Source organism: Erythrobacter sanguineus, assembly GCF_900143235.1.
Lineage (GTDB): Bacteria > Pseudomonadota > Alphaproteobacteria > Sphingomonadales > Sphingomonadaceae > Erythrobacter > Erythrobacter sanguineus.
This window is the reverse complement of sequence record NZ_FRDF01000001.1, coordinates 56,467-114,137: the sequence shown is the minus strand read 5'-3', so window position 1 is coordinate 114,137 and position 57,671 is coordinate 56,467. Positions and strand designations below refer to the sequence as shown.

45 protein-coding genes and 2 tRNA genes (2 of these 47 only partly in view) are annotated in these 57,671 nt (G+C 65.4%); 26 read left to right on the top strand and 21 right to left on the bottom strand.

The annotated features are described in order from the left end of the window. Positions 1 to 996: the 5' portion of a phosphoenolpyruvate carboxykinase gene (locus BUA05_RS00510; RefSeq protein WP_072672710.1), read on the bottom strand. 618 nt of this gene lie to the left of the window's left edge; 996 of the gene's 1,614 nt are visible here — the first part of the coding sequence; its start codon is at positions 994 to 996; its stop codon lies beyond the left edge, outside the window. 369 nt (positions 997 to 1,365) lie between these two features. Here BUA05_RS00510 and BUA05_RS00505 point away from each other — a divergent pair, with 369 nt between their 5' ends. The 7 genes from BUA05_RS00505 to BUA05_RS00475 all read left to right on the top strand — a co-directional run bounded on the left by BUA05_RS00505 (position 1,366) and on the right by BUA05_RS00475 (position 6,719). Beyond that, complete coding sequence (locus tag BUA05_RS00505) at positions 1,366 to 2,073, top strand: response regulator transcription factor (RefSeq protein ID WP_211277601.1); 708 nt, start codon at positions 1,366 to 1,368, stop codon at positions 2,071 to 2,073. Next, positions 2,066 to 3,625, top strand: coding sequence for a sensor histidine kinase (locus BUA05_RS00500; protein WP_072672708.1), 1,560 nt, complete (start codon positions 2,066 to 2,068; stop codon positions 3,623 to 3,625). Before BUA05_RS00505 ends, BUA05_RS00500 begins: the two co-directional genes overlap by 8 nt. Beyond that, a complete protein-coding gene (locus tag BUA05_RS00495) occupies positions 3,622 to 4,146 on the top strand; it encodes an HPr kinase/phosphorylase (RefSeq protein WP_072672856.1) in 525 nt (174 codons plus the stop codon). The genes BUA05_RS00500 and BUA05_RS00495 overlap by 4 nt, the downstream gene beginning before the upstream one ends. Further along, positions 4,143 to 5,069 (top strand): RNase adapter RapZ, encoded by a 927-nt coding sequence (gene rapZ / locus BUA05_RS00490; protein WP_072672707.1) that lies wholly within the window; start codon positions 4,143 to 4,145, stop codon positions 5,067 to 5,069. Before BUA05_RS00495 ends, rapZ begins: the two co-directional genes overlap by 4 nt. 90 nt (positions 5,070 to 5,159) lie before the next feature. Continuing rightward, positions 5,160 to 5,585 (top strand): PTS sugar transporter subunit IIA, encoded by a 426-nt coding sequence (locus tag BUA05_RS00485; protein ID WP_072672706.1) that lies wholly within the window; start codon positions 5,160 to 5,162, stop codon positions 5,583 to 5,585. A gap of 11 nt (positions 5,586 to 5,596) precedes the next feature. After that, a complete protein-coding gene (locus BUA05_RS00480) occupies positions 5,597 to 5,875 on the top strand; it encodes an HPr family phosphocarrier protein (RefSeq protein ID WP_072672705.1) in 279 nt (92 codons plus the stop codon). A gap of 43 nt (positions 5,876 to 5,918) precedes the next feature. Then, positions 5,919 to 6,719 (top strand): TrmH family RNA methyltransferase, encoded by an 801-nt coding sequence (locus tag BUA05_RS00475; RefSeq protein WP_072672704.1) that lies wholly within the window; start codon positions 5,919 to 5,921, stop codon positions 6,717 to 6,719. A gap of 4 nt (positions 6,720 to 6,723) precedes the next feature. Here the strand turns inward: BUA05_RS00475 and BUA05_RS00470 are convergent, their stop codons facing one another. From BUA05_RS00470 to recR, 3 genes are all read right to left on the bottom strand, one after another. Continuing rightward, positions 6,724 to 8,196, bottom strand: coding sequence for a DNA recombination protein RmuC (locus tag BUA05_RS00470; RefSeq protein ID WP_072672703.1), 1,473 nt, complete (start codon positions 8,194 to 8,196; stop codon positions 6,724 to 6,726). Between the two features lie 204 nt (positions 8,197 to 8,400). Beyond that, on the bottom strand, positions 8,401 to 8,973 hold the full coding sequence (locus BUA05_RS00465) for a peptide deformylase (protein ID WP_072672702.1): 573 nt from the start codon (positions 8,971 to 8,973) through the stop codon (positions 8,401 to 8,403). A gap of 111 nt (positions 8,974 to 9,084) precedes the next feature. Next, positions 9,085 to 9,681, bottom strand: coding sequence for a recombination mediator RecR (gene recR / locus BUA05_RS00460; RefSeq protein ID WP_072672701.1), 597 nt, complete (start codon positions 9,679 to 9,681; stop codon positions 9,085 to 9,087). A gap of 53 nt (positions 9,682 to 9,734) precedes the next feature. On the opposite strand from recR, the gene fmt reads away from it, so the two are divergent. The 5 genes from fmt to BUA05_RS00435 all read left to right on the top strand — a co-directional run bounded on the left by fmt (position 9,735) and on the right by BUA05_RS00435 (position 15,836). Then, the gene (gene fmt, locus BUA05_RS00455; RefSeq protein WP_072672700.1) at positions 9,735 to 10,640 is read left to right on the top strand and encodes a methionyl-tRNA formyltransferase; all 906 of its coding nucleotides are present in this window, start codon (positions 9,735 to 9,737) and stop codon (positions 10,638 to 10,640) included. Further along, a complete protein-coding gene (truA, locus tag BUA05_RS00450; protein ID WP_072672699.1) occupies positions 10,637 to 11,377 on the top strand; it encodes a tRNA pseudouridine(38-40) synthase TruA in 741 nt (246 codons plus the stop codon). The genes fmt and truA overlap by 4 nt, the downstream gene beginning before the upstream one ends. Positions 11,378 to 11,532: 155 nt before the next feature. Then, positions 11,533 to 12,645, top strand: a complete 1,113-nt coding sequence (locus BUA05_RS00445; RefSeq protein ID WP_072672698.1) for a zinc-binding dehydrogenase — start codon at positions 11,533 to 11,535, stop codon at positions 12,643 to 12,645. A gap of 338 nt (positions 12,646 to 12,983) precedes the next feature. Then, positions 12,984 to 15,365, top strand: coding sequence for a xanthine dehydrogenase family protein molybdopterin-binding subunit (locus BUA05_RS00440; RefSeq protein ID WP_084662386.1), 2,382 nt, complete (start codon positions 12,984 to 12,986; stop codon positions 15,363 to 15,365). 15 nt (positions 15,366 to 15,380) lie between these two features. After that, on the top strand, positions 15,381 to 15,836 hold the full coding sequence (locus BUA05_RS00435) for a (2Fe-2S)-binding protein (RefSeq protein ID WP_072672696.1): 456 nt from the start codon (positions 15,381 to 15,383) through the stop codon (positions 15,834 to 15,836). A gap of 25 nt (positions 15,837 to 15,861) precedes the next feature. Here the strand turns inward: BUA05_RS00435 and BUA05_RS00430 are convergent, their stop codons facing one another. Continuing rightward, a complete protein-coding gene (locus BUA05_RS00430) occupies positions 15,862 to 16,860 on the bottom strand; it encodes an asparaginase (protein WP_072672695.1) in 999 nt (332 codons plus the stop codon). 94 nt (positions 16,861 to 16,954) lie between these two features. Between BUA05_RS00430 and BUA05_RS00425 the strand changes: the two genes are divergently transcribed. Next, positions 16,955 to 17,030 (top strand) — tRNA-Val (locus BUA05_RS00425). Positions 17,031 to 17,094: 64 nt separating this feature from the next. Here BUA05_RS00425 and BUA05_RS00420 read toward each other — a convergent pair. Continuing rightward, the gene (locus tag BUA05_RS00420) at positions 17,095 to 20,385 is read right to left on the bottom strand and encodes a S41 family peptidase (protein ID WP_072672694.1); all 3,291 of its coding nucleotides are present in this window, start codon (positions 20,383 to 20,385) and stop codon (positions 17,095 to 17,097) included. Between the two features lie 140 nt (positions 20,386 to 20,525). Next, on the bottom strand, positions 20,526 to 21,080 hold the full coding sequence (locus BUA05_RS00415) for a TlpA family protein disulfide reductase (RefSeq protein WP_072672693.1): 555 nt from the start codon (positions 21,078 to 21,080) through the stop codon (positions 20,526 to 20,528). 46 nt (positions 21,081 to 21,126) lie between these two features. Here BUA05_RS00415 and argH point away from each other — a divergent pair, with 46 nt between their 5' ends. Genes argH through BUA05_RS00395 form a run of 4 tightly spaced genes read left to right on the top strand, consistent with a single transcriptional unit; the run spans position 21,127 to position 24,865 of the window. Further along, positions 21,127 to 22,515 carry an argininosuccinate lyase gene (gene argH / locus BUA05_RS00410; RefSeq protein WP_072672855.1) on the top strand — a complete coding sequence of 463 codons (1,389 nt, stop codon included), beginning with the start codon at positions 21,127 to 21,129 and terminating at the stop codon, positions 22,513 to 22,515. After that, positions 22,515 to 22,751, top strand: coding sequence for a hypothetical protein (locus tag BUA05_RS00405; protein ID WP_072672854.1), 237 nt, complete (start codon positions 22,515 to 22,517; stop codon positions 22,749 to 22,751). Before argH ends, BUA05_RS00405 begins: the two co-directional genes overlap by 1 nt. 11 nt (positions 22,752 to 22,762) lie before the next feature. Continuing rightward, positions 22,763 to 24,022 carry a diaminopimelate decarboxylase gene (lysA, locus tag BUA05_RS00400; RefSeq protein WP_072672692.1) on the top strand — a complete coding sequence of 420 codons (1,260 nt, stop codon included), beginning with the start codon at positions 22,763 to 22,765 and terminating at the stop codon, positions 24,020 to 24,022. Between the two features lie 18 nt (positions 24,023 to 24,040). Continuing rightward, positions 24,041 to 24,865 (top strand): precorrin-2 dehydrogenase/sirohydrochlorin ferrochelatase family protein, encoded by an 825-nt coding sequence (locus BUA05_RS00395; protein WP_072672691.1) that lies wholly within the window; start codon positions 24,041 to 24,043, stop codon positions 24,863 to 24,865. On the opposite strand, the gene BUA05_RS00390 is transcribed toward BUA05_RS00395, so the two are convergent. From BUA05_RS00390 to BUA05_RS00380, 3 genes are all read right to left on the bottom strand, one after another. Continuing rightward, entirely contained in the window at positions 24,862 to 25,893 is a 1,032-nt protein-coding gene (locus BUA05_RS00390) for a helix-turn-helix domain-containing protein (RefSeq protein WP_072672690.1), read from the bottom strand. The genes BUA05_RS00395 and BUA05_RS00390 overlap by 4 nt on opposite strands. A gap of 145 nt (positions 25,894 to 26,038) precedes the next feature. Further along, positions 26,039 to 26,593 carry a L,D-transpeptidase family protein gene (locus BUA05_RS00385; RefSeq protein WP_072672689.1) on the bottom strand — a complete coding sequence of 185 codons (555 nt, stop codon included), beginning with the start codon at positions 26,591 to 26,593 and terminating at the stop codon, positions 26,039 to 26,041. Between the two features lie 268 nt (positions 26,594 to 26,861). After that, the gene (locus BUA05_RS00380) at positions 26,862 to 28,151 is read right to left on the bottom strand and encodes an adenylosuccinate synthase (protein WP_072672688.1); all 1,290 of its coding nucleotides are present in this window, start codon (positions 28,149 to 28,151) and stop codon (positions 26,862 to 26,864) included. A 357-nt stretch (positions 28,152 to 28,508) separates the two neighbouring features. On the opposite strand from BUA05_RS00380, the gene BUA05_RS00375 reads away from it, so the two are divergent. Further along, positions 28,509 to 29,576, top strand: a complete 1,068-nt coding sequence (locus tag BUA05_RS00375) for an alpha/beta hydrolase (RefSeq protein ID WP_072672687.1) — start codon at positions 28,509 to 28,511, stop codon at positions 29,574 to 29,576. 14 nt (positions 29,577 to 29,590) lie between these two features. Here the strand turns inward: BUA05_RS00375 and BUA05_RS00370 are convergent, their stop codons facing one another. The 4 genes from BUA05_RS00370 to BUA05_RS00355 all read right to left on the bottom strand — a co-directional run bounded on the left by BUA05_RS00370 (position 29,591) and on the right by BUA05_RS00355 (position 34,007). Then, on the bottom strand, positions 29,591 to 29,980 hold the full coding sequence (locus BUA05_RS00370) for a RidA family protein (RefSeq protein ID WP_072672686.1): 390 nt from the start codon (positions 29,978 to 29,980) through the stop codon (positions 29,591 to 29,593). After that, positions 29,977 to 31,116: an ATP phosphoribosyltransferase regulatory subunit gene (locus BUA05_RS00365; RefSeq protein ID WP_072672685.1), complete on the bottom strand. Its 1,140-nt coding sequence runs from the start codon at positions 31,114 to 31,116 to the stop codon at positions 29,977 to 29,979. The genes BUA05_RS00370 and BUA05_RS00365 overlap by 4 nt, the downstream gene beginning before the upstream one ends. A gap of 9 nt (positions 31,117 to 31,125) precedes the next feature. After that, positions 31,126 to 32,712 (bottom strand): phosphoglycerate dehydrogenase, encoded by a 1,587-nt coding sequence (gene serA, locus BUA05_RS00360; protein WP_072672684.1) that lies wholly within the window; start codon positions 32,710 to 32,712, stop codon positions 31,126 to 31,128. A 116-nt stretch (positions 32,713 to 32,828) separates the two neighbouring features. After that, entirely contained in the window at positions 32,829 to 34,007 is a 1,179-nt protein-coding gene (locus BUA05_RS00355) for a phosphoserine transaminase (protein ID WP_072672683.1), read from the bottom strand. 186 nt (positions 34,008 to 34,193) lie between these two features. Between BUA05_RS00355 and BUA05_RS00350 the strand changes: the two genes are divergently transcribed. Then, a complete protein-coding gene (locus tag BUA05_RS00350) occupies positions 34,194 to 35,393 on the top strand; it encodes a glycosyltransferase family 4 protein (RefSeq protein ID WP_072672682.1) in 1,200 nt (399 codons plus the stop codon). Positions 35,394 to 35,585: 192 nt separating this feature from the next. On the opposite strand, the gene BUA05_RS00345 is transcribed toward BUA05_RS00350, so the two are convergent. Continuing rightward, the gene (locus tag BUA05_RS00345; RefSeq protein WP_072672681.1) at positions 35,586 to 36,227 is read right to left on the bottom strand and encodes a PadR family transcriptional regulator; all 642 of its coding nucleotides are present in this window, start codon (positions 36,225 to 36,227) and stop codon (positions 35,586 to 35,588) included. A gap of 115 nt (positions 36,228 to 36,342) precedes the next feature. Here BUA05_RS00345 and BUA05_RS00340 point away from each other — a divergent pair, with 115 nt between their 5' ends. From BUA05_RS00340 to BUA05_RS00330, 3 genes are all read left to right on the top strand, one after another. Then, on the top strand, positions 36,343 to 37,662 hold the full coding sequence (locus BUA05_RS00340; RefSeq protein WP_072672680.1) for a replication-associated recombination protein A: 1,320 nt from the start codon (positions 36,343 to 36,345) through the stop codon (positions 37,660 to 37,662). Continuing rightward, complete coding sequence (locus tag BUA05_RS00335; RefSeq protein WP_072672679.1) at positions 37,659 to 38,543, top strand: hypothetical protein; 885 nt, start codon at positions 37,659 to 37,661, stop codon at positions 38,541 to 38,543. Before BUA05_RS00340 ends, BUA05_RS00335 begins: the two co-directional genes overlap by 4 nt. 22 nt (positions 38,544 to 38,565) lie before the next feature. Then, positions 38,566 to 38,641 (top strand) — tRNA-Thr (locus BUA05_RS00330). 80 nt (positions 38,642 to 38,721) lie between these two features. On the opposite strand, the gene BUA05_RS00325 is transcribed toward BUA05_RS00330, so the two are convergent. From BUA05_RS00325 to BUA05_RS00305, 5 genes are all read right to left on the bottom strand, one after another. After that, the gene (locus BUA05_RS00325) at positions 38,722 to 39,852 is read right to left on the bottom strand and encodes an acyl-CoA dehydrogenase family protein (RefSeq protein WP_072672678.1); all 1,131 of its coding nucleotides are present in this window, start codon (positions 39,850 to 39,852) and stop codon (positions 38,722 to 38,724) included. 27 nt (positions 39,853 to 39,879) lie between these two features. Beyond that, positions 39,880 to 41,088, bottom strand: coding sequence for an acyl-CoA dehydrogenase family protein (locus BUA05_RS00320; RefSeq protein WP_072672677.1), 1,209 nt, complete (start codon positions 41,086 to 41,088; stop codon positions 39,880 to 39,882). A gap of 106 nt (positions 41,089 to 41,194) precedes the next feature. After that, positions 41,195 to 42,121, bottom strand: coding sequence for an acetyl-CoA carboxylase carboxyltransferase subunit alpha (locus BUA05_RS00315; protein ID WP_072672676.1), 927 nt, complete (start codon positions 42,119 to 42,121; stop codon positions 41,195 to 41,197). A gap of 13 nt (positions 42,122 to 42,134) precedes the next feature. After that, positions 42,135 to 45,830 carry an SDR family NAD(P)-dependent oxidoreductase gene (locus BUA05_RS00310; protein WP_084662383.1) on the bottom strand — a complete coding sequence of 1,232 codons (3,696 nt, stop codon included), beginning with the start codon at positions 45,828 to 45,830 and terminating at the stop codon, positions 42,135 to 42,137. Between the two features lie 104 nt (positions 45,831 to 45,934). Continuing rightward, complete coding sequence (locus tag BUA05_RS00305; protein ID WP_072672674.1) at positions 45,935 to 51,454, bottom strand: AMP-binding protein; 5,520 nt, start codon at positions 51,452 to 51,454, stop codon at positions 45,935 to 45,937. A 320-nt stretch (positions 51,455 to 51,774) separates the two neighbouring features. Here BUA05_RS00305 and BUA05_RS00300 point away from each other — a divergent pair, with 320 nt between their 5' ends. Beyond that, positions 51,775 to 53,988, top strand: coding sequence for a putative bifunctional diguanylate cyclase/phosphodiesterase (locus BUA05_RS00300; RefSeq protein WP_084662382.1), 2,214 nt, complete (start codon positions 51,775 to 51,777; stop codon positions 53,986 to 53,988). 73 nt (positions 53,989 to 54,061) lie between these two features. Here the strand turns inward: BUA05_RS00300 and queF are convergent, their stop codons facing one another. Beyond that, positions 54,062 to 54,535: a preQ(1) synthase gene (gene queF / locus BUA05_RS00295; RefSeq protein WP_072672673.1), complete on the bottom strand. Its 474-nt coding sequence runs from the start codon at positions 54,533 to 54,535 to the stop codon at positions 54,062 to 54,064. Positions 54,536 to 54,658: 123 nt separating this feature from the next. Between queF and BUA05_RS00290 the strand changes: the two genes are divergently transcribed. The 3 genes in view from BUA05_RS00290 to metC are tightly spaced (at most 49 nt apart) and all read left to right on the top strand, a layout consistent with a single transcriptional unit that may run on beyond the window. Beyond that, positions 54,659 to 55,669: a hypothetical protein gene (locus BUA05_RS00290; RefSeq protein ID WP_143150221.1), complete on the top strand. Its 1,011-nt coding sequence runs from the start codon at positions 54,659 to 54,661 to the stop codon at positions 55,667 to 55,669. Between the two features lie 49 nt (positions 55,670 to 55,718). Further along, positions 55,719 to 56,576, top strand: coding sequence for a sulfurtransferase (locus BUA05_RS00285; protein ID WP_072672671.1), 858 nt, complete (start codon positions 55,719 to 55,721; stop codon positions 56,574 to 56,576). After that, positions 56,573 to 57,671, top strand: partial view of a cystathionine beta-lyase gene (gene metC, locus BUA05_RS00280; RefSeq protein ID WP_072672670.1) — the 5' portion only. Its footprint extends 98 nt past the window's final position; the window shows 1,099 of its 1,197 coding nt (coding positions 1-1,099); its start codon is at positions 56,573 to 56,575; the stop codon falls past the right edge of the window. Before BUA05_RS00285 ends, metC begins: the two co-directional genes overlap by 4 nt.

Sequence of the window (57,671 nt, the reverse complement as noted above, 5' to 3'; positions counted from 1 at the left end):
GCTGGTGTTGGGGATCGATTCGATCGGATAGGCACCGCGGGTATTCTCCGTCTTGCTGGAATCGGTGAAATCCAGTTCGCGGCTCGCTTCGTCCATCGCCACGTTTTCGAGGATCGTGCCGAACATCTTGGTCGTCGCGTAGATTTCCGGCTCACCTTCCTCTGAAAGGTTGATCATCTTGGCATAGCAGCCGCCTTCGAAATTGAACACGGCGGTGTCCGACCAGCCATGTTCGTCATCGCCGATCAGGGTGCGGCTGGCATCGGCCGAAAGCGTGGTCTTGCCCGTGCCCGACAGGCCGAAGAAAATCGCGCTTTTACCGTCGGCCCCGATATTGGCGCTGCAATGCATCGGCATCACGCCCTGCGCGGGGAGCAGGTAGTTGAGCAGGCCAAACACGCCCTTCTTCATCTCGCCCGAATATTCGGTGTTGCCGATCAGGATCAGCTTTTCAGTGAAGCTGACCGCGATCACCGTGTCGCTGCGGCAGCCATGGCGTTCCGGATCAGCCTTGAAGCTGGGCAGGTTGATGATGGTGTATTCGGGCGCGAAGCTGGCCACTTCGTCAGCCACGGGGCGCACCAGCAGGGTGCGCACGAACAGGTTGTGCCACGCCATCTGGGTGACGACCCGCACATTCACCCGGTATTCGGGCTGCGAGCCGCCAAACAGGTCGGCGACGTAAATTTCGTCCTGCCCTTCGAGGTGATCGAGAAAATCGGCTTTCAGCGCGGCGAAGTGTTCCGGGCTCATCGGCTGGTTGATAGCACCCCAGTTGATCGTGTCCTCGGTCGCGGCATCGCGCACGATGAACTTGTCCTTCACGCTGCGCCCGGTGAACTTGCCGGTTTCCACCAGCAGCGCGCCGTCCCGCGTCAGCTTGCCTTCGCCGCGTGCGAGGGCATGTTCCACCAGCGCCGGCGTGCCGAGATTGGCGTGGATGGTCGCCCGGGTTGCAAGGTTCTGGGCGGACAGCGGATGTGCAAGCGAGGTCAAGGTCGTGTCTCCTCAGCCAGTCGGGATGGCGGCGGTGCAATAGGCGGGGGCGAATCCGCTACGTTCCCCGTAGCATTCACGCATACGTATGCAACCACAAGCGGTCGCACCATGTGCAACATGATCGATCCCATTGCTCGCGCCATTAATGGGCGACTCCGCGCGCGTCAAACCGGCTGGGCCATGACATTTTTGCGAGGCCGGTGATCCGGCCTGCAACATTCCCTCGCAGCGATTGTCTCGCACGCGCAATGGCGCTACCGCTTGCCCCATGCGATGGCGGCGGCAAGAAGGATAGTCACCATGTCCGACACCACCCCCGATTATGCCGCTACCGGCCCGGAAACGGGCGAGGTCGGGCAGCGCGCGATGCAGATCGCGCTGGTCGATGATGATCGCAACATCCTCACCACCGTATCGATCGCGTTGCAGGCTGAAGGCTTTGCCACCCGCCTCTATTCGGACGGCGAAACCGCGTTGAAGGCGCTGCTCGACAATCCGCCTGATCTGGCCGTGTTCGACATCAAGATGCCGAAGATGGACGGGATGGAACTGCTGCGGCGACTGCGCGAACATTCACCGCTGCCGGTGATCTTCCTGACCAGCAAAAACGACGAAAGCGACGAGGAAGCGGGGCTTGAACTGGGGGCGGATGATTACATCGCCAAGCCTTTCAGCCTGCGTCTGCTGGTCGCCCGCATCCGCGCGATCCTGCGGCGCGCTGATCCGGTGGAGACCGGAAGCGGCAATGCCGACCCCGCCGAACCGGCACAGGCGAGCCTGATCCGCGGGCGGCTGTTCATGGATCCGGCCCGCCATCAGGTCACCTGGGACGGGCAGATCGTCAGCCTGACCGTGACAGAGTTCCTGATCCTGGAGGCGCTGGCGATCCGCCCCGGCGTTATCAAGAGCCGCAACCAGTTGATGGACGCCGCCTATCCCGACGATGTCTTCGTCGATGATCGCACGGTCGATAGCCATATCAAGCGGATGCGCCGCAAGTTCCGCATGGTCGATTCCCGGTTCGGCGCGATCGATACGCTTTATGGCGCGGGCTACAGCTTCACCGATGCCTGATGCAATCCGGGCCGCGGCAGGCGGCGAACAGCTGAGCGCGACCGGGCGGTTTGCGCTCACGGCGCGCATCCTTGTGGTCAATATTCTGCCGCTGGCCATCATGGGCGGCGGCCTGCTCTATCTCGACAGCTACCGCACGCAGCTGATCAATGAACGCTTCAAGCTTGCCCGGATCGAGGCGCAGATCACCGCCGAAGCGCTCGCCGGGGCCAGCCGTGAGCGGCAGGAGGCGCTGCTGGTGCAGATCGGCAAGGAACAGCGCATGCGGCTGCGGATGTTCGATGCCGATGGGCTGCTGACCGCTGACAGTTTTGCACTTGCCGACCCCGCCTTCCGCTTCAACGACATCACCGATGATGACTGGGAACAGCAATTAGCCCGCTGGCTGGATCGCACGGTCGACACCATCGTCGCTGCCGAGCCGGTGCAGGACTATATCGAGCCCGAGGCGCAGGAGGCCGATGCCTGGCCCGAACTCGCCCGCGCGCGCGAACTGGGATTGTCGCAGGTCAGGCTTTATGACTGGCGCGACGGCACGCCGGTGATCACCGCTGCCGCGCCAGTGGGGCTCAACGGTGCGACCTTGCTGACCGTGCGCAACGCGGTCGACATTACCGAAAGCGTGCGCGCCGCGCGCACCACGCTGGGCTTTGCGATGCTGCTGGTGCTGGCGGCTTCGGCGCTGTTGTCGCTGTTCCTGGCGCGCACCATCGTCACGCCCCTGCGCCAGCTCGCGCGCGCGGCGGTGCGGGTGCGCCAGGGGCGTCAACGCGAGGTCGAGGTGCCGCGCCTGCCGCAACGCAGTGACGAGATCGGCCTGCTGGCCCGCGCGGTGTCCGACATGACTGGCGCGCTGCGCCAGCGCATCGACGCGGTCGACAGCTTTGCGGCAGATGTGGCGCACGAGATCAAGAACCCGCTCGCCAGCTTGCGCAGTGCGATCGAATCGCTGCCGCGGGTCGATGATCCGGCGCTGCGGCAGGAACTGTTCGAGATCGCGACCCATGATGTGCGGCGGATCGACCGGCTGGTGAGCGAGATTTCCGATGCCAGCCGGATCGATGCCGAAATGAGCCGGGCGACCCTCGAACGGATCCAGCTGGCCGATCTGGTCCGCGCGATCATCGGTGGGCGCGAACACCGCGCCGAGAATGAAGGCCGCCGGATCGAGCTTTCCATCCGCGGTTCTGCCGCCAATGTCCGCGGGGTGGGTGCGCGGCTCGAACGCGTGGTCGAAAACCTGCTCGACAATGCCGTGTCCTTCTCGCCCCCCGACGCGCCGATCGAAGTGGAGATCGACAATGACGGCGAATGGGTCACGCTGACCATCTGCGACCACGGACCCGGCATCCCGGAGGAATCGCGCCAGAAGGTGTTCCGGCGCTTCCATTCGGTGCGCCCGGCCGAGGAGGATTTTGGCAATCACTCCGGCCTTGGCCTCGCCATTGCGCGCGCGATCGCCGAAGCGCTTGATGGCACGCTCACCGCCGATGCGCGGCGCGATGGCGCACCCGGCGCGTGTTTGCGGCTGCGGCTGCCGGCGGCGGCATGAACACGGACAGCCCCTTCGTCCATCAGGCCAGCGCCGTTGCGATTGGCGGGCGGGCCCTGCTGATCGAAGGGCCGCCGGGCAGCGGCAAATCGAGCCTTGCGCTGGCGCTGATCGATCGCGGCGCCGGACTGATCGGCGATGACGCGGTGACACTGATGCGCACGGGTATCCGCACGGCACCGCAAGTGGGAACGCACATCAGCGATGTGCTGATGGCCAGCCCGCCGCCCAATATTGCCGGACTGATCGAACTGCGCGGCATCGGCATTGTGCAGGTGCCGGTTGCCGCGCCCGCTCCGGTCGCGCTGGTGCTGGAACTGGGCGCGGCGCGGGACACGACGCTGGGCGAACGCCTGCCCGAAACACCGCTCCCCCGGCGCGTAATCGGCGGCGTGGCGGTGCCGGTGCTGCGCTTTGATCCCGGCACCATTGCCCCCGCGCAGCGCGCCGAATGGGCGCTGGCGCTGCATGGCACCAATGCAAATCCGCCTTCCCTTTCCGCCGCCCCCGCGCAAGAATGAGCATGATGAACGAGACCGCAGATCCGCCCCCCGCACCACAACAGCTGCTGTTTGTCACCGGCCTGTCCGGCGCGGGCAAATCGACCGCGCTCGCGGTGCTGGAAGATCTTGGCTGGGAGACGATCGACAATTTCCCGGTGCGGTTGCTGAAGCGGCTGGTGGCCATGCCCGACGAAGCGCGCGGGCCGCTGGCGATCGGGTTCGATTCGCGCACCCGCGGCTTTGTCCCGGCGGACATCATCGCGCTGGTCAAGGATCTGGCCGCGCGGGACGATGTCACGCTTACCTTCGTCTTCCTCGATTGCTCGGGCACAGAACTTGAACGCCGCTTCAACGAAACCCGGCGCCGCCACCCGCTGGCTGCCGGACGGCCGGTGATGGAAGGCATCGCGGCCGAGCGCGAGTTGCTCGAACCGCTCCGGCGCTGGGCCGAGATCATGGTCGATACGACCGCCATGACCAGCAATGATCTGCAATCCCACATCCGCGAGCTGTTCGCTCCCGCCAGCAGCGAGAGCGCGATGACGCTGACGCTTTCCAGTTTCGGCTTTGCGCGCGGGATGCCGCCGCTCGCCGATCTGGTGTTCGACATGCGCTTTATCGACAATCCCCACTGGGTGCCGGCCTTGCGCGAACTGACCGGACAGGATGCGCCTGTCGGTGAGCATATCGAGCGCGACCCGGCCTTTGCAGAGGCCTTTGCCCGCATTCGTGACCTGCTGCTGATGCTGCTCCCGCGTTACCAGGTCCAGGGCAAGCCCTATGTCCATATCGCCTTTGGTTGTACCGGCGGGAGACACCGTTCGGTCTATACCGCCGAACGCATGGCCCAAGGCTTGCGTGCCGCCGGATTTTCGCCCACTGTCCGGCACCGCAATCTTGGCTCGCGCGCGGCGTATGAGATCGAACGTGATCGGCGCTAGGCACGGCACGGACACAGCTGGCATTGCCCAGATCGGTTGAAACGCCTAAGGCCTGCTTCCGGCGGGCAGTTAACGGACCCAATTTCACGCATGATCGGTTTGATCCTCGTTACCCATGGTCGCCTTGCCGACCAGTTCGTCGAGGCGATGGAGCACGTCGTCGGCCCGCAGGATGGCATCGTGACCGTCTGCATCGGCCCGAATGACGACATGGAACAGCGCCGCGCCGACATTGCGAAAGCAATCGAAGCGGTCGATACCGGCGGCGGTGTCATCATTCTGACAGACCTGTTCGGCGGCACCCCTTCGAACCTCGCGATATCGCTGCTCGATGCAGGCCATGTCGAGGTGATTGCCGGGATCAACCTGCCGATGCTGATCCGGCTGGCGGGCGCGCGCAAGGCGATGGATGTGACCGCTGCCGTTGCCGCTGCGCAGACCGCAGGGCGCAACTACATCACCGTCGCCAGCGAGCTGCTCGGACAGGCTAGCGGTCCGGCGCGGGCCAAGGCCTGAGGCGCGGCGTCATGGGGGAAGCACGCCGCACCATCACCATCGTCAACCGCCGAGGTCTGCACGCCCGGGCAAGCGCGAAATTCGTCGGCGCGGTCGCGGCCCTGCCCGACGGGGTGACGGTGACCGTCAGCAAGGCGCCCAACAGCGCGGCGGGCGGATCGATCCTCGGTCTGATGATGCTTGGCGCGGCCAAGGGCGACGTGATCGAGGTGCTGGTCGCAGGCGAAAATGCCGAAACGGTGCTGGCCGAGCTTGCCGCGCTGGTCGAATCCGGATTCGGGGAAGATTGACGCGGGGATTGACGCGGGGCCTTGCTGCGGTCAGCAGGCTCGCATGCGCAGGCAGATCACCGGCTTTTCCAATCCGACCGTCAAATATCTGCGGTCCTTGCGCGACAAGAAGCATCGCAAGCGCAGCGGACAGTTCCTGGTCGAAGGGCTGCGGCTGCTCGAAGATGCCCGCAGCATCGGCCGCTTGCCGCAAATGCTGGTGATGGCCGAAGGGCGCGATGATCACGCCTTGCTGGCGCGGCTTGAGGCTGACGTCATGGCGGCAGGCGGCGAGGTGATCACCACCACGCCCGACATTCTCTCCAAGATCACCGGCAAGGACAACGCCCAGAGCGTGACCGGCGTATTCGACGAATGGGACACCCGCCTCGCCGCGCTCACCCGCAGCGCTGCGCCGATCTGGCTGGTGGCGCAGGCTTTGCGCGATCCCGGCAATCTTGGCACGATGCTGCGCACCGGCGATGCAGTGGGCGCAGGCGGGCTGATCCTGATCGATGAATGCGCCGATCCCTTCAGCGCCGAGGCCGTTCGCGCCAGCATGGGGGCGGTGTTCACCGTGCCGGTGGCGCAGGCGCGGTGGGAGGAATTCCTGCCGTGGCTGCGGGCGGGTGAAGGCCAGCTGGTGGCGGCAAGCCTGCGCGACGCCGTGCCCTATCGCGCGGCGGATTACCGCGCGCCGTGCTTCATTCTGGTCGGCAACGAATCGCAAGGCCTGCCGGAGGATTACGAAGCGGCCTGCGATCTGCGCGTGACCATGCCGATGCTGGGGCGTGCGGATTCGCTTAACGCCGCGGTGGCAGCAGCGGTGTTGGGCTATGAGGTGCTGGCAGGGGTTGAGCGGTAGAGTTCTACTCCGCCGCGTCCTTCTTCGCTTCCAGCGCCGGATATTCTGCCTCGACCCCATCGGCATCGCCTGCGTTGTAGCGCGGGGCGCTTTCCACCAAGGACACATCCTCGATCTCGCGCTTGCCGATATCGACGCCCTTTTCCGCGAGCCTGCGCCCTGACGACAGCACGTTGCGTTCAAAGCTGCCGACGAATTTGTTGTAATTGTTGACCGCGCTTTCCAGCCCGCCGCCCACGCGTTTGAGATGTTGCGCCGCGACTTCGAGACGGCCGTATAATTCTGCGCCCATGCGCCCGATTTCCGCCGCTTCGGAGGCCATCTTGTCCTGCCGCCACACCTGCGCCACGGTGCGCGCAATCGCGACAAGGTTGGTCGGTGTCGCCAGCAGCACCTTGTTGCGGAAGGCGAAGTCCCACAATTCGGGGTCATGTTCGAGCGCAGCGGCGACGAAATGTTCGCCCGGCACAAACATCACCACATAATCGGGCGCGTCCTCGAACTGGCTCTGATAGCTTTTGGAACCCAGCGTCTGGACATGGCCGCGCATGGATTTGGCGTGGAGATCCAGATGCCGCTTGCGCTCGCCTTCGTCATCGGCCTCGAACGCGGCCTGATAGGCGTTCAATGACACCTTGGCATCGATCACCAGCTTCTTCTGCCCCGGCACATTCACGATCGCATCGGGCCGCAGGCGGCCATCGGCGGTGTCCATCGATTGTTCGAGTTGAAAATCAGTATGTTCGGCCAGCCCGCATTGTTCGAGCACGTTCTGCAACGCCCGCTCACCCCAGCGCCCGCGCGCCTTGGGAGCGTTGGTCAGCGAATTGCCAAGCCGCTGCGCCTCGCGTCGGACATCTTCCTGCCCTTTTCGCATTTCCTCGATCACGCCGGTGAGCTGGCCGAAGGCATCGGTGCGTTTTGCCTCCAGTTCGGCAACCTGTTTTTCGTAACTCGCCAGCCGGTCTCCCACCGGGGTGAGCAGCGCCTTGATCTTCGCCTCGCCCGCTTCCTCGGACTGGCGAAAACGCGCCTCGGCACGGTCGAGAAAGGTCTTCTGCGCCGCTTCGAGCACCTTGTTGCCCGCGTTTTCGAATTCCTTGCGCAAGCTTTCCTGCGCTTCGAGCAGACCCTTGCGCTGCTCCGCAAAGGCCTTCTCACGCTCGGCAGAAGCGCTTTCGATCGCTGCCAGCCGCTGCGCCAGCGCCGCCCGTTCGCCCTGCACCGCATCAAGCCGCACGAGCAAGCCATCGGCCTGCCCGGCACGTTCCTTCAGCCCGGCGACCTCGATCCGCGCTTCGCCCAGTTCGGCAATGGCGCGCTTGAACTCGCCCTCCTGCTCATCCGCCTCACGCTCGACCACGGCCAGCCGCGCGCGCAGATCGGCAACCGGGCGCGAGGCGATAATCCAGCAGGCGACGCCGCCGAAAATCGCGCCGAGAACAAGGGTGACAAGCGGGAGAATCGCAGGGTCCATGGCAATCCCCTACACGGAACGTATGGGGAACGCTAGTGGCGTGGCACGGATTTCCGCAAGAAAGCCGGACCCCGCCCTTTGCCGGGGTGACGAAGAAAGGAGGAAAGGCATCGGCGCAAAGCGCCGCAAGGCCGCCCGCAGCGTGCGCAGCTTTGCTGCGCGTCTAGCGAGGACAAAGGCGCGTAAGGCGCCTTCGCCAACAAATTACGCCGCTACACGGATCTTCTTGAGTTTCTTCAGCGCCATGGCGCGCTTCAACCGCGACAGGTGGTCGATGAACAGGATGCCTTCGAGGTGGTCCATCTCGTGCTGCAGGCAGGTCGCCATCAGCCCTTCGAGCGCTTCCTCGTGAGTGTTGCCATCGAGATCCTGATAGCGCACCGTGCAGGTCGCCGGACGATCGACATCAGCGTAGATTTCAGGGACCGAAAGGCAGCCTTCCTGATAGGTCGAAAGCTCGTCCGCCGGGTCGAGGATCACCGGGTTGATGAAGACGCGCGGTTCTTTTTTGGTGGCCGGGTGCGTGTGGGAGTGGCCGTCATGCGCGCATTCGACCGGCTCTGCATCCGGGTCATCGGGTTGCAGATCGATCACCAGCACCCGCTTGGGCACGCCGACCTGAATCGCGGCGAGGCCGATGCCGGGGGCATCATACATCGTCTCGAACATGTCTTCGACCAGCGTGCGCAGGTCGGCGTTGAACTCATGCGGTTCAACCGGGGTGGAGATGGTCTTGAGCCGGGGGTCCGGCACTTCGAGGATTTCGCGGATAGCCATGACAGCTCATTTAGGCCGAGAACGCCGCTTGTTCAACTGATCTGCGTTCCTGCCAGAACAGGAACCCATCGCGCCGATGGACTCCTGCTGTTGCAGGAGATCACCAACGCATCACCCCACCGGCCGACGCGCCCGCAAGGCCTGGGCCAGCGTGCCGTCATCAAGGTAATCCAGCTCGCCGCCGACCGGCAGCCCGTGGGCCAATTGCGTCACTCGCAGCGGGAAAGCCTCCAGCCGTTCAGCGAGGTAATGCGCGGTGGTCTGGCCTTCCAATGTCGCGTTCATGGCCAGCACCACTTCGTCCACGCCGCCGTCTTCGACGCGGGCGAGCAGGCTGGCGATGCCCAGATCCTCAGGCCCGATGCCGTCCAAGGCCGACAGCCGCCCGCCCAGCACATGGTAACGCCCTGCAAACAGCCGTGCGCGGTCCAGCGCCCACACGTCCGCCACCTCTTCCACCACGCATAACAACCGCGCATCGCGGCGCGGATCGGTGCAGATGCCGCAGGGGTCGCTTGTGTCGACATTGCCGCAAGTCTGGCATTCCACCAGCGTTTCCGAGACTGCCGCCAATGCCTCCAGCAGCGCGGGCAAGGCCTGTTCCCGGTGCTTGACCAGCCACAGCACCGCCCGCCGCGCCGAACGCGGGCCAAGGCCCGGCAGGCGGGCGAGCGCGGAACTCAGAGCTTCGATCTCTTGCGATGCCATGGGGGGAGAGATAGGGCCTGCGCTTCGCTTCACAAAGGCCGCGGGGCAAGCTTATGCGCATCATCTTCATGGGGACGCCCGATTTCGCGGTTCCCGCCCTGCGCGCGCTCCATGCAGCGGGGCACGAAATCGCCTGCGTCTACACCCAGCCGCCGCGTGCCGCTGGCCGGGGCAAGCAGTTGCGGCCCACGCCGGTGCAGGTGGCGGCGGAAGGTCTGGGGCTGACGGTGCGGTCGCCAGTGTCGCTCCGCAACGCCGAGGCGCAGGCCGAATTCGCCGCGCTGAATGCCGATGTGGCGGTGGTCGCGGCCTATGGGTTGATCCTGCCGCAGGCGGTACTCGATGCGCCAACGCATGGCTGCCTCAACATCCACGCCAGCCTGCTCCCCCGGTGGAGGGGAGCAGCGCCGATCCACCGTGCGGTAATGGCGGGCGATGCCGAAACGGGCGTCACGATCATGCAGATGGAAGCGGGACTGGACACGGGTGCGATGCTGCACAAGGTTGCGGTGCCGGTCGGGTGCAAGACCACGGGCGAGCTGACCGAGGAACTCGCGGTGCTGGGCGCGCAGGCGATGGTGGAGGTGCTGGGCGATCTCGCCGCCTTCCCGCCCGAACCGCAAGCCGACAGCGCGGCGATCTACGCCCCCAAGATCGACAAGGCGGAAAGCAAAATCGAATGGGCCGAACCCGCCGAGGTGATCGAACGCCAAGTGCGCGGCCTCGCCCCCTTCCCCGGCGCGTGGTTCTTGCTTGAGGGCGAACGCGTGAAGCTGTTGCTGGCCGAGGTGATCGAGGCAAGCGGCAACCCCGGCGCTGTGCTGGACGATGACTTCGCCATCGCTTGCGGGCAATGCGCGATCCGGCCCCTGATGCTCCAGCGGGCGGGCAAGCCGGCGATGGCGCGCGCCGATTTCCTGCGCGGGCGGCCCGTGGCGGTGGGGACGGTGCTGGCTTGACCCGTTTCGCGCTCACCCTCGAATTCGACGGCACGCCGTTCAGCGGCCTGCAACGCCAGTCCAACGGGCCAAGCGTGCAGCAATCGGTCGAGGACGCGCTGCACCGGATCACCGGGGAGGCCGCCAGCGTCCACAGCGCCGGGCGCACCGATGCAGGCGTGCATGCGCTGGCGATGCGCAGCCATGTGGACATCGCCAAGCCCTTCGATCCCTTCCGCCTGATGGGCGCGATCAACGCCCATCTCAGGCCCGATCCCATCGCCGTGACCCATTGCGAAGTGGTGCCTGATGACTGGCACGCGCGCTTTTCCTGCACCGGGCGGCGCTATCTCTACCGGATCGTCAACCGCCGCGCGCCGCTCGCCTTGCAGCGCGACCGGGCGTGGCAGGTGGCAACCCCGCTGGATGCAGACGCGATGCACCGTGCCGCGCAGGTGCTGGTCGGGCGGCATGATTTCACCACCTTCCGTTCCGTCCATTGTCAGGCCGCCGATCCGGTCAAGACGCTCGATCTGCTGGATGTCGAGCGGATGGGCGACGAAGTGCACATCCACGCCGCCGCGCGCAGCTTCCTTCATCACCAGGTGCGCTCCATGGTCGGCTGCCTGAAACTGGTCGGCACCGGCACATGGGACGCAGCCCGCCTTGCCGCCGCCCTTGCCGCGCGCGACCGCGGTGCACTGGGGCTGAACGCGCCCGCGCATGGGCTGTATTTTGTCGAGGCGACCTATCCATGACACGTGCCCACCCCTAACCCCTCCCGCCTGCGGGAGGGGAGCGAGACTTGCCGAGCCGCAGGCGAGGTCAGTCGCAGCGGGGTGGGTCAGCGGAGCGCCCGTTGCCATTCGCAACCGAAATGCCTAGGCGCATCAGCAACAACGGGAGACGATCGATGACCACCACCGGAAAGCAGCTTTTCACCACCCTCACCGCCGACGGCAAGCTGACGCTGGAGGTCGCGGAAAGCCAGTTCCCCGCGCCCACCGGCAATCAGGTGCTGGTCAAGATGGAGGCCGCGCCGATCAATCCCTCCGACCTCGCGATCCTCACCAGCGCCGCCGACTTCGAGAACGCCGAATACACCCCCGGCAAGGTCGCCGCGCAGATGCCCGAGCCGTTCCTGTCGGGCCAGAAGGGCCGCCACGGCCAGCGCCTGCCCGCCGGTAACGAAGGCGCAGGCACCGTGATCGCGACCGGCGACAGCGATATGGCAAAAGCGCTGATGGGCGCGCGGGTCGCCTGCGTTCCGGGCAGCGCCTTCAGCCAATATGCCATTGCCGATGCGATGATGTGCCTGCCGCTGGGCGACCATTCGGCGGAAGAAGGCGCGTCAAGCTTCGTCAACCCGATGACCGCGCTGGGCTTTGTCGAAACCGCGAAGATGGAAGGCCATGACGCCATCATCCACCTCGCCGCCGCGTCCAACCTCGGCCAGATGCTCAACCGCATCTGCGTGGAAGACGGGATGAAGCTGGTCAATATCGTGCGCAAGGACGAACATGTCGAACTGCTGAAGTCGCAGGGCGCGACCCATGTGGTGAATTCCTCGGCCCCGACCTACATGGCCGACCTGCGCGCCGCGATTGCCGAGACCGGCGCCTTCCTCGGCTTTGATCCGATCGGCGGCGGGCAGGCCAGCGATGGCGTGCTGAAGGCAATGGAACAGGTCGCCGCGTCCCAGATGGGCGAGTTTTCGCGCTATGGGTCGAACCAGGACAAGAAGATGTACATGTACGGGCGGCTTGACCTCGGCCCGACGATCCTGACCCCGTCCTATGGCCTCCAGTGGAGCATTTCGGGCTGGCTGCTGACCCCGTTCCTCCAGCGCGCAGGCATGGAAACCGTGGTGCGGATGCGCACCCGCGTTCAGCAGAATCTCACCACCACCTTTGCCAGCCATTACAAGGCCAAGGTGACGCTGGAAGGCATGCTGGAAAAGGACGCGATCAGCGATTACCGGCAGATGAAGACGGGCGAGAAATACCTCGTCACGCCCTGGGGCTAACCTGCCCCGCGTGCGAAAGATTTGGAGGGGTGGGGCGTAACCCTAGCGCGCAAACGCAACCCCGCCCCACCAGACGACCGCTTCTGGCAATTGGCGCGTGTGGCGGGAATGGATGGTTTCCTGCCGTTCTCCCGCTCACCGCCCCGTGCTTGACACGCGGCGACGCGATCAGAGGTCCGATACGGGGTCGCAGGCCAAACTTACGCTCTCGGCGAGGAAAACGCCAAAGCCCGCCATTGCTGGGGTATTTGACCAAGCATGCTTGCCACCTCGACCGGGGTCGCCCAAGGATGTGTGGCCGGATAGAAACTCGGGATCCGGCTGAAGGGGGAAAGCCGATGTTAATGCGCGATCTCGGTATCATTCCTGCACCAGAGGCGGGCGCGGCAGGCGACGAGGCCAGCCCCTATGTCAATCTCAGCCGCCGCGCCTTTGTCGGCGGTGCGGGGCTGTTCGTCCTCGGCGTGGCGCTGGCGGGATGTTCGACCTATGTCGAGCCTGACATTGATGCCGATGGCTTTGACCTGCCGGATGCCGGCCCCAGCCCGCTGACCGAAGTGAGAGGCGGGGATGCCACCCCGGCGCTGTGGATCGCGATCGACAAGGATGGCGCTGTCACGATCACCTGCCACCGTTCGGAAATGGGCCAGCAGGTCTGGACGTCGATGGCGCAGATCGTCGCTGACGAGCTTGAGGCCGATTGGGACAAGGTCACGATCGTGCAGGCCGAAGGGCATGAACGTTACGGCGATCAGAACACCGATGGCTCGCGCTCGGTGCGCTTCAATTTCCACCGCCTGAGAGTCGCCGGGGCGGCGATGCGGAAAATGCTGGTGGCGGCGGCCGCGCTTTACTGGAAACTGCCGGAAGACCAATGTTCGGCCAAGGCGGGTCTGGTCAGCAACAGCCAGAATGATGAAACCCTGTCCTATGGCAATCTGGCCGAACTGGCGGGGCGGCTCGCGGTGCCGGCGGAGGCCGACATCACGCTCAAGACGCCCAGGGAATGGCGTTACATCAACGCCGAGATACCCTCGCTCACGGTGCCGCGCATCGTCAGGGGCGAAGGCACCTTCGGGATCGATGTGCAGCGGCCCGGCATGGTCCATGCCGTGATCGCCCGCCCGCCGCAGCTGTTCGGCCGGGTCGGCAGTTTCGACGACGCGAAAACGCTCGCGGTGCCCGGCGTCCTCAGCACCATGCGCCTGCCCGATGCCAGGCCGCCGGCCTTGTACCAGCCTCTGGGCGGGGTGGCGGTGGTGGCGCGCAATACCTGGGCCGCGATCGAAGGGCGCCGTGCGCTGGAAATCGCCTGGGCTGACGGCCCCAATGCCGGCTATGATTCTGAAACCTATGCCGCACAGATGCAGGCCACCGCGCGGCGCAGCGGCAAGGTGCGGCGTTCGCGCGGCAATGTCGGGGCGGCGCTGGCTGCGGCAGAAACGCGTGTCACGGCGGAATATTACGCTCCCCATCTGGGCCAGACCCCGATGGAACCGCCCAGCGCGACGGCCGAATGGGATGGCGACCGGCTCGAATGCTGGGCCTGCGTGCAGGACCCGCAAAGCACGCGTGAGACGCTGGCCGGGGCGCTGGGGATCGACAAGGAACTGATCAAAGTCACCCCGACGTGGCTGGGCGGTGCCTTCGGGCGCAAGTCCAAGCCCGATTTCGTGATCGAGGCGGCGCTGATCGCGCGCGAAGTCGGCAAGCCGGTCAAAGTCACATGGACGCGCGAGGATGACGTGCGGCACGGCTTCTATCACTCCGTCAGCGCGCAATATTGCGAGGCGGGGCTGGACAAGGACGGCACCTGCACCGCGTGGCTGCATCGTTCGGTCTTTCCTCCGATCAGTTCGACCTTCGACAATTCGGTGAGCGAACCAAGCGACGGCGAACTGGGCATGGGGGCAACCGATGTGCCGTTTGCCGCGCCCAACCTGCGGGTCGAATCCGGCAATGCCAAGGGGCACCTTCGGATCGGCTGGCTGCGCTCGGTCGCCAATATCTACCACGCCTTTGCGGTGCAGAGCTTCGCGGCTGAACTCGCCCATGCCGCCGGGCGCGACCAGAAGGACTATCTGCTTGAACTGATCGGCCCGCCGCGCCAGCTGGACCCTGCGGCCGAAGGCGCGAAATATGGCAATTATGGTGCGTCGCTGGAGGAATATCCGATCGATACCGGGCGGTTGCGGCAGGTCGCGGAAAAGGCGGCCGACATGGCACAGTGGGGCCGCAAGCTGCCCGATAGACACGGCCTGGGTATCGCGGTGCACCGCTCGTTCCTGTCCTATGTCGCCACGGTGATCGAAGTCGCGGTCGGCAAGGACGGGGCGCTGCGCATTCCGGGCGTGTGGGTCGCGGTGGATGCAGGCACCGTGATCAATCCGCGCCATGTGCGCGCGCAGGTGGAAGGCGGCACGATCTACGGGCTGTCAAACGCGCTCTACGGGGCGATCACGGCGAAGAACGGCGCGGTCGTGCAGGACAATTTCCCCAGCTGGCGGGTGTTGCGGATGGGCGAGGCACCGCGCGATTTCAAGGTTGAGATCATCGCATCCGATGCCCCGCCGGGCGGCGTGGGCGAACCTCCGACGCCGCCCGCAGCACCGGCGCTGGCCAATGCGATCTTCGCCGCCACCGGGCACCGCCTGCGCACCCTGCCCTTTATCGGGGCAGAGGGTGACACACTCAGGCTGCCCCCGCGGCAGACCGCTTAGGACAAGGAGGCGAACATGGCCATCACCCTCAATATCAACGGAAAATCGGAAAGCGTGGACGCTGCGCCGGGTACGCCGCTGCTGTGGGTCCTGCGCGATCATCTGGGCATGACCGGGACGAAGTTCGGCTGCGGGGTTGCCCAGTGCGGTGCCTGCACCGTGCATGTCGATGGCGCGCCAACCCGCGCCTGTGTCACCCCGCATGATGCGCTCGACGGGGCAAAGATCACCACGATCGAAGGGGTCGAAGGCGGGGCAGCCGATGCCATTCGCACCGCGTGGGTCGCCAATGATGTGCCCCAGTGCGGCTATTGCCAGTCGGGCCAGATCATGGCGGCGACCGCGCTGCTGCGCGACAATCCGGCACCCGATGATGCGGCCATCGATGAAGCCATGAGCGGCAATCTGTGCCGCTGCGCAACCTATATGAGCATCCGCCGCGCCATCAAGGAAGCAGCCTCCTTGGTCTGATCGCCCCGGCCAACGCCCGCCTGATTCACCCTGCGTCGAACGCCGCCTGCACGCTTGCCGCATCAGTGATGCCGTTTGCCACCAGCACCATCAGCAGCACCCGCGCCTTGGCCGGGCCAAGCGCGCGGGCCGCCACCAGCCCCAACGCGTCGTCATCGACCTCGACATTGCGATCCACCAGCCCTTCATCAACGCGGGTTGATCGCACCACCGGCACGCCCGCCGCCGCCGCACGGGCCAGCGCCGCCAGCACGCAGGCGGGCGCATTGCCCTGCCCCATCCCGGCCAGCACGACGCCGCTTGCGCCAATGCCCAGCAGCGCTTCGACCGGCTGTTCATCCATCCCTGCCCCTGCGGCAAGGATCGCGACGCGCGGCAGGTGCCCGGGGAAGGCATGGCGCGCGGGCTCGCCCGCTCCTGTTCCGGCGCGGTGCGGCGGGCCGAACCAGTCGATCCGCGCCGGGGTTACCCGCGCGATCGGGCCGCGCGGGTAACCCCGGAAGGCATCAATCGCCGCGGTTGCGGCCTTGCGCGCATCGCGGGCGGCCAGCACTCCGTCGCCCATCACCAGCAGCACGCCCCGCCCTGCCGCCTGCGAATCACTTGCCACCTTTACCGCATTGGCGAAGTTGCGCATCCCGTCGGCCCCCACCGCATCGGCGGGCCGCATCGCGCCGACCAGCACCACCGGCTTGGCGGTCGGCAGGGTCAGGTCGAGCAGGAACGCGGTTTCCTCCGCCGTATCGGTGCCGTGGGTGATGATGATGCCGGTGACCGCCGGATCATCCATCGCGCCAGCACAGGCGGTGTGCAGCGCCTGCCATTCGGCCCAGCCGATATCCTGCGATCCGATGCGGGCGATTTCCTTCGGCACCAGCTGCGCATTCAGGCCCAGCGCAGCCAGTTCCTGCAGCATTGCCGCCAGCGCCAATCCGCCTGCCCGGTACGCACCGCCGGTGGCGCTTCCGGCCGCACCGGCAATCGTGCCGCCGGTGCCAAGAACAAGGATGCAAGGGGTCGTCATCCCCGCCGCCCTAGCCGCTGCGGCGCGCGGCGGCCAGAGCGACTTGACCCGGCTCCAAACCCCGCTAAAGCCCGCCACGCACCACGCGGCGCAGGGGCGGTTAGCTCAGTTGGTAGAGCATCTCGTTTACACCGAGAGGGTCAGCGGTTCGAGCCCGTTACCGCCCACCATGTTTCCCATCACAATCAGATTGCCCGATGGGGCGCAGGCCTCGTCCGGCCCGCGCCCGGTCGATCACTTGCCGATTTCGGTCGGGTAAGGCGGCGGCGTCCTCGCCGGCAGATCCGCGTTTTCAAGCTGTTGCAGCACCACGCCGATCGCAGCTTCGAGCTGGGTGTCCTGCCCGCGGTCGAGCGCGAGCGGGTCCAGTGCCACCGCGATATCGGGCGCAACGCCTTCGTTCTCGATGCTGAAGCGGCCCTGCGTGTCATAGAAACGGAAGAACGGCACCGTCAGCCTTCCGCCATCGATCAGTCCGGGGTTGGCGCTGATCCCGATCAGGCCGCCCCAGGTGCGCATGCCGATCAGCGTGCCAATCTCGCTTTCGCGGAAGGCATAGGGCATCCAGTCCCCGCCCGATCCGGCATCCTGATCGATCAGCATCACCTTGGGGCCGTAGATTCCGCCGCCCGGGGTCGACCAATCCATTCCTTCGCGGTCCTTCCAGCCTGCCAGCCATTTGCGGCTCAGCACGTCGATGATGTAATTGGCCGCTTGCCCGCCGCCATTGGACCGTTCGTCAAGGATCAGCGCCTGCCGGTCGGTCTGGGCGAAATACATCCGGTTGAAGAAGGTAAAGCCTGCCCCGGCGGTGTTGGGCATGTAGACATAGGCGACCCGTCCATCGGTCGCCTCGTCCACCCGCTTGCGGTTGCCCTCGATCCACGCCCACAGGCGCAGCGCGCTTTCGTTGCCGACCGGTTCAACCGTCGATGTGCGGCGCGGGCCATCGGGCGTGCTCGCCACCGTCAGCGCCACCTGGCCGCCGCGCGAACCCGACAGGGCGGCATAGATATTGTCGCCCGCGCCGATCATCTGGCCGTTGATGGCGATGATATAATCGCCTTGCTTCACATCGACGCCGGGGGCCGCCAGCGGGGCCGGGACAAACGGGTTCCACTGTTCGCCGGTGAAGATCCGCGTGATCCGGTAGCGCCCGTTCTCGATCGCGATATCCGCGCCCAGCAGGCCGGGCGCAGCCGCGCTGTTGTCATAGACATCGCCGCCGCCCAAGTAATTGTGGCCAACGCCCATTTCGCCGGTCATCTCGACCAGCAATTCGTTCAGATCCTCGCGCCGCCCGAGATGGGGGAGAAAGGGTTCGAACTTGGCGCGTACACCGGCCCAGTCGAGCCCGTGCAGGCCGGGATCGTAGAAATATTCCTTCTCCATCCGCCAGACATCGCCGAAAATCTGCTTCCATTCGGCCAGCGGATCGACATTCAGCTTCACCCCGGCAAGGCTCACCGGCTTGGGTTCAAGCTTCTTGCCCGCATCGGCGGTGACAAGGCTGCTGTCGGCCTTCATCAAAAGCAGCTTGTCGCCCTTGGCATCCGTGCTGACCGCGACCATGCCTTCGCCGACCTGTTCGGCCTCGCGCTCCTCGAAATCGAAACGCATCAGCCGCGCGCGTTCCTGCCCGCTGCCGGGGCCGGTGGCGACGCCGGGCTGGACCCGCTCGATAAAGAACAGTGCGCCGTCCTTGGCGGTGGCAAGGCTGCCATAGGCGGCTTCGGCCACCGGCAGCGCGATGATGCGGCGTTCCAGCCCGGCCGGATCGACCACCGGGGCCGGATCCTTGGCGGCGGCGGCGCCCTTCTTGTCCTTGCCGTTTTCGGCGTTCTTATCCTTGTCCGCCTTGTCCGGTTCCTCGTTGGCGAGGATCGGGGCGAGCGGGGATTTGCCGTCAGCCTCAAGCACCGCGGCATAAAGCGCGGCGCGATAGGGGCGATCCTGCGTCGTCATGTCGAGCCCGGAATAGACCGAACCGGCATTGGTCGAGGCGCTGAAGAACAACAGCTTGCCGTCCTTGGAGAACTGCGGCGAGCCGATATCGGCGAACCCGCTGGTCACCGCATGATTGCGACGGTTGGCAAGGTCATAGAGGTTGAGCGCAGCGTTCTCGTTCGCGCCGCGGGTGGTGTAGGCCACCCACCGGCCCGTGGGCGAGATGGTGGCATCGAAATTGCCGTTGCGCCGCGGACTTTGCGCGATCTCCCAGCTCGTCCCGCTCGCCACCTCGAACGCGCGCAGCGTCAGGTTGCTGGTGGCATAAAGGATATGCCGGCCTTCATTGCCCCACGCCATCAATTCATGGAACGTCTCGCTCAGCGGGATGCGGCGGGCCGGTTCGATGCCGCTCTGGTCCTCGATCACCAGCACCTGCCCTGCCCCGTCGTCGGTGACATAGGCCAGCCGGGTGCCGTCATCCGACCATATCGCGGAGTAATCGCGCACCGCTGCACTTTGCGAAATGTTGCGCGCCGCGCCCTTGTCGGTCGGCACGGTGAACACTTCGCCGCGGGCGGTCACCGCAACCCGTGCGCCCGAGGGGGAAAGCGCCGCGCTGGTCATCTGGTCGCCCACCTGTTTCCAGCCCGGACGACGCGCGGGCAGATCCGCGACAAGCGTGATCGGCAGGCGGCTGATGGTGCCGCTCGCCACGTCGAGCGCGTGGAACACGCCGCCCGCCTCATAGACGATGCGTCCGTTATTGGCGGTGATATTGCGGATGTCCCAATCGCTTTCGCGGGTGATCTGCGCGACCTCGCCGGTGGCCGGATCATAGCTGAAGATGTTGGACCGCGTGTTCCAGCGATCGGACAGGAAATAAAGCTTGCCGCCCATCCACACCGGATCGAATTCGCTGGTGCGATCGCCCGGAATGTCGGTCTTGGTACCAGCTGTAAAATCGATCAGCTGGAGCGACGGCGTGCGCCCGCCGCGATAGCCGCGCCAGCCATTGACCCCGCCGGTCAGCACCGCATTGGCCGAGCCCCACGGCACATTGGCGAAGATCCGCCCGCTTTCGTCATAACTGCCCGAAAAGACCTGCGCTTCGGAAATCTTCTGCGGCAGGCCGCCATCCAGCCCGACATGATAAAGCTGGGCCGATCGGCCCGACCGGCGTTCGCGCGCGCTCACCATCGCCACTGCCGTGCCATCCGGCGCCCAGTCGACCGCGGTATCATCGCCCGGGTGCCAGGTCAGGCGCTGCGGCTCACCGCCGCGCACGTCGATCACGAACACATCGGCATTGCCATCATAATTGGCGGTATAGGCAATCCTGGTGCCATCGGGCGAGAAGACCGGATCACGCTCGTCCGCCGGGTGAGAGGTCAGCCGCACCGGGTTGCTGCCATCGGGCGCGGCGATCCAGATGTCGCCGGCATAGACAAACGCGAGCGCATTGTCCGACAGCGCCGGATCGCGCAGCAGCATGGTTTCGCTCTCCTGCGCATGCGCCATCGGCGCGGCGAGCGCGCTCGTGGCCAGCAAGGCAGCGGCGATCCAGCGATGTTTCATGATTATCCCCCTTATGAATGACGGTTGCGCGCCAGACTAACGCCTTTCCTGACAGGCAAAATGCCGCTGGTCGAGCCCAGGCACACCTTGGGCGATTGTGCGAAAGACGGGAACCGGAACCGCGACGGCGCGCGGCAATCCTACTCCGCTGCAAGCCTGTTGCGGATCAGGGCGATGGCCTCGGGGCTGTCCCATTCGTAACCGCCTGCCACCCGCAGCGCCTCCTTGCCCTGTGCATCGAACAAGATGGTCAGCGGCAGCAGGCCTTCGGGCGTGAACTGCGCGGACAGGCTGGCATCGGGATCAAGCCACGGTTCGAGCCGGGCAAAGCCCCTGTCGTCAAAGAAGGGCGTGACAACCTCGGCCCCGCGCACATCCTGGCTGATGGTGATGACCCGCACCTCGCCCTCCAGCTCGGCGGCAAGCGCATCGAGCTGCGGCATCTCGACCACGCAGGGCGCGCACCAGGTGGCCCACAGGTTGATCAGCACCGGCCCATCCTGCGCCGCCAGATCGAGGCTGTTGCCATCCGCATCGGCAAAGGTCATCGCCGGTAGCGGGGTTCCGGCAAACTGGCGCACCACATCCCCAGCGCCGGCGCTTTCGGGTGCCGGTTGCGCTGGCGCTTCGGCGGCCCTATCGCATCCCGCCAAGAGCAGGAGCGACAGACCAAGAATGAGCGACGAGCGGGACATGACAGGCTCCGGGGATGTTTCAACCGACAAGGGCGCAACCAACGCGATGTGGGGCGGGCGCTTCGCTGCTGGCCCTAGCGCGATCATGCGCGAAATCAACGCCTCGATTCCCTTCGACAAGGCGCTGTGGCGGCAGGATATCGCCGCCTCCAAGGCCCATGTCGCGATGCTGGGCGCAGCCGGGATCGTCTCGGCCGAGGATGCCGGGGTGATCGCCGGCGGGCTGGATGCGGTTGCGGGCGAATATGCGCAGAACGGCGTGCCGGAAAACTGGGATCTTGAAGACATCCACATGACCACCGAGGCGCGGCTGGCCGAACTGGTCGGCCCCGTCGCCGGGCGCCTGCACACCGCGCGCAGCCGCAATGATCAGGTGGCGACCGATTTCCGCCTGTGGGTGCGCGAGGCTTTCGACCAGATGGACGCGGGCCTTGCCGCGCTGCAAGGCGCGCTGGTGACCCGCGCGGGCGAGCATGCGGACAGCATCATGCCCGGCTTCACCCACCTCCAGACCGCCCAGCCGGTTACTCTGGGCCACCACCTGATGGCCTATTACGAGATGCTGCGGCGTGATCGTTCGCGGCTGGCCGATGCGCGCGCGCGGATGAACGAATGCCCGCTGGGCAGCGCGGCGCTGGCGGGCACCGGCTTTCCGATCGATCGCGATGCAACCGCAGGCGCGCTCGGGTTCGATGCGCCGACCGCCAATTCATTGGATGCCGTGTCGGACCGCGATTTCGCGCTCGATTTCCTCTATGTCTGCTCCACCACCGCGCTGCACCTGTCGCGGCTGGCCGAAGAACTGATCCTGTGGGCCAGCCAGCCCTTCGGCTTCATCCGCCTGCCCGACAGCCTTTCGACCGGTTCGTCGATCATGCCGCAGAAGAAAAACCCCGACGCCGCCGAACTGGTGCGCGGGCATTCCGGGCGGGTGATCGGCGCGCTCACCAGCCTGATGATCACCATGAAAGGCCTGCCGCTGGCCTACTCCAAGGATATGCAGGACGATAAACCGCCGGTGTTCGAAGCGGCCAGCCTGATGGGCCTCGGCATCGCGGCGATGACCGGGATGATCGCCGGCAGCAGCTTCAACACCGCCCGGATGCGCGCCGCTGCCGAACTGGGCTATGCCACCGCAACCGATCTGGCCGACTGGCTGGTGCGCGAGGCCGGAATCCCGTTCCGCGAGGCGCATCACATCACCGGCAGCGCGGTAAAGCTGGCCGAAAGCCGCGGGCTGGCGCTTGACCAATTGCCGCTCGAAGACCTGCAAGCCATTGATGCGCGGATCGATCAGCGGGTCTATGCCGCGCTGTCGGTCGATGCCTCGGTCGCGGCGCGCAGTTCTTACGGCGGAACCGCCCCCGCGCAGGTCCGTTTGCAGGTCGAACGGGCAAATCAGGCGCTGGGACAGGCGCCGGGGATGGAGGCATGATGCGGATTGCGGTTGTTCTTGGCAGCGCGCTGCTGCTTGCCGCCTGCGGTTCGCGCGCGCAGCTCACCCCGCCCGAAGGCGCAAGCCTGCCGATTGCCCCGCATGGTGCCACCGCGCCGCCAAGCGCCGATGAACTCCTGCGCCTCGATGCGCTTGCCGCGCCCGAACGCAGCGTGGAACTGCGCCGCCGTTCAGAGGAACGGCAGGATGATCCCTTCGATTTACCGCCCGAATAACGAAAAGAGCCATGGACCATTTCACCTATCTGAACGGCGTGATGCACGCCGAAGACGTGCCGCTGCCGCGCATCGCGGACGAAGTCGGCACCCCTGTCTATGTCTATTCGCGCGCCACGCTGGAACGCCACGCACGGGTGTTCCGCGAGGCGTTGGCCGATGTGCCGGACAAGCTGATCGCCTTTGCGGTCAAATCCAACCCCAACCTTGCCGTGCTGAAGGTGCTGGGCAAGCAGGGCATGGGCGCGGACGTGGTGTCCGTGGGCGAAATGCGACGCGCGCTCGCCGCGGGAATTGCGCCGGAGATGATCGTGTTTTCGGGCGTGGGCAAGACCGCCGCGGAAATGATCGCCGCGCTGGACGCAGGCATCGGCCAGTTCAATATCGAGAGCGAGGAAGAAGGGCTGGAGCTTGCCGAAATAGCGGCAGCCAAGGGCATGACAGCGCAGTGCACCTTGCGGATCAATCCCGATGTCGATGCCGGAACGCATGACAAGATTTCGACCGGCAAGGCCGACAACAAGTTCGGTGTGCCGATCAGCGAGGCCGGGCAGATCTTTGGCAAGCTGGCGGGCCTGCCGGGGGTGAACCTGCGCGGCGTGGCGGTGCATATCGGCAGCCAGTTGGCCGATCTTGCGCCGCTGGAGACTGCTTTCACCAAGCTCGGCGCGCTGGTCGCGGCGCTGCGCGGGGCAGGCCATGCCATCACCCATGTCGATCTGGGCGGCGGGCTGGGCGTGCCGTACCGGGTGGGCGAGGTGCTGCCCGAACCGGCGGCGTACGGCGCGATGGTGGCGCGGGTGACGCGCGATTGGGGGGTCAAGCTGATCTTTGAACCGGGCCGGGTGATTGCGGGCAATGCGGGCGTGCTGCTGACCCGCGTGGTGCGGGTAAAGCGCGGGATCAATGATCCTTTCGTGATCGTCGATGCGGCGATGAATGATCTGGCGCGGCCCGCCCTGTATGGTGCCTATCACCATTTCGAGGCGGTCGAGCCGAAGGGCGCGCAGATGACCGCCAATATCGTCGGCCCGATCTGCGAAACCGGCGATACCTTCGCCATGGGCCGCGAATGCGATGCGCTGGCGGCGGGCGATTTGGCGGTGTTCCGCACCGCCGGCGCATATGGCGCAACCATGGCATCATCCTACAATTCGCGCGGTTTCGTGGCCGAAGTGCTGGTCGATGGTGGCAAGTTCGCCGTGGTTGCCGACCGGATCGCGGCGGGCGCGATCATGGATGCCGAACGCGTGCCCGAATGGCTCGCCTGAGCCGCCGATGAGCCGCCCATGAGCACCATCGCCAGCCTGCCGCTGTTCCATCAGATCACCGGACAACAGGTGCTGGTGCTGGGCGATGGCCCGGCGGCCGAACCCAAGCGGCGGCTGGTGGAACGCGCGGGCGGCGTGGTGGTGGACGATCTTGCCCGCGCAATCGATGAAGGCGTGCGGCTGGCCTTCATCGCCTATGAGGACGCAAAGGCCTGCGAGGTCGCGGCGATCAACGCGCGCTGTGCGGGGATGCTAGTCAATGTCGTCGACCGGCCAGAATTGTGCGATTTCACCACGCCGAGCATTCTTGACCGCGATCCCCTGCTGGTGGCAATCGGGACTGGCGGGGCATCGGCTGGCCTTGCCAAACACGTGCGGCTGCGGCTGGAACGGGTGCTGCCGCAATCGCTGGGGCTGCTGGCACGGGCGCTGGAGACGGCGCGGCCAGTCTTGCGCAAGCGTTTTCCCGATGGGGCAGATCGGCGGCGCGCGGTGGATGCGGGTTTGCGCGAAGGCGGGGCGCTGGATCCGTTTGCCCCTGATGCGCATGCAAAGGTTCCAGATTGGGCGATGGGAACCGCCGGACAGCCCGAGGCAGGGATGGTCGAAATTGTCCTGACCAGCCCCGATCCCGAAGACCTGACGTTGCGGCAGGTCCGCCTGCTGGGCGAAGCCGATGTGCTGCTGATTGACGGCGCGGTGCCGCCCGAAATTCTCGCCCGCGCCCGCGCCGATGCCGCGCGGCAGGTGTGGGACGGGCCAACACAGGGCGGGCCAGCGCCGACTGGTGAACCGGATAGGCCCGGCCTTACCGTGCGGCTTCGTTACTGCCCCCCGACCTAGGCCGCGTGCGTCATCGGGGTGCGCAGGCTGGCGAAATAGCCGGCCATCCCCGCCAGCGAGCGGTCGCTCAGCGCGATGAAGGCGCGGCGCTTGTCAGCCGGATCGGGCACGCGCAGGAAAATCCCGGTTTCAACCATCTGGGTCAGCCAGCGCAGCGCCGTGGTCGCCGGAACGCCCGCAGCGATACAGAGCGAGGTGACCGAAACCTGCGTGCCTTCACCATGTGCGGCGGTAAGATCGAGCAGCATGTCCCACGCCGGATCACCAAACAGCGCCGGATCGAAGAACTTGCCGCGCGCCTGACGATTGGCGATCACCTGCCGCACCATGCGCGGATCGGGCAAGGGGACACGAACACCGGATTGCGGTGCCGCAGACCCGCCACCAAAGCCCGACAATTCAGGGCCTTCCGTGTCAGGGCGATAGGACCGGAAATCGGCCTTGAATTCACCAAGCGAAGCCGTGCTGCCCGCCTCCGGCTGCGAAATCCGGTCAAGCGAATGGGCGATCGCTTCGACCTGTTGTGACAGGCGCAGCAAGGCGATGCGATCCTCCTCGCCCATTTCACGCAGGCGCGCTGCGCCCGCTTCGCCCATCACCCTGCCCACCGCGATCACGCGTTCGGCGCGGCTGGGTGCAACGAGGATCTGCGGCGCGGGCTGATCGAGCACAGCGAACACATCATCGAGCCCGTCAATATTGGTCGCCACGATCAGTTTCGCCCCCGATCGCGCCACCCGCATATCGAGCCGTGCCAGCCCGGCCAGCATCATCCCGTCCATCCCGCGCGCGCCTGTCACCGGGCAATCAACCATGACCACATCACCAAGCAGCGCAATCGGCCCGGAGAGCAGCGCGCGCACCGGGCCGCCATCAATGTTGCGAAACCCCGCCCCGCCCAGATCGGCCCCGATCTGGCGTCGCAGCCCTTCGTCCTCGCCAAAGATCGCCACCCGCGCGGGCAGACCGGCACTATCCTGCGCGCAGTCATAAGAAAAATCGACCTGTTCGGAAACGACGTTCAGCATCGACTCGACTCCAATAATGTTGGAACGAGACTAGAACAAAAACGGATCAGGTCAAGTATAACTGCTTAGTCGCGGGGGTTTGGTCCCCTGCGTGGGCGGTGTGATGGGGCAAACGCTGCCCGCCCCTGCCCCGTTCCGGGCAGGATCACGGCCTGATTTCGATCACGGTTCCATCGGGCACGATCCGCCACAATTCCTCGATTTCCGCATTGGAAAAGGCAATGCAGCCATCGGTCCAGTCGCCCGGTATCCGCCCAAATGGCAGGGCGTTGGGCTGCCCGTGGAGGAAGATATCGCCGCCCGGCGATCGGCCAAGTGACTCCGCAAATGCCCGGTCGGCAGGTGCAGGGTAGGAGACTTTCAGGCTCAGATGATAGGCGCTGCCGGGATTGCGGCCTTCGATCACATAGCGGCCTTCGGGCGTGCGTTCGTCGCCTTCGAATTGCTTGTGCCCCTGCGGCGCATCGCCGAATTGCAGCCCGCGCCATGCCTTGACCGGCTGACCCCCGGCATAGCCGATCATCAGCCGTTCGGACTTGTCGACGATCAGGTAATCGACGCTGGCAAAGCGACGCTCCGGCACGATCCGCGCGGCCTCACGCGCCAGCGTGGCCCCGGATGACGGCACTTCGGCCACCTTGGGCGGCGGATTGGCGCAGGCAGCCAAAGCCAGCAGCGGGAGGAGGGCGAGGCGTTTCATCCCCGGCATTCTAAACCCCGCCTGCGGATGGGATCAACTCCCGGTGCGCGGAGAAGGTTACGCGGCTGTGCCGCGGGTTGTTTCTCGCAGAGGCGCAGAGAAAAGAAGGAGAGGCGCGGAGATGTTGTGCCTGCCGCAGGCATCCTCATCATCCGAAACCTTTCCGCAAGACGAAGTGTTACAGATGGAGTGCGGCTTTGCCGCAGGCATAACCCCTCTGCGCCTCTGCGCCTCTGCGCCTCTGCGCTCTCTGCGTGAAACCCTCTTCTCAATCCACAAAAGGATCGCGCATCAGGATCGTGTCGTCACGTTCGGGCGAGGTCGAAACCAGCGCCACCGGGCATTCGATCAATTCCTGGATGCGCTGGATATACTTGATCGCATTGGCGGGCAGATCGGCATAGGATCGCGCACCGGCCGTGCTTTCGTGCCAGCCGTCCATTTCTTCATAGATCGGTTCGCAGGCGGCCTGATCGGCGGCGTGGCTGGGCAGGTAATCATAGACCTTGCCGTGCAGGCGATACCCGGTGCAGATCGCCACCTGGTCCAGCCCGTCCAATACGTCGATCTTGGTGAGCGCGATGCCGGTCACGCCGGAAATCGCGCAGGATTGGCGCACCAGCACCGCATCAAACCAGCCGACCCGCCGCTTGCGCCCCGTCACCGTGCCGAATTCGTGGCCGCGTGTCCCCAGCCGCTGGCCGATGTCATCTTCCAGCTCGGTTGGGAAGGGGCCGGAGCCGACGCGGGTGGTGTAGGCTTTCACAATCCCCAGCACATAGCCGGTCGAATTGGGGCCAAGCCCGCTGCCCGATGCCGCCGTGCCGCTGACGGTGTTGGACGAGGTGACAAAGGGATAGGTGCCGTGATCGACATCGAGCAGCACGCCCTGCGCGCCTTCAAACAGGATCTTTGCGCCAGCGCGGCGCACCTTCTTCAACCGCTTCCATACCGGCTGGGCAAATTTCAGCACGAAGGGCGCAATCTCGCGCAGTTCCTCAAGCAGGGCCGCACGATCAACCGGGGGCTGGCCGAAGCCTGCGCGCAGCGCATCGTGGTGCGCGCAGAGGCGATCAAGCTGCGGCTCCAGCGTGTCGAGATGCGCCAGATCGCACACGCGGATGGCGCGGCGCCCCACCTTGTCTTCATAAGCCGGGCCGATCCCGCGCCCGGTGGTGCCGATCTTGCCCTTGCCCGCCGCCGTTTCGCGCAAGGCATCCAGATCGCGGTGGAGCGGCAGGATCAGCGGGCAATTATCCGCCACCGCAAGGTTTTCATCCGTGATCGAAACGCCCTGCCCTTCAACCTTGGCGACCTCGTCACGCAGCGCCCAGGGATCGAGCACCACGCCATTGCCGATCACAGACAGGGTGCCCGACACGATGCCCGAAGGCAGCAGGCTGAGCTTGTAGGTCTTGCCATCGATCACCAGCGTGTGGCCGGCATTGTGCCCACCCTGAAAGCGCACCACCACATCGGCGCGGCTGGCCAGCCAATCGACGATCTTGCCCTTGCCCTCATCGCCCCACTGGGCGCCGATCACGGTGACGTTGGCCATTTTTTTCCTTAGCTGGTGGCGGTTGTTCTGGTGGCGGTTGTTCTGGTGCCGAAAACCCGCGCGGGCACTAGGCTGTCCGGGCATTGGTGGCAAGCGCAAGGGCCAATGCCGGGCGCGATCGGGCTTTCCTACTGGTGCGCCAATCTGGCAGGTTCGCCGTCATGCCCGCTGATGTCCCCCTCCTTTCGCCTTGCACACCGGCCAGCGCGGGCGCGCGGGAGGCAGGTTTTTACGCTTCTGGACAGTGTCTCATGTGTCTCCAACATCAGGAAACCCCGGCGCATTGTGAACAGGCGCGCAAAGGGTTGCGGGGATGCGCCCGTTGAAGCATTCCACAAAGCCCGCAAAGGAAACCTGATGAACATTGCTGCCAAAGCCCTGATTGCCGCCGCTGCCGCCGCCGCGCTGGCTGCGCCGATCCTTGCCCAGCAGCGCGGAAACGCCCGCCTGCCCGCCGAATGCCGCGCGGAGATAACGGCGCTGTGCGGGTCTGACCGCGCGCAGATACGCACCTGTCTGCGGGAGAAATATGCCGAATTGTCCGATGGATGCGCAAAGTCGCTGGGTGAGCGGATGGCGGCGCGGCGCGGCAATGGCGAAGGCGCGCGGCGCGGGCCGGGCATGCGCGCGCAGGGCGGCGTGGGGCAATATGCCAGCGCACGGATCAGCAGCACGGTGATCTATGGCAAGGACGCCCGCCAGCAGGTCGATATCTACACGCCCGATGATGCCGTTGGCGATGCGCCGCTGGTGCTGTTCGTCCACGGCGGCGGGTGGCAGATGGGGGATCGTGCCCGGGTGCAGGCCAAGCCGCAGCATTTCAAGGAAGCAGGCTATGTCTTTGCCTCGGCCGGATACCGCTTGCTGCCGGGATCGCCGGTGGAACAGCAGGCCGCCGATCTTGGCGCGGCGCTGCAGGCCTTGCGCGCGCAGGCGGAAACCGGCGGGTTCGACCCTGACCGGATCGTGTTGATGGGCCACAGCGCAGGCGCGCATCTTGCCGCGCTGGTGGCAACCGATCCGCAATATGCGGGTGAGGCGTTTGGCGCGATAAGGGGCGTGGTGCTGCTGGACGGGGCGGGTTACGACGTGCCCGCTGCCATAGCCACGCCGACGATGGAAATGCCGCTATTGTACCGCGATGTCTTCGGCACCGATCCTGCGCGGCAGAAGGCGCTTTCGCCCATCACCCATGTCGGCGGCAAGGATGCAGCCCATTGGCTAGCGCTCTATGTGGCCGAGCGGGCCAATGCAAAGGCGCAGTCAGAGGCGCTGATGGCGGCGCTGGCCAAGGCCGGGAAGGATGCGAGCGCGCTGGCGATCACCGGCACCGATCATGGCCGGATGAACCGCGAACTGGGCACCGAAGCGGGCAAGGCCCAGACCGAGGCGGTCGATGCCTTTCTGGCGCGGGTGTTCGGATAGTGGGGCGCAGGGTTTCAGGTGGTCGCGATCACATCGATCTCGACCAGCAGTTCGGGCAAGGCGAGGCTGCGCACCTCCAAGGTCGTGTCCGCCGGGTAAGGCGGGGTGAACCAGCGCTGCCGCGCCTCGACGATCTTGGGGAAGTTGGCCATGTCGGTGAGATAGATCGTGACCTTCACCACCTTGGCAAGGTCGGTGCCAGCGGCTGCCAGCACGCGCTCGATATTGGCGAAGGTCTGGGCCAGCTGCGCGTCGAAATCGCCCGCGCCCACGATGCTGCCATCCGCGCCGATGCTCGCCTGGCCCGAGAGGAACACGAGGTCGCCGACCTGCCATGCGGGCGCGATGCAATATGGGGCGAGCGGGTCGCCGGGGAGCGTGATCGGCTTGGCGCGGTCGGTCATTGGCGTGGCTCCAGTTCGGCGGGGCCGCCGGCCTTGAGGATGTGCGTGCAGCCCAGCGTGCGGGGGTCCTCGCCCTCGGCCAGTTGGGCCCGGGTGCGCCAGCCCAGGGCGCGTAGGGTTGCCGCCGCCGCGTGGTCATGGCCGAGCGGGAGGAAGACCAGCCGCGCCGGTTCCGGCTGGGGCGCAGCATCGGCCAGCCGGTCGAGATAGAGGGTGAAGCCAGTCGCAGGCTCGTCACTCCCGGCGATCCGGTAGGTGCCGCCCCGCCCCGCCGCACGGCGCAGGCCATCGGCATAGAGGGTGAAGCCGAACCACGACTGGTATTCGAACCCGTGGCGTTCAGTCGGGTCGAGCGTGATCCGGGCGGCCCCATCACTCATGGCGCCCACGCTGGCGGCGATCGCCTCCAGCCCGTCGAGCCGCGAGGCCAGCGCCCCGCCCGCGTCCACTTCGCGCAGAGCCGCCAGCGCCGATGCAAACGGCCCGGTGGCATAGAGCAGCGGCAGATAGGCCGCGCCGCCCGCCGCCTTCAGCCCGCCCGCGTCCTTGGTATCAAGCTCGCGCCGCACCGCCGCGATCTGCTCAGGTGCGAGCGGCAGGGCCTTGGCAGCGAGGGTATCGACGAGGTCAGGCAGCGTGAAGTCGACCGAGATGCCGGTCAGCCCCGCCGCGCCAAGAGCTTCGACCGCCAGCATCACCGCCTCGCTCGCCGCCGCGACAGAGTCCGCCCCGATCAGTTCCGCGCCGAGTTGCAGCCGTTCACGCGCCGGATCGAGCTGGCTTGCCTTGATAACCACGGTGTCGCCGCAATAGGCGAGCCGGAGCGGACGCGGCGCATCCTTGAGGCTGGTGGAGGCGATCCGCCCGATCTGCGGGGTGATGTCCGATCGCAGCGCCAGCGTGCGCAAGCTCGCCGGATCGACAAAGCGGAACATCGCCCGCGCTTCGCCCGCCACCGCGCCAGCCATGCGCCCCGCCAGCGAAGCTTCGAACTCCAGCAGCGGCGGGCGCACGCGGTCATAGCCATGCGCGTGCAGCACATCGAGGCACGCACGCATCGCCGCCGTGATCCGCGCCGCTTCGAGCGGCAGGCGGTCTTCGAGGCCTTCGGGAAGGAGATCGTTGGGTTGGGTCATGCGCCTTCCCTAAAACGCCAGCGCCTTGACCAGCTTGACACCCTGCACCTGCTCGGCCTCGGCCACCACTTCGGGGGTCAGCGCTTCATCCAGGCTCAAAAGCAGCACCGCTTCCCCGCCCGCATCGCGGCGGCCGAGGTTGAAGGTGCCGATATTGATGCCGTGACTGCCCAGCAGCGTGCCGATGCGGCCGATGAAGCCCGGCTTGTCGTCGTTGACGATATAAAGCATGTGGCCCGACAGTTCCGCTTCGATGCCGATGCCGAAGATCTCCACCAGCCGCGGTGCTTCATTGCCGAACAATGTCCCGGCAACCGAACGCGGTCCTTGCGCGGTCTCCACCGTCACCCGGATCAGGGTGTTGTAGGCGCCATCATGATCGTGGCGGATTTCGCGCACGTCGAGCCCGCGCTCCTTGGCGAGATAGGGCGCGTTAACCATGTTCACCGTGTCGGAATAGCGCCGCATCAGCCCGGCGAGCACGGCCGCGGTGATCGGCTTGCCGTTAAGGCCCGCCGCTGCGCCTTCGCGTTCGATGCTGATATTGGTGAGGTTACCATGGGCAAGCTGACCAACCAGACTGCCTAGCCGTTCCGCCAGTGCCATGTAGGGCCGCAGCTTGGGCGCTTCTTCGGCAGACAGGCTCGGCACGTTGAGCGCGTTGGTGACGCCGCCATTGACGAGGTAATCGGCCAGCTGCTCGGCCACCTGCAGCGCAACATTGACCTGTGCTTCGGTGGTCGATGCGCCAAGGTGCGGGGTGCAGATGAAGTTCGGCGCACCAAACAGCGGGTGATCGGCGGCGGGCGGTTCCGTTTCGAACACGTCGAGCGCCGCGCCTGCGACCTGCCCGCTTTCCAGACAATCCTTCAGCGCCGCTTCGTCAATCAGCCCGCCGCGCGCGCAGTTGATGATGCGGATGCCCTTCTTGGCGTTTTCCAGCCGTTCGCGGCTCAGGATATTGCGGGTCTCATCCGTCAGCGGGGTGTGCAGCGTGACGAAATCCGCGCGGCTCAACAACGTGTCGAGATCGACCTTCTCGACCCCCATTTCCACCGCGCGCTCTTCGGTCAGGAAGGGATCATAGGCGATCACCTTCATCCTGAGGCCGAGCGCGCGGCTGGCCACGATCGCACCAATATTGCCCGCACCGATCAGGCCCAGCGTCTTGCCGGTCACCTCGACCCCCATGAACCCGCTTTTGGGCCACTTGCCGTCCTGCGTCTGCGCGTTGGCTTCGGGGAGCTGCCGGGCCAGCGCGAACATCAGCGCGATGGCGTGTTCGGCGGTGGTGATCGAATTGCCGAACGGGGTGTTCATCACCACCACGCCCCTGGACGAGGCATAAGGAATGTCGACATTGTCCACGCCGATCCCGGCCCGGCCGATGACCTTCAGATTGGTGGCGGCATCCAGAATGGCGGCGGTCACCTTGGTCGAGGAACGGATCGCAAGGCCATCATATTCGCCAATGCGGGCGATCAATTGTTCGGGCGTTTCGCCGGTGATCACATCGACATCGCAGCCGCGCTCTTCGAAAATGCGCGCGGCGTTGGGGTCCATCTTGTCGGAAATGAGAACTTTGGGACGGGTCATTGGGAATACCTTCCATCGTCGCCCCGGACTTGATCCGGGATCGCGCGCAACAGGCGCTGGGCAGTTGGGGAGAGCGGCCCCGGATCAAGTCCGGGGCGACGCGTAAATGGACGGCCTCAGCCGTTCTTGACCTTTTCATAGGCCCACTCAATCCACGGCAGCAGACGCTTCACGTCCTCCTGCTCCACGGTCGAACCGCACCAGATGCGCAAGCTTGGCGGGGCATCGCGGTAGCCATTGAAATCATACCCGATATTGCGTTCTTCGAGCATCTTGACGATTTTCTTGGGCACCGCAGCCTGATCTTCGGCCGAGAGGCTGTCGTACCAGTCGCCCTGAAACACCATGCAGACGCCGGTATTGGTCTGCTGGGCCGGGTCGCTGGCCATGTTGCGCAGCCACGGGGTCGCTTCGATCCAGTCTTTCACGATCTGCGAGTTGGCATTGGCACGGTCAACCAGCGCGCGACGTCCGCCGATGGACTTGGCCCATTCCAGCGCCGCGATGTAATCCTCGGTTGCCAGCATCGAAGGGGTGTTGATCGTCTCGCCCGCGAAGATGCCGAGGTTGAGCTTGTTGCCCTTCTTCATGCGGAAAAGCTTGGGCAGCGGCCACGGCGGATCATAGCTTTCGATCCGGGCGACAGCCTTGGGGCTGAGAATCAGCATCCCGTGCTGGGCTTCGCTGCCCATCACCTTCTGCCACGAATAGGTGGTGGCATCCAGTTTCGACCAGTCCATTTCCTGCGCGAAGATCGCGCTGGTGGCGTCGTTGATGGTGATCCCTTCGCGGCCTGGCTCCAGCCAGTCGGTATTGGGGATCATCGCGCCGCTGGTGGTGCCGTTCCAGGTGAAGACCACGTCATTGCGCTGCGGGATGGTGGTGAGATCGGGGATCTCGCCATAATCGGCGGTCAGCACCTGCAGGTTGGGCAGCTTAAGCTGCTTCACCGCGTCCTGAATCCAGATATTGCCAAAGCTTTCCCAAGCCGCGACCGTCACGGGGCGCGCGGGATCAAGCATCGCCCACATCGCAGCTTCGATCGCGCCGGTGTCAGACGCAGGCATGATGCCGATCAGGTAATCATCGGGGATGCCGAGCAGTTCGCGGCTGAGGTCAATCGCGTATTTCAGACGCGCCTTGCCCAGCGCCGAACGGTGCGAACGGCCAAGCACATCGGTTTTCAGCTTATCCAGCGACCAGCCGGGGAATTTTGCCGTGGGGCCCGAAGAAAAGAAGGGGCGTTCAGGCTTGTGCGTAGGCTCGTGCTGGAGCCCGCGTGTGTACTCAGTCATGTATTCTCTCCTTGCAGAGAGCTCGCGCGGCGTTGGGACCGCGTGGCCCGCCGGTCGCACTAGAGTTGCGTGGGCAGGAGTCAACGTGAAATAGTGCCGGTGCGACCGATTGCCCCCGATCAAGGATCAAATTGCCACGCAGCCCCTCTCGCCAAGTAGCGATAATGTCACTAATCAGGCCGCTCCATGCAAACCAGTGACCTCCGCATTGCCCTGTTCAGCGGCAATTACAATTACACCCGAGACGGGGCCAATCAGGCCCTGAACCGGCTCGTCAGCTCGCTGCTTGCCAAGGGTGCGGCGGTGCGCGTCTATTCGCCCGAGGTCGCCAATCCGGATTTTGCCCCGACCGGCGATCTGGTCGGCCTGCCCAATGTGCCGATGCCGGTGAAAGGGCGCGGCGAATACCGCATGCCGACCCATCTGGGGGCTGCGGTAAAGCGCGATCTGGCCAAGTTCCGGCCCAATATCGTCCACCTGTCGTCGCCCGATCCTGCCGCCCACGCGGCGCTGCGCTGGGCGCAAGATCACGATGTTCCGGTGCTGGCCAGCGTCCACACCCGGTTCGAAACCTATCCGCGCTATTACAACATGGCCTTCCTCGAACCGCTGATCATCATGGGGCTTAGACGCTTCTACAACCGGTGCGATGCCCTGGTCGCACCGTCGCAGAGCATGATCGACGAATTGCTGGCGATGGAAATGCACGACGATATCGGGTTGTGGAGCCGGGGGGTTGATCGCACGATCTTTTCCTCGGCGCGGCGCGACCTGGATTGGCGGCGCGGCATCGGCCTTGCCGATGATGACGTGGCGATCATGTTCCTCGGGCGGCTGGTGATGGAAAAAGGGCTGGATGTGTTTGCCGAAACCATTGTCCAGCTGCGCCGCCGCCAAGTGCCGCACAAGGTGCTGGTGATCGGCGATGGCCCGGCGCGCGGGTGGTTCGAGGCAAACCTGCCCGGCGGGATCTTTGCCGGCTTCAAGACCGGAGAAGCGCTGGGGCAGGCGCTGGCAAGCGGGGACGTCTTCTTCAACCCTTCGGTCACCGAGACATTCGGCAATGTCACGCTCGAAGCCATGGCCAGCGGGTTGCCGGTGGTCGCGGCTGGCGCAACCGGCAGCGCCAGTCTTGTTGCAGAAGGCGTGACCGGACGGCTGGTGGTGCCGACCGCAAAAGAGGCCGACGCGCTGGCTTTCGCCGAAGCGATCGCCCCCTATTGCACCGACCTTGCGTTGCGCCGGGCGCATGGCGCGGCAGGCGAGACGCGGGCGTGCGAATATGGTTGGGAGGCGATCAACCAGATCGTCGCTGATACCTATGTCAGGCTGGTCGAGAACCGCAGCGCGCTACAAGCCGCCGAGGCCGCGCAGGCAGAGGCCTAGGCATCAGCGCAGCGCGCCTGTCCGGGTCATGGCGCGGGCATAGGCGGCCATACTGATCACCGATAGGACAACGGCCCTAACGGCGCAGCGGCCGCGGAAGATCAGCAGAATCGATCCCGCCATCCCTCCCCATCCGGTGCGATCCGGACGGAGAGGGGTGGCGGTCATCATGCCCGCCGCAATCGGCTGCGGCTAAAGCCGCTCGATCCGCTTGGCCATTTCGTCGATCATGTCGACGATTTCGTTGATGGTGCGCTCGTCGAGCTTGCCCGCCCGCGCGCGGTTCTTGAGCACGCTGCCGAGGTTGCCCATCGCTCGGAACAGATCGGGCGATCGCACCTTCTCCGCGCGTTCGCCGTGGCGGCCAAGGCGGCGCATCAGCGCTTCGACCTCGGTGCTGCGTTCCGCCAGTTCGGCGCGGCCCTGATCGGTGGCGGCAAAGGGCTTCTTCGCGCCCTCGGCCTCTGCCGGTGCTATCGCGCCTTCATCTTCGAGCAGTTGCAAGGTGGGATAGACCGCGCCGGGACTGGGGGCATAGGCGCCGCCGGTCATTTCCTCGATGTCCTTGATCAGTTCGTAGCCGTGGCTGGGCTTTTCCGCGATCAGACCGAGCAGCGCGAGCCGCAGTTCGCCCTGGCCAAACATCCGCCCGCGGCGCTGGCGGCGGCGGCCGGGGCCACGCTCCTCGCCATCTTCGCCTTCACGTTCATCCCATCGCCAGTTGGCCTTCCACTTCGGTCCGCCAAAATCATAGGCACCCGACGCTGCCATCACGGCAATCGCCTCACCCAGCTTGTCCCAGCCACTGCCGCGGCCATGTCGGTTCCAGCTCATTCCATCATCCTCCGTGCTTGTCGATATGTTCAAGATATATCTTAGACCTATCGAAACAAGGGGTGCAGGCCTGCCCGGTTCCCTTTTCCGACGATCAGCGTATCACGCCCGACCAATGGTTGATCTGTTTGGAGATGATGCGCCCGGCGGCGCAAATGGGGCCAGCGCGCCCGATCCCGACGCGCCGCTGGCCGACCGCCTGCGCCCGCAGACCCTGGCCGACGTGATCGGGCAGGAGCATCTGACCGGCCCCGAAGGCGCAATCGGGCGGATGGTGGCGGCAGGCCGCCTTTCCAGCATGATCCTGTGGGGGCCGCCCGGCACCGGCAAGACCAGCATCGCCCGCCTGCTCGCGGACGCGGTCGGGATGCGTTATGTCGCAATCAGCGCGGTTTTCTCCGGCGTGGCCGACCTGAAAAAGGCCTTTGCCGAGGCCGAGAAGATGGCCAGCGCCGGGCGCAAGACATTGTTGTTCGTGGACGAAATCCACCGCTTCAACCGCGCCCAGCAGGACGGGTTTCTGCCCTTTGTCGAACGCGGCGTGGTGACGCTGGTGGGCGCGACCACCGAGAACCCCAGCTTCGCGCTCAACGCCGCACTGCTCAGCCGCGCGCAGGTGCTGGTGCTGAACCGGCTGGATGAGGCTGCGCTGGATGCGCTGCTGGCGAAGGCGGAAGGCTTGGAAGGCCCCCTCCCCCTCACCGCCGAAGCCCGCGCCGCGCTGATCGCGCAGGCCGATGGTGATGGGCGATTTGTGCTGGGGCAGGCCGAAACGCTCTATGCGGCGGGGCTTGCCGAACCGCTCGACCCGCAGGCGCTCGGCAGCTTCCTGCAACGCCGCGTGGCCGTGTACGACAAGGACCGCGACGGGCATTACAACCTGATCAGCGCCCTGCACAAAGCTGTGCGCGGTTCCGATCCGCAGGCCGCGCTCTATTACCTTGCGCGGATGCTGACCGCGGGCGAAGAACCGCTGTTCCTCGCCCGGCGGCTGGTGCGCATGGCGGTGGAGGACATCGGGCTGGCCGATCCGCATGCCCTGCCGCAATGCATGGCGGCGATGGAGGCATACCGGTTCCTCGGCAGCCCCGAAGGCGAATTGGCGCTGGCGCAGGCGTGCCTCTATCTGGCGACCGCGCCCAAATCCAACGCGGTCTACATGGCCCAGAAATCCGCATGGAAATCCGCGAAGGATACCGGCAGCCTGATGCCGCCGATGAACATCGTCAACCCGGCGACGGGCCTGATGGAAAGCCTCGGCTACGGCAAGGGCTACACCTACGACCACGACACACCCGAGGGCTTTTCGGGCGATGATTACTGGCCGGAGGAGATGGAGCCGCAGACCTTCTACACCCCCGCAGAGCGCGGGTTCGAGCGCGAGGTGAAAAAGCGCCTCGATTACTGGGACAAGCTGCGCACGGAACGGGGATGAGTCGCTTCACCCACTTCCTTGCGGTCGACTGGTCCGGCGCGAAAGGCGCGCGGCAGAAAGGCATCGCGCTGGCCGTGGCTCTGGCAGAGGGCGGGCCGCCCGTGCTCATCCCCCCGCCCGATCCACGCGGCTGGGCGCGAAGCGAGGTGATGGCGCTGCTGGGCGATCTTCCGGGCGCGACGCTGGCCGGGCTCGATCTCGGCATCGGCCTGCCCTTTGCCGATGCGGGCGCGTTCTTTCCCGATTGGGACGCAAGCCCTGCTGACGCGCGCGGGCTGTGGGCGCTGATCGACCGCATATGCGCCGATGATCCGCACCTTGAGGCGGGTGGCTTCATCTCCCACCCGCAAGCCGCGCGCTATTTCCGCCACGGCAAGGATCATCAAGGCGACCTTTTCCTGCTGCCGGGCGCGGCAACCCGCGAAGGACGGTTTCGGGTGGCCGAGACCGCCCAGCGCGCCCAAGGCGTGCGCCCGGTGAGCAATTTCAACCTTGTCGGCGCAGCGCAAGTCGGCAAGTCCAGCCTTACAGGGATGCGGATGCTCCACCGCCTGGGCACCGCCGTGCCGGTGTGGCCGATCGATTCGCTGCCCGAAACAGGATCAGTGGTGGTGGAAATCTACACATCGGTCGCCGCTCGGCTGGGCGGGGTGACGGGCGCTGCGACCAAGATCCGGAGTCACGCGGCGCTCAACACTGCGCTCGATGCGCTGGATAGTCCGCCTGTCAGCGGCGCGGGTATGATCGACGATCATTCCTCCGACGCGCTGATAACCGCAGCATGGCTGCGCCGCGTCCATGCCAGCCGCGATCTGTGGCACCCACCCAGCCTCACTTCCGAAGTCGCCCGCACCGAAGGCTGGACTTTCGGCGCGTTCTAGGCTTAGGGCGCGGCCACGGTCAGCCGGCTTAGCTCAGTTGGTAGAGCACCTGATTTGTAATCAGGGGGCCACGGGTTCGAATCCTGTAGCCGGCACCACCTTCTGCTCAGGCCAAGCGAGCTACGGGTAACGTCCGGCTGTTCCGGACACTACCCGCACTCCATGCTGCCCGCCGCGCTCAGGCCAGCGCGATGTGGCGCTTCATGTGGTGATCGACATTGCCGAATTCGGAATCGAAGATCGTCAACCGCTTGAAATAGTGGCCGATGGCATATTCATCGGTCACGCCGTTGCCGCCGTGGATCTGCACCGCTTCCTGCCCGATCAGCCGCGCGGCCTGCCCGACGCCGACCTTGGCCGCTGACACAGAACGCTTGCGCTCGGTCTCGTCCGAAGCAAGCCGGAGCGTGGCGAGATAGGTCAGCGAAACCGACGTTTCATAGGCGGTGTACATGTCGACCATGCGGTGCTGGAGCACCTGAAAGCTGCCGATCGGCACGCCGAACTGCTTGCGCTGGCGCGAATATTCAACCGTCATCGCGTGGGCGACCTTCATCGCTCCGCAGGCCTCGGCGCACAATGCGGCGATGGCTTCATCGGTGACCAGCTCGATCAGCGCCAGGCCTGCGCCTTCCTCGCCGATCAAGGCTTCGGCCGGAACCGACACGTTCTCGAAATAGACTTCGGATGCACGGCGTCCATCGACGGTTTCGTAATCGCGGGTGACAATCCCGGCGCTGTCCTTGGCAACCACGAACACCGAAACGCCAGCGCGATCACGCCGGTCACCGCCGGTGCGCGCGGTAACGATCAGGTGGCTCGCCCACGGGGCGCCGATCACGACCGCCTTGTGGCCATTGAGGACATAGCCCGCCCCGTCCTTTTTCGCGGTGGTTTCCAGATCGGCATAATCATAACGCCCGCGCGGTTCGGCATAGGCAAAGGCGAAGACCGCGCTGCCCGCCACGATCCCGCCGATATGTTCTTCCTTCTGCGCCGCGGTGCCGCCGTGCTTCAGGAAGCCGCCGGCACACACCACGGTGGGGACGAAAGGCTCGACCACCAGGCCCTTGCCGAATTCTTCCATGATCACCATCGCATCGACCGCGCCGCCGCCAAAGCCGCCATCGGCTTCGGAAAACGGCATGCCGAGAATGCCGAGTTCGGCCAGCTGCGCCCAAACCTCGGGACGCCAGCCAGCATTGCTGGCAATCGCCTTGCGCCGGGTTTCCCAGTCATATTGTTCGCGCACCAGCCGCGACAAACCGTCGCGCACCATGTCCTGTTCTTCGGTGAAGTTGAAGTCCACGTCGTCTCTCCCGTGCCTCGAAGCCGCTTACAGGCCGAGGATCATCTTGGTGATGATGTTGCGCTGAATCTCGTTCGATCCGCCATAGATCGAGGTCTTGCGCATGTTGAAATAGGTCGCCGCGGCGTGCTGAGCATGCGCGGGGCCAACGGCATATTCGTTCGATCCAGAGCCTGGGCCGGTGTCATTGGCGATGCTGCCGTAATAGGGCGCACCATAGGTGCCGACCGCTTCCAGCGTCAGTTCGGTCAGGCGCTGCTGGATTTCGGTGCCCTTGATCTTGAGGATCGAGCTTTCCGGCCCCGGGCCCTTGCCCGCCTGTTCACCCGCGAGCGTGCGCAGTTCGGTGATTTCCAGCGCGGCCAGATCGATTTCAAGCTGGCTCACCTTCTTGGCGAAATCGAAATCCTTGATCAGCGGCGCGCCATCGAGGTTTTCATTCGCGGCAATTTCGCGCAGCTTTTCCACGCCGCGCTTCGAACGCGCCACGCCGGCAATCCCGCTGCGTTCATGGGCGAGCAGGAACTTGGCATAGGTCCAGCCCTTGTTTTCGACGCCCACCAGATTTTCAACCGGCACGCGCACGTCGGTCAGCCAGGTTTCGTTGACCTCGTAACCGCCGTCGAGCAGCTTGATCGGCTTTACCTCAACCCCCGGCGACTTCATGTCGACGAGGATGAAGCTGATGCCTTCCTGCGCCTTGGCGGTCGGATCGGTGCGGCACAGGAAAAAGCCCCAATCAGCATGCTGCGCCAGCGTGGTCCAGGTCTTCTGGCCGTTGATCACATAGTGATCGCCGTCGCGCACGGCGGTGGTCTTGAGGCTGGCAAGGTCGGAACCCGCACCCGGTTCGGAATAGCCCTGACACCACCACACTTCGCCGCTGACGATGCCGGGCAGGTGCTTCGCCTTCTGCTCCGCATTGCCAAAGGTGTAGATCACCGGGCCGACCATCGACACGCCAAACGGCAGCGGCATGACAGTGCTGGCGCGGGCGTTTTCTTCCGACCAGATGTAACGCTGGGTCGGGGTCCAGCCGGTGCCGCCATATTCGACCGGCCATGCCGGAACCGACCAGCCCTTTTTGCCGAGAATCTTGTGCCATGCGAGGAAATCCTCGCGCTCCATGTCCTCGCGCATCCCGAAATCCGCCAGATGGCTGGGATAGTTTTCCGCGATGAAGCTGCGCACCTCGTCGCGGAACGCCTGCTCTTCCGGGGTGAATTCGAGATTCATGATCCTCGTCTCCTGAATGGGTCTGTGTTTGCAACCTGCCTCTTGTCACGACCAGCGCCGGACTGAAAGGGGCAATGTGATTACGCGGCGCAGACGGTGCGCGGCTTCAGCCGAGGCTGAGAAAAAATTCCTCGCGCTCGCGCTGCAGTTCCGCCGGGGTCATGGTGGCCAGGCCATCAAGTTCGGCGCGCAGCGCCAGCGTCAGGCGCTTGGCCATCTCCTGCGGATCGCGGTGCGCCCCGCCCTGCGGTTCATAGACGATGCGGTGAATGACGCCGAGCTTGAGCAGGTCAGCCGCCGTCACCTTCATCGCTTCGGCGGCATCAGGGGCCTGCGCGCCGCTGCGCCACAGGATCGATGCGCAACCTTCGGGGGAGATCACCGAATAGACCGCGTGCTCCATCATCAGCACGCGGTTGGCCGCTGCCAGCGCCACCGCCCCGCCCGATCCGCCTTCGCCGATGATGACCGCGATCAGCGGCACCCCCAATGACAGGCACGCTTCGGTCGAGCGGGCGATGGCTTCCGCCTGCCCGCGCGCTTCGGCATCCACGCCGGGAAAGGCGCCGGGGGTATCGACCAGCGTCACCACCGGCAGGCCGAAACGGTCGGCCAGTTCCATCAGCCGGATTGCCTTGCGATAGCCTTCGGGCCGGGCCATGCCGAAATTGTGCCTGAGCCGCCCGGGCGTGTCCTCGCCCTTCACATGGCCGATCACCATCACCTTGCGCCCTTCAAAGCGGGCGAAACCGCCGATGATCGCGGCATCCTCGCTGAACACGCGGTCTCCTGCGAGCGGGAGGAAGTCGGTGAACAGCCCCGCCACTAGTTTTTCGAATCGCGGACGCTGGGGATGGCGGGCGACAAGCGTGCGCTGCCACGGGCTGAGCCGGGCATAGGTATCGGCCAGCAGGCGCTCGGCCCGTGTCGCCAGCATCCGCGCCTCTTCAGTGCCTTCCGGCAGGGCCGAAAGCTCCGCCACCCGCTGGTCAAGCGCCTCGATCGGCTTTTCGAAAGGCAGATACTGGATCACCCCCGCGCGCTCCTTACACCGTCATCGACATGCCGCGGTAAATCCGCGCGCGGTAACGCGAATCCTCCGCGTCCGGCAGCGGCGCCCCGACCAGCAGCACCGCACGGGCAAACCGGCGGACTTCCTCCAGATGCTCGTCAAGATCGCGCGGTTCTTCGGATTGGACCCGGCGCGTGAGGTTGATCTGGTTGACCGGCACATCATGCACCAGCCGCTCGTTCTCCACCGCCAATGTGGCCGTGAAGGCGTGGAGCGTGGTCTTGATGAAGTTCGCCAGCGCAAAGGCCGGGCTGCGATCGCCCATCGGCACGTCGGGCGAAGTCAGCACCAGCTGGCAATCATCATACAGCGAGGCGCGGCGCGAAACGCGGAAGTGGTGGGTAAGGTTGTCGGCCACAACGCTGCGGAACTCGTCCGGTGTGAGCGGATCGTCCGTTTCGAACAGCTTGCCCGGCAATGCGGTGAAAGGGGTCGAAAGAATGGTTGTCGGCCGCCCCCACTTCACCAGCGCCTCATCCATCGCCGCCTCGATATCAGTGCCCGCGACCAGCGAAGTCAGCGCATCGGCGGTTTCCCCTTCGAGCTGCGCCTTGATCGCATCAAAGCCTTCAGACGAGCGGGTCACCAGCACCACGCGGGCGGCATGGCAATCCTCGATGAAGGCCCGCGCGGTTTCGGCGAGGTAATCGGCGAGGTGCTCGCCAATGATCCACACCGTCTTGCCGCGCATCTGGTCGAGCCGCTCCTGCTTGGGTGAACCGAACAATTCGCGTTCGGTGGTCGAACGTTCCACCGACAGCCCGCCAGATGGCATGAAGGTTTCGCCGCTGACGGCGCGGTCGGCGAGGAAGAACACCGTCGCCTGCGCCACGTCATGCTCGGTCGGCATCTTGCCGAGATAAAGCTTGGACAGCACGCCGGTGCCGACCTTTTTGGCTTCAACCGCGATCTTGTCGGCGGGCAGGAAAGGCGCGCTTTCGGGCGGGACGCGCAGCAGCCAGTCGGCATCGCTTTCCGGCGTGGCGGGACGATCAGCCCATTCGGGCGCGTCGAGGAACAGCCCGGCCTGCCGCAGGCGTGACACCAACGCAGCGGCAATCGTGGGGGTGAGCAGATACTGATCCCAGCTGCACTCACCATCGCCTTCGCGCGCACAGGCCAGCGCCAATTCGCGCAATTCGCGCGGGTTATTGGTGTCGTGGCTCATTTTGACTGTGTCATTGCGCGCCAGCCGCGCCAGCACCGCTTCGACCCGCACCCCGCGCCGGATCGCCCGGATCGCGGCAGCATGGACGGCGTTCAGCCGCTTGTTTTCAAGGATCAGCTTGCCGCGCCGTTCGAACAATCCGGGCTTGCCGCCGGTGCCCGACAGGCGGTCCCCATCGACCGGCCCCGGCGCAATCGCGTTGAACTGCACTTCCGGACCGAGATAGCGCGCCATGCTTTCCACCATCGCGCGTTGCCCCGCCTTCGACACCGCATAATCGGCGCGATTGGGATAGGCGACCGCGAGGTATTTCTCGCCGCCGAAATAGGACGAGACGTTGAGGATATAGCCCGATCCTTGCGCCTTCATCAGCGGCGCGACGTGGTGCATCAGGAAGTAGTTCGACACCAGATTTGCATCGAGCGTGTAGTTCCAGGCGTCGACCCCCATATCGACCACCATGTCCTCCGCGCCCGCGACGCCTGCATTGTTGATCAGGTAATCGATCCGCCCGAAGGCCTTCAAGGTCGCGTCAACCGCGCCCTTGAGACTGTCGAAGTTGCTGACATCGACATTGGCGAGCGTCTGGACCCGGCGTTCGACGCCAGCAAAGCCGATATCCTCCAGCTCGCTAACGATCCGCGCACGCGCGACCGCCAGCTCGCTTTCGCGCCGCGCAACCATCATCACCTTGCCGCCTGCCAGCGCCAGCAGCCGTGCAACCTGCCCGCCGATGCCCGCAGATCCGCCAGTGATCAGCGCCACCTTGCCAAGATGCAGCCCGGTGATGTTCTCGCTGAAGCCGGGCATGGCTTTGCGCGCGCCGGTCGCCTCACCAATGTTCGACGGAACGTAGAGCGTGATTTCCGCCAGCTTGCTTTCCTTGAGCAGAATGCGCGCAGCGTGGCCGGCGGTGAAGCGGATATTCTCGGCCTCGGTGTTGGTGAAACGCACGATCTGGTTGCCCCATTCAGCCTGTCGGCGGCGACCATGGGCGGTGTCGATCGCGGATTCGTCGCGCCAAATGCGGATCAGCTGTTCAGTCGCTGCGCGCAGGATGTGGGCGTAAACGTCGCCCTTCCCGTCGCTGGCATGGCTGACGAACACGAAGCGCGGCTCCTGCAGCAGGTTGTCATGGCGTTTCCAGTAACGGCTCATCGTCCGTGCGAGCGCCATGTTGCCCGCCAGTTCGGCATCCATCAGCGCCTCGATCACGCTGTCATCTGCCGCAATCAGGGCGCCATTCAATTCGCCTGCGCTCAGCATCGGCATGAACAGCGCGCCGCTGATCGGCGTGCCGCCCTTGGTGTAATCCTCCAGCGCCGCTTCCATCGCGGCAGCATCTTTGCGGTTGAAGCGGATGATCGACAGATCCCCTTCCACCCCCATCGCCTTGCAGCGCTTTTCGGCGATGGCAACATCGGCTGCACGCGGCAGGCCGAGCACCACGGCCGCCCCGCAGGCGAGCTGCACCTGCGCGATTTCGAGCGCTTCTTCAAAATTGTCGCCCGCCGCAATCAGCACGGCGAGGCCGGTGCCGTCCATCGAACGCATGGTCGGGCGTGCGAGATAGGTCGCGCGCTCTTCCTTGCGCACGGTCATGCCGTGGGTGACTTCGAAATCGTGGCCGTTGTAAGCCGCACTCTCGTCACTGCCGAGGAACACGCAGGTGGTGGCAATGTCGGTCGGGGTGGGGAAGGTCTTGGCCTTGGCGTTGCCGCCGGTGGCGCGTTCCAGGCTCATCATGTCGAAGAATTGCGTGGCGGTGGTGCCCGCTTCATCGCCGCGGGCCTTGTCCATCGTGGCAAAGACGGTGCGGATACGCTCGCTTTCAATCGGGCCGGGATAGACGAGGTTGACCCTGATGCCCTTCGGCCCGAGTTCCAGCGACAATTCGCGGCTCCACCCATTCATCGCCGCCTTGGGCACGACATAGGCGGCGCGGGCGTAATAGGGCGTGCGGCTGAAAATGGTCGAAACATTGATGATCGACCCGCCTTCAGGGATATGCGGGGCCACAATGCGGGCGACGTTCCATGCCACGCCAAAGATGTTGCGCAGCGCATCGCCGACAGTCTCGCTGTCGGTCGCGCCCTTTTTCTGAAGCGCGGCGAGTTCTTCTGACGAAAGCGGCAATTGTTCGATCGGCTGCTTCGGCCCGGCGCTCCCGGCGTTGTTCACCAGAATGTCGATCCGCCCGAATTTGGCGACCACTTCGGCGATGGCAGCCCGGACAGAGGCGATGTCTCCGCCATCAAGCGCCACGGTCGCGATCCGGGCGGGGTCTACCCCGGTCGCCTTGATCAGCGCATCGGCGGCGGCCTGCGTGCGATCAGGCGTGCGGCCTGTCATCACCACGGTTGCGCCTTCTGCAAGGTAATGGGCGGTGATATGCCCGCCGAGATTGCCCGCCGCCCCGGTGACGAGGGCGATCTTGCCAGCAAGGCGGCCCATGGTGATTTCAGCAGGCACAGCTTTAGACTTCGGCTTCGACGGGGCCATAGCACTCTCCTCACAAAATTATAATGCAAGCACTTGTGACTTGCCGGTTCGTTCAAACCCTGGGGAGGAGAGCTAGGAACGTTTCAAAAAGCGCAACGCAGGAATCAGCCGTCCGGTTCCCCGGCGCTGGTCGCCGCCGCCACGGCAGCCCATGCCTCAAGCAGCGCGTCGCGGCTTCTGAGGCCCATTTCGGGCAGCGCGTGATTGACAACATAGGTCGATCCGGTGTGCCGGTTTTCCCACATCGCCTGATGCGCTTCGGGGAGGCCGTCCCACGCCACCACTTCCGGCTCGGTCACTTCGAGCAGGCCGGCGGCGATCATGTCGTTCATCCGCGCCACTTCAAAGGCATTGCACAGGTGCGTGCCGAGGATGCTGGCGGTCGGCATCAGGATCTTGCGTTGCCGCGTCCACACCTGCGGGGCGTAGAAGGTAAACCGGCAGCCGGTCAGGTCTTCGGCAAAGATCACGCGGCCCGTGAAGGGCTTGACCAACGAAGTCGAGATGCCGAGCGTATCCTGGCGTGCGCGTTCGAACACCAGATCGGGGTTGCCGCGCGGATTATCGGCTGATCGCAAAATCTTGCCGACCGCTGAACCGAAGGGCTTCATCACCCGGTCCTGATAATCGCGCACCGCAGCCTTGAAGACCTCGATGTCGGCCTTGGCATCGGGCAGGCGCGGCATGGTGTCGGGCCAGTAGAAATTGGCCCCTTCGCGCCGCCGGATCGCTTCAAGGCTGACGATGCCCTCGATGGCGTCCTCCAGCCCCAGCGATTGCAGGAATTCGCGCTGGCCATCGGTAGTGGTGGCGATGACAGAGCGCGCATTGAACCGCCGCGCCGCTTCGATCATCTCAAGGCCGGTTTCGTCGAGCAATTCCTTGCTGCCCGGCCCGTAGTAGATCAGCACCGCCTCACCGCCGCGCAGCGCGGCCCGGCGCAGCATTTCCTCAGGCGTGGCCTTGCCCGGCTTGCCCATGAAGCTGAAATGGTAGCCCGATGATGCGCCGTAGAAGGCGAGCGTGCCGCCCTCTGCCAGCAATTGGAACGAGCGCGGGAACGCCGTCTCGCCCGCGTGGCTGACGACATAATCGGCGAGCTTGCCGCCGTTCAGCGCCTTGTATTGCTCCACCAAAGGCGCACCAGCGGCTTCCCAGCTTTGCGCCTCGGCCTTGTCCTCGGGCACCACCGAATAGAGATCGGCCAGCGCTGTATCCTTGCGGTTGATCGCCCCGACCGCGCCCTGCACGTCAGTGATGAAAGTGGCGCGCTCTTCCGAAGACACCAGCCCCGTCACCTGCAAGCCCGTCCGCACCGATGATCGCAGCGCATCCAGCCCCGTCCCCGTTGCCGCGCCTTCGACGAACAGCGTCCGGCCCGGCGCAATTTCCAGCGTGGTGAACAGGCAGCGCGCAATCGTGCCCAAGTTCAGGACATAGCTCCCCGCCTGCTCCAGCGTCAGATCGGGCGGCAGTTTGTGCATCTGCGGCGCTTGCACCGCGAGGAACTGCGCGTGGCTGCCCGTCTCGGTCTCATAGCCCTGAATGGAGAAATCGGCATACATCGGATCATTGCCGACCAGCGGGCTGAGCAGATCATTGGTGCCCGAATAGACCGTCACCAGATCGCCAACCTTGATGCGGCCTTGCGCCCGCGTCTCAGACCCGAGCGCCGCGACCAGCGCGATGCCGCCGGAACCCGTGATCTGCACGTCTTCTTCATGGCTGTCGAAGGGCGAAACCGGAATGCCGGTCAGCGCCCAGATATCGTTGAAGTTGACCTCGCTCGTCAGCATGTAAAGCAGCGCTTCGTTGGGCGCAGGCTCGGGCACCTTGACGATCAGTTCCTTTTCATGGGTCGCAGGCGGGCCGAAGCGCGGCTGGCCGGTATCGGGATCGCGGGCGATGCCGAAGGCGTATTGGTGGCGCGGGATCGGGGTCACACCGGGATAGAACGGCGCGCCCACCGGCAGCAGATCGCCTGCTGCTTCCAGCGTTGCGCTGCGCATTTCATGTTCAGCATCGATCCACACGCCGTCGCGCCGCACGGGAAGCGGGGGCGCAACCTTGTCGATGAACTGCTTGATGCCGGTCTTGCCGCCTTCGGGATCGACAATGGCTTCCGCGAACAGCCGGGCCTCGCGCGCAAGGCCTGCGGTGATGCCCTGTTCAAGGCCTGCGCGCACCGCTTCCAGCGCCCGCGCGCCCGCCTGCCCGCGCCCGGCCCAGTCGAGCTGGCGCAGGATGCGCTGGAGGAAATCATCTTCCAGCACGCTGTCGAGATTGATGTCAGCCGCCGTTTCCCAGCGGGTCGCGGCAGCCTGCCGTTCAGCAAAGGCCTTGCCGAGCGCGCTTTCCGCTCCATGCTTCACATAGTCACGCACGGCCGCGTGGGCTGCCGAAAGGGCATCATGCGCGCCCTCCACCAGCGCGTCGACCACCCCGACAGCTTCGGCCGCTTCCGCATCGATGCTGCGCCCGCCGAGGATCAGGTCGAGCGCGTCGCGCACGCCTTCGGACCCGCGCCGGTCGGCGAGCAGGCGCGGCAGGCGCTGCGTGCCGCCATAGCCAGGGAGCAGGCGCAGGCGGATTTCCGGCTGGCCGAACCGCGCCACCGGCTCGGCAATGCGGTAATGACAGGCGAGCGCGAATTCCATGCCCCCGCCCAGCGCGACACCCTGCACCGCCGCGATGCAGGGCTTGCCCATGCTCTCGATCGTGCGGAAGGCGAGGTGCGCGTTGTTCGGCAGCACCATCGCTTCTTCGACCGAGTGGATTTCCTCCAGCATCTGCCGGATATCCGCGCCCGCGACGAAAGACGAAGTGCCTTGCCCGGTAAACACCACCGCCACGACATTATCGTCACGCGCGAGGTAATCCGTGACCAGCACCAGCTCGTCAATCGCGCGTTCGTTGAGCGCATTGACCGGCGGATTGGTGACGGTGACGGTCGCCACCTGCTTGCCCGGCGCGACATTGTTGTATTGCACCAGGAAATAGCGGTGCCGGTCGAACAGGGCCTGTTCGTCCGACAGGCGCTGCTTGCGCTGCCAGTCGGTGATCACGCTGCGAAGTTCGTCGAGCGCTTCGGGATTGCGCAGGGTTGTGACGTCGCCGACATCTTCCCCCACCACCAGCGCGCGCACCATCCGGCGCATATATTTGCCGCTGCGGGTTTCGGGGAAAGCTGAGACTTCGATAAAGTCCGCAGGCACCGCGACCGCGCCTTTCTCTGTCCGCACCAGATCAAACAATCGGCGCTTGTCCTCGATCGTCAGCTTGCGCCCGGGCGAAGGGACAACGAAAGCGAGCGGGGTCAGACCCTTCTCGCGGTGGGGTGCGCCCACCACCAGCACATTGCCGACCGGGCTATCGGGCGCCAATGCCTTGTCGCGCAGCACCGCGCCTTCGATCTCCTCGGTGCCCATCCGGTGGCCCGAAACATTGATGACGTCATCCGAACGCCCGTGGAGCGAGAAGGAACCATCATCATGCGCAATCGCGAAATCGCCCTGAGTATAGGCCCATGCGCCCTTCCAGCGCTTCCAGTAGCCATCCTCCCACCGCGCCGCATCGCCGCGCCATGCGGGATCGACCCGGCCATCGGAAACCCTGAAACCTTCGATATCGCCCCAGATCGTGCGCGCGAGATAGGGGTAAGGCGCGGCAATGACGATTTCGCCTTTCTCGCCCATCGCAGCCCGCCGCCACGGCACGCCCCCGGCATCGCCGCGCGCAAACGGCACGTCGCCGGGCGCCCCGTCACCAGCATCGGCATCGGCATCTTCAACCCACACATCCCCCATGATCCACGGCAGCGGATAGGAATGGGCATCGGGCCGCAGCGGGAAATCATCATTCGCGTAGAAATGCGTCCACGCGATGCCGCCATGTTCGGTCGCCCAGTAGGAATTGATATAGCGCGGGGTGACGTGTTCCATCCCGAAGGCTTGGACGCTTGGGCTGACCGGCTCGGCGCAGAAGGTCGCGACCTTCAGGCACCCCATGTCATAGCGCTGCAGATCGGCGAGATTGTCCGGATCGGACATGACCGATTTGAGGAAGGTGACCCCGGCCTTGAAAATCGTGACATTGTGCCGCTCGATCATCGACGCAAAGCGTCCCGCATGCGGGAACACTGGCGAGGCTTCGGAGACAAGGCTCGTCACCCGCGTCATCAGCGGGGCGCAGATGAGGTAGCTTTGCCCGGTGATCCAGCCCGGATCGGCGACCACGAACAGCGTATCGCCGGGCTGCGCATCAAAGCTGACCTTCATGGTCTCGGCCACGCCCGCGGCATAACCGTGCGAATGGACGATGCCCTTGGGTTTTCCGGTCGAACCCGAGGTGTAGATGAAGAACATCGGGTAATCGGCATCGACCGGCATCGGCTTTGACGAGGCCCAGATCGCGCGGACAAAATCGCTGTCGGGGAGCGTCAGCAGGTCGGCCTGCGTTTCGACGTCAAAGCCCGCCGCGCGTGCCTTTTCCAGCACCGTCGCCAGCGCCGCATCGGTCAACTCGTGGCTCCAGCGGTCGCGTTCCTCGCGCCAGATCACGTCCGGCTGCGCGGTATGGCGCACCACAATCACCGCTTCGACGCGCGGCGGCAGGGTGACAAGGCTTGATGCAATCGCGATTCTGACCCGCGCGGCATCGGCGCTGGTAATACGCCCCTCGGCCCCGAGATTGATCAGCGCGCGGCCGACCCCGCGCATCACGTCCGAACGGTCAACCGTGATCTCGCCGCTGAGCGCCTCTCGCACGGTATCGACGATTGTGGCGCTGTCAGCATCGGGCAGGCCCAGGTCAAGGCCAGACAGGATATCGAGCGCCGTGGTAACTGGCACAAAATTGTCGAGCGCCGGGTCGGTATAGGCGTTCTTGAACCCGGCGACCTGCGCGTTGCGGTAGCTGCCATCGGAGGTGACGATCACCCGCGCGCCAGTATCGGCAATGCGATCGGACAAGGTCTTGTCGGAAAAGCCACCGAACACGGCGGTATAGACGACACCCATCCGCTTGGCCGCTTCGGTCCAGTAGATCTGCGGCACGATATTGGGCATGTTGAGCGCCATGCGGTCGCCCGGCTTCAGGCCCAGCGCCTGCAAGGCGACCGCGCATTTCGCGACTTCCAGCAGCAATTGCTTGCGGCTGACAGTGTAGCAATCGATCGGCGCGCCCTTGCCGCCATTGGCCGACATGTCCCAGCGATCGCCCTCGAAGATCAGCGCGGCTTCATCGCCGTGTCCGGACAGCACATGGCGATCGAGTTCGGAAAAGGCGGCATTGGTGCGCCCGCCCACGAACCAGCGCCAGTGCGGCGGCTGCGAACCATCGAAACCCGTGTGCCAGGGGGCGAAATCATCTGGCAGATCGGGGCTGACCGGCAAGGCGGTGGCAGCATCCCAGCCGTGCAAGCGTCCGTCCGCCCGCTTGGCCAGCCATGCACCTGCCCCACCAATATCGGCAACGAACCAGTGCATGTTGCGAGCGGCAATATCGCCGTGAAACGCGCCCGGATCGGCAAGCGCGGCGGCGCGCATGGCGTCCCATTCGGCGCGGCTGCGCACGGAATTGACCGCAGCATCAGCCGCGGCAGTGGCCGCACCGGCTTCAGGCATAATTCTTTCCCCCAGATGTCAGCAAGCCGCTGTCGCTGATCCCCCTGCGCGCTGCGGCAATGCAGATAAATTACGTCAAAAGTGGCTCGACCGCAATAATGTGCCGCCAAGCAACATGACGCCTTAACGACGAACCACACAAGATGTTCCGCGATTCCTTGCCTCTGACCGCCTCAGGGCGCGGGCGGTTCGGGCCGTAACGTTTTTTCAATCGCCCTTGGTTAAGGCTGGCTCAACACAACGGCGGCTGGCCGAAAGACCGGGCGGAAGAACCTGCGCGGTGCGGGTTCGGCGGCGGGATGCGCAGGCAAGGACAAACTATGCCATTGGGCTTTCTTAAATCTGTCAAGCAAAAGGCCTCGACGTCGCGCCCGACCAGCGCCAATGCGTCGTCTGTCGACCAACCGCCGGTTCTGCCGGGCCGCACCACGGTGCTCAGCGATGTCGAGGAACTCGGCATCGGCATGTTCTGGGCGACCGACAGCGAAGGACGCCTGACTTTTCTTTCGCAGCGGGCGCTCGATGATCTCGGGATCGCGGGGCAGGACCTGATCGGCAAGGGGCTGATCAAGGTATTCGGCGACGTCGAGCCAGAACCCGGCGCCCCGCAGCAGCGCGCGCTTGGCTTCAAGCTCAAAGCCCATTCGAAAATCGAGGAACATGTGGTCGCGATCACCACGCCAAGGGGCCGCGGGGGAGAGCCCGGGATACGCTGGTGGCGGCTCAACGGGCGACCGCTGGCCGATCCTTCGGGCAAGTTTTTGGGCTATCGCGGCAGCGCGGTCGATATCTCCAGCCAGTACGCGCATGAAATGCAGGTCGCGCGGCAATCGCAGGTCGATGAACTGACCGGACTGACCAACCGCCGCAAGCTTGGCGAACAGTTGACTGCGACGCTGGCGGCCTTTCGCAACAGCCAGCGCAGCTGCGCGCTGATGATGCTCGACCTTGATCGCTTCAAGCATGTCAACGACACCATGGGCCATCCGGCAGGCGATGCGTTGCTGAAGCAGGTGGCAGAGCGGCTGCAGAGCATCGTCAAGGACAGCGGCGAAGTGGGACGTCTGGGCGGCGACGAATTTCAGGTGCTGCTGCCCGACATGGACGATCGCGGCGCGTTGGGGGAGCTGGCAAACCGCATTGTCCAGTCGCTGTCGCAACCCTACCAGATCAACGGACGCCGGGCGATTATCGGCACCTCGGTCGGCATCGCCATCGCGCCCTATGACGGGGTGGAAGCCGACGAACTGGCCCGGGCCGCCGACATGGCGCTCTATGCCGCCAAGGAAGGGCGCGGCGGCACATTCTGTTTCTTCACCACCGAACTGAGCGATGCCGCCTCCAAGTCGGCCAGACTGGGCGAACGGTTGCGCGATGCGGTGGACAGGGGGGATCTCAAGCTCGCCTATCAGCCGCTGGTCGACCCGGTCAGCAACGAGGTGAAATGTTTCGAGGCCTTGCTGCGCTGGCATGACGAGGACGAAGGCTACATTTCGCCTGCCGAATTCATCCCGGTTGCAGAAACCGACGATCTGATCGTCAGGATCGGGGATATGGCCCTGCGGCAGGCCTGCAGCGACGCGACGCAGTGGCCCGAAACGATCCGGGTCGCGGTCAATGTTTCGGCCAAGCAGTTCGTGCGTCCCGGTTTCCGCAAGTCCGTGGCCGCAGCGCTGTCAGCCTCGGGTCTTGCTCCGTCACGGCTTGAACTGGAGATTACCGAAAGCGTGTTCGTGGGCGACCTTGAAGCGGTGGACGCCATCTTCCGGGAGCTGAAGGGAATCGGGGTGCGGTTGGCGCTCGACGATTTCGGCACCGGCTATTCCTCGCTCGCCTATCTCAAGCATGGCCATTTCGACAAGATCAAGATCGACCAGAGCTTTGTGCGCGGCTGTACCGAGAATGGCGACATCAACCCGGCGATCATCAGCGCGATTGTCGCGCTGGCCAAGGCGCTTGGGATGGAGACCGTGGCCGAGGGCGTCGAAGCGATGGACGAGCTCAAGCTGGTCAGGGAACGCGGCGCGGACCTGGTGCAGGGCTATGTCTATTCACCGGCGATCGACCATGAGCAACTTCTGGCCCGGGTTTCGGACGGCACCATGAAGGTCTCGCCCAGCGGCCCACCGCGCCATCGCGCAGAACGCATCTCGATCTTCCGCAAGGTTGGCCTGATCCATGAAGATCACTATTACGACGTGATCCTGCGCAACCTGTCAAAGACCGGCGCGCGGATCAACGGTCTGGCAGGCGTGCCGATGGGCACCGACGTGGTGCTGGACCTCGGCCATGGCCAACTGGTGGTGAGCAAGGTGGCGAACGCAACCGAAAACAGCCAAGGCCTACAATTCGAGACCGCGCTGATCAGCGATGGCAGCGGCGGGTTCATGACCCGTCATCGCATCTCGCCCTATTCGCTGGCCGAAGCGGGCATTCCGCTGGCGGCGCTGGGTGCGGGAGCCTTCCCCCTGGCCAAGTGGCGCGAAGGGCACAAGAGCGCACCGGCCTTCGTTCAGCTCGACCTCAGCGTGTGACCCGGAGGGATGTTTCGCGTGAAACATCCACTAACGCCCGCTGGCAAGGGTCTGGAAGGGGTCTGGAAGGGGTCTAGCCGCGGCCGCGATAGGGGGCCACGCCCTGATCGGGCAGCCACAGGTCCGCGGGGGGCGCGCCGGACTGCCAGAACACATCGATCGGGATGCCCCCGCGCGGATACCAGTAGCCACCGATCCTGAGCCAATGCGGGCGCATTTCCTCGAACAGGCGCACCCCGATCCCCACCGTCACATCCTCGTGAAAGCCGTTGTGATTGCGGAATGAACCGAGAAACAGCTTCAGGCTCTTGCTCTCGACGATGGTATCGCCCGGCACGTAATCGATCACCAGATGCGCGAAATCGGGCTGGCTGGTGACCGGGCACAGCGACGTGAACTCGGGCGCGACAAAGCGCACCAGATAGGTCAGGCCGGGGCGGGGATTGGGCACGTAGTCGAGCCGCGCTTCCTCGGGCGAAACCGGCAAGGGCGTGTCCTTGCCGAGGAATTGCGGGGCGACAGAGGGGGTGTCGGGTGTGGTGTTCATGCCGCGCTGTTGCCTTGAATGGGGGATGGACGCAAGCACACAACTGGACGCGGCATCGCGCCGATCCCTATGTGGCATGACAAAGCTTGCGATGATACACTCCGGCACCCCGAACCGATCACGATGACCCGCGCCCAGACCTTTGTCCTTCACCTGCCTGCCGTGCGCCGTGCGCCCGTTCTGGCTATCGTCATGGCTATCGTCATGGTGGGGCCGCTGACGGCGCAGCAGCAACCAGCCAGCGACACGCCCCCCGAAGTTTTGCCCGAAACTGCGCCGGAATCTGGCCCGGAATCTGGGCCGGAACCTGCTCCGCCCCGGCTGCAAACGCCAACAATGGCGCCCGAACCCGCACCCGTGCCGGAACCAGCGCCTCTGGTCGAAACGCCCGCCGAACCGGCGGCGCAGACCGCAGCTGAATCGGGCCAACCGGCGTCACCAGCAAGCCCTGCCCCCGAACCCACAGCGCCCGCAAGCGCGCCTTCCGATCCGGTGGGTGAGCCGGTTTTCGGATGGGTCTGGCTGGCCGCAGCAGCCGCGCTGCTGGCGGGGCTGATCGCGGGGGTCGGGCTATGGCGGCGGCGCAAGCCCAAGGTGCTGCACCTCGCGGCGCCGCCGCCGATAGCCGAGGATGGCGAACAGCCTGCCCTGCCCCGGCTCGACCTTGCGCTCGATATCACCGCGGCGACCCGCAGCGTGATGATGTTCATGATCCAGTATCGCCTGACCATCACCAACCGCACAGACCGGGCGGTGAGCGATCTTGCGGTCGCGGTGCAACTGACAAGTGCGCAGCGCGAGGTCAGCAATGCCGCGCCGCTGGCCGCTGCGCGCAGCCTTGCCCGGGTCGAACGAATCGGCCCGCATCAGGGCCGCAGCATCACCGGAGAAGTGCAGCTCCCCCTCGCCGCCATCAACCCGATCATGCAGGGCAAGACGGCGCTGTTCATTCCGCTGGTGCACGTGACGCTGGAAGGCGAAGGGCAGCAGGCGCTGGCCCGCAGCTTCGTGGTCGGCGGCGCTGGCGATACCGAGGGCCGCGTCCGCCCGCTGCCGCTCGACATTCCGCCCGGCTCGGTGGCCGGGCTGAGGGCGCGCGCGATCGAAGCCCCGCACACCGCCCGGTCCGGGTAATCACCCGCTGCCCTTGGCGGCGCGGCGCTGCCACGCTAGGCCCTGCGGCATGACCGAAACTTTCCCGAGCCTTGTTTCGACCGATTGGCTGGCGGCGCATCTGGGCGATCCCGGACTGGCCGTGCTGGATGCCTCGCGCCACCTGCCCGCCGCCCGGCGCGACCCCCGGGCCGAATTCGCCGCTGCGCATATTCCGGGTGCGCGCTTCCTCGATCTCGCTGCGCTGGTAGACGAGACATCCGCAACGCCGCAGGCCCTGCCCCGGCCCTCGCAACTGGCCGACATGCTCGCCATGCTTGGCGTGGCACCAGGTAGCCGCATCGTCCTGTATGATGACAGCGCCGTGCGCACCGCGGCGCGGGGGTGGTTCATGCTCACCGCCTGCGGGTGGCGCAATGTCGCAATCCTCGATGGCGGACTGGCCAAGTGGCGGGCCGAGGGACGTGCGCTTGAAAGCGGAAGGCCAGATACCACCCCCGGCGATCGCGCGGCCCTCGCCCCGCCGCAGGGCGTGCGCAGCAAGGCCGACATGCTCGCCAATCTTCAGACACATGCCGAGCAGGTGGTCGATGCCCGCGGCGCTGACCGGGTGTTCGGCACCGGGATCGATCCTGTCCATGGCGGCCCGATGGGGCGCATTCCGGGCAGTCTCAACGTCCCCTACTCCGCGCTGTTCGGCACGGACGGAACCTACAAGCCTCCGCATGATCTGCATGCAGCCTTCGTGGACGCCGGGGTCGATCTTGACCGCCCCGTCACCACCACCTGCGGCAGCGGCGTGACCGCCAGCGTGCTGCTGTTCGCGATGCACCTTCTCGGCAAGCATGACACCGCGCTTTACGATGGCAGCTGGAGCGAATGGGGCGCCGATCCCGCCACGCCCAAGGCCCAGGGGCCCGGAACATGAGCGGCGGCGGCGACAAGCACTTGAAGCCCGCCACCAAGCTGGTGCGCGGCGGACGGCGGCCCGAATGGACCGGCCCGGTCGTCAACCCGCCGGTATGGCGCGCATCGACCCACCTTTACGAAAAGGATGCGGATCGTCAGGCGGCGGGCGGCAATAACAACGACGGGCAGTTCTTCTACGGCCGCCGCGGTTCGCCGACCCAGTGGGCGCTGGCCGAGGCCTTGACCCAGCTGGAACCGGGCGCGGCTGGCACGGTGCTCTATCCCAGCGGGGTCGCCGCCATCGCGGGGGGCCTGCTGGCAGTGCTCAAACCCGGCGACCGGCTGCTGATGGCCGACAATGCCTATGATCCTTCACGCAGCATGGCCACCGGCCTGCTCAAGCGACTGGGCGTGACGACCACGTTTTTCGACCCGCTCGATCTGGATGCCTATCGCACGCTGTTTGCCGAACCGGTGCGCGCCGTGTGGCTGGAAAGCCCCGGGAGCCTGACCTTCGAGGTGTGCGATGTCCCGGCGCTGGCCGCGATCGCGCGTGACCATGGCGCGGTCAGCCTGATCGACAATACCTGGGCCAGCCCGCTGGGCTTTGCCGCGCTGTCCCATGGTTGCGACATCACGATGATGAGCCTTTCCAAGCATGTTGGCGGCCATTCCGACTTGATGATGGGCTCCGCCAGCGCGGGCGAGCGCTGGTACCGCGCACTGCGCCGCACTGCGCAGGATCTGGGGCAGGTGGTTTCGCCCGATGATGCCGCGCTGGCGGCGCGGGGCCTCAGGACGATGGGCCTGCGGCTCGAAGCGCAGACCCGTTCCGCGCTGAAAATCGCACAATGGCTTGAAGCCCAGCCGCAGGTCGCGCGCGTGCTGAGCCCGTTGCTGCCATCCGATCCGGGCCACGCGCTGTGGCGACGCGATTTCACCGGCGGCTGCGGCCTGTTCGGCTTCGTGCTGGCAAGCGCGGACCGCACGGCGGCGGCAAGGGTGGTCGATGCGCTTCAACTGTTCGGCATCGGCTATAGCTGGGGCGGCTATGAAAGCCTTGCGCTGGTCACCACCCCGCAGGATCATCGGACTGTAATGCCCAGCCCTGACA

Excerpts from the sequence above, each read along its gene's own strand:
- BUA05_RS00505 (WP_211277601.1), top strand. The coding sequence starts at position 1,366 with ATGCAGATCGCGCTGGTCGATGATGATCGCAACATCCTCACCACCGTA.
- BUA05_RS00500 (WP_072672708.1), top strand. The coding sequence starts at position 2,066 with ATGCCTGATGCAATCCGGGCCGCGGCAGGCGGCGAACAGCTGAGCGCG.
- BUA05_RS00495 (WP_072672856.1), top strand. The coding sequence starts at position 3,622 with ATGAACACGGACAGCCCCTTCGTCCATCAGGCCAGCGCCGTTGCGATT.
- rapZ (WP_072672707.1), top strand. The coding sequence starts at position 4,143 with ATGAGCATGATGAACGAGACCGCAGATCCGCCCCCCGCACCACAACAG.
- BUA05_RS00485 (WP_072672706.1), top strand. The coding sequence starts at position 5,160 with ATGATCGGTTTGATCCTCGTTACCCATGGTCGCCTTGCCGACCAGTTC.
- BUA05_RS00480 (WP_072672705.1), top strand. The coding sequence starts at position 5,597 with ATGGGGGAAGCACGCCGCACCATCACCATCGTCAACCGCCGAGGTCTG.
- BUA05_RS00475 (WP_072672704.1), top strand. The coding sequence starts at position 5,919 with ATGCGCAGGCAGATCACCGGCTTTTCCAATCCGACCGTCAAATATCTG.
- BUA05_RS00470 (WP_072672703.1), bottom strand. The coding sequence starts at position 8,196 with ATGGACCCTGCGATTCTCCCGCTTGTCACCCTTGTTCTCGGCGCGATT.
- BUA05_RS00465 (WP_072672702.1), bottom strand. The coding sequence starts at position 8,973 with ATGGCTATCCGCGAAATCCTCGAAGTGCCGGACCCCCGGCTCAAGACC.
- recR (WP_072672701.1), bottom strand. The coding sequence starts at position 9,681 with ATGGCATCGCAAGAGATCGAAGCTCTGAGTTCCGCGCTCGCCCGCCTG.
- fmt (WP_072672700.1), top strand. The coding sequence starts at position 9,735 with ATGCGCATCATCTTCATGGGGACGCCCGATTTCGCGGTTCCCGCCCTG.
- BUA05_RS00445 (WP_072672698.1), top strand. The coding sequence starts at position 11,533 with ATGACCACCACCGGAAAGCAGCTTTTCACCACCCTCACCGCCGACGGC.
- BUA05_RS00440 (WP_084662386.1), top strand. The coding sequence starts at position 12,984 with ATGTTAATGCGCGATCTCGGTATCATTCCTGCACCAGAGGCGGGCGCG.
- BUA05_RS00435 (WP_072672696.1), top strand. The coding sequence starts at position 15,381 with ATGGCCATCACCCTCAATATCAACGGAAAATCGGAAAGCGTGGACGCT.
- BUA05_RS00430 (WP_072672695.1), bottom strand. The coding sequence starts at position 16,860 with ATGACGACCCCTTGCATCCTTGTTCTTGGCACCGGCGGCACGATTGCC.
- BUA05_RS00420 (WP_072672694.1), bottom strand. The coding sequence starts at position 20,385 with ATGAAACATCGCTGGATCGCCGCTGCCTTGCTGGCCACGAGCGCGCTC.
- BUA05_RS00415 (WP_072672693.1), bottom strand. The coding sequence starts at position 21,080 with ATGTCCCGCTCGTCGCTCATTCTTGGTCTGTCGCTCCTGCTCTTGGCG.
- argH (WP_072672855.1), top strand. The coding sequence starts at position 21,127 with ATGTGGGGCGGGCGCTTCGCTGCTGGCCCTAGCGCGATCATGCGCGAA.
- BUA05_RS00405 (WP_072672854.1), top strand. The coding sequence starts at position 22,515 with ATGCGGATTGCGGTTGTTCTTGGCAGCGCGCTGCTGCTTGCCGCCTGC.
- lysA (WP_072672692.1), top strand. The coding sequence starts at position 22,763 with ATGGACCATTTCACCTATCTGAACGGCGTGATGCACGCCGAAGACGTG.
- BUA05_RS00395 (WP_072672691.1), top strand. The coding sequence starts at position 24,041 with ATGAGCACCATCGCCAGCCTGCCGCTGTTCCATCAGATCACCGGACAA.
- BUA05_RS00390 (WP_072672690.1), bottom strand. The coding sequence starts at position 25,893 with ATGCTGAACGTCGTTTCCGAACAGGTCGATTTTTCTTATGACTGCGCG.
- BUA05_RS00385 (WP_072672689.1), bottom strand. The coding sequence starts at position 26,593 with ATGAAACGCCTCGCCCTCCTCCCGCTGCTGGCTTTGGCTGCCTGCGCC.
- BUA05_RS00380 (WP_072672688.1), bottom strand. The coding sequence starts at position 28,151 with ATGGCCAACGTCACCGTGATCGGCGCCCAGTGGGGCGATGAGGGCAAG.
- BUA05_RS00375 (WP_072672687.1), top strand. The coding sequence starts at position 28,509 with ATGAACATTGCTGCCAAAGCCCTGATTGCCGCCGCTGCCGCCGCCGCG.
- BUA05_RS00370 (WP_072672686.1), bottom strand. The coding sequence starts at position 29,980 with ATGACCGACCGCGCCAAGCCGATCACGCTCCCCGGCGACCCGCTCGCC.
- BUA05_RS00365 (WP_072672685.1), bottom strand. The coding sequence starts at position 31,116 with ATGACCCAACCCAACGATCTCCTTCCCGAAGGCCTCGAAGACCGCCTG.
- serA (WP_072672684.1), bottom strand. The coding sequence starts at position 32,712 with ATGACCCGTCCCAAAGTTCTCATTTCCGACAAGATGGACCCCAACGCC.
- BUA05_RS00355 (WP_072672683.1), bottom strand. The coding sequence starts at position 34,007 with ATGACTGAGTACACACGCGGGCTCCAGCACGAGCCTACGCACAAGCCT.
- BUA05_RS00350 (WP_072672682.1), top strand. The coding sequence starts at position 34,194 with ATGCAAACCAGTGACCTCCGCATTGCCCTGTTCAGCGGCAATTACAAT.
- BUA05_RS00345 (WP_072672681.1), bottom strand. The coding sequence starts at position 36,227 with ATGAGCTGGAACCGACATGGCCGCGGCAGTGGCTGGGACAAGCTGGGT.
- BUA05_RS00340 (WP_072672680.1), top strand. The coding sequence starts at position 36,343 with ATGGTTGATCTGTTTGGAGATGATGCGCCCGGCGGCGCAAATGGGGCC.
- BUA05_RS00335 (WP_072672679.1), top strand. The coding sequence starts at position 37,659 with ATGAGTCGCTTCACCCACTTCCTTGCGGTCGACTGGTCCGGCGCGAAA.
- BUA05_RS00320 (WP_072672677.1), bottom strand. The coding sequence starts at position 41,088 with ATGAATCTCGAATTCACCCCGGAAGAGCAGGCGTTCCGCGACGAGGTG.
- BUA05_RS00310 (WP_084662383.1), bottom strand. The coding sequence starts at position 45,830 with ATGGCCCCGTCGAAGCCGAAGTCTAAAGCTGTGCCTGCTGAAATCACC.
- BUA05_RS00305 (WP_072672674.1), bottom strand. The coding sequence starts at position 51,454 with ATGCCTGAAGCCGGTGCGGCCACTGCCGCGGCTGATGCTGCGGTCAAT.
- BUA05_RS00300 (WP_084662382.1), top strand. The coding sequence starts at position 51,775 with ATGCCATTGGGCTTTCTTAAATCTGTCAAGCAAAAGGCCTCGACGTCG.
- queF (WP_072672673.1), bottom strand. The coding sequence starts at position 54,535 with ATGAACACCACACCCGACACCCCCTCTGTCGCCCCGCAATTCCTCGGC.
- BUA05_RS00290 (WP_143150221.1), top strand. The coding sequence starts at position 54,659 with ATGACCCGCGCCCAGACCTTTGTCCTTCACCTGCCTGCCGTGCGCCGT.
- BUA05_RS00285 (WP_072672671.1), top strand. The coding sequence starts at position 55,719 with ATGACCGAAACTTTCCCGAGCCTTGTTTCGACCGATTGGCTGGCGGCG.